The 57,671-nt window shown below is 69.7% G+C and carries 45 protein-coding genes and 2 pseudogenes (2 of these 47 cut by a window edge); 20 read left to right on the top strand and 27 right to left on the bottom strand.

Features of this window, described 5'->3' with window-relative positions:
• The 4 genes from CYFUS_RS19635 to CYFUS_RS19620 form a co-directional block, all read left to right on the top strand.
• Positions 1 to 352, top strand: the end of a protein-coding gene (locus tag CYFUS_RS19635; protein WP_095986613.1) for a glycosyltransferase family 2 protein. The gene continues 455 nt to the left of window position 1, outside the view; 352 of the gene's 807 nt are visible here — the last part of the coding sequence; the start codon falls outside the window, past its left edge; the stop codon is at positions 350 to 352.
• Entirely contained in the window at positions 336 to 1,667 is a 1,332-nt protein-coding gene (locus CYFUS_RS19630) for a hypothetical protein (protein ID WP_095986612.1), read from the top strand. Before CYFUS_RS19635 ends, CYFUS_RS19630 begins: the two co-directional genes overlap by 17 nt.
• Before the next feature lie 234 nt (positions 1,668 to 1,901).
• Entirely contained in the window at positions 1,902 to 5,849 is a 3,948-nt protein-coding gene (locus CYFUS_RS19625) for a protein kinase domain-containing protein (protein ID WP_157758534.1), read from the top strand.
• A gap of 273 nt (positions 5,850 to 6,122) precedes the next feature.
• A complete protein-coding gene (locus CYFUS_RS19620) occupies positions 6,123 to 7,418 on the top strand; it encodes a serine protease (RefSeq protein WP_157758533.1) in 1,296 nt (431 codons plus the stop codon).
• Between the two features lie 424 nt (positions 7,419 to 7,842).
• Here the strand turns inward: CYFUS_RS19620 and CYFUS_RS19615 are convergent, their stop codons facing one another.
• The 7 genes from CYFUS_RS19615 to CYFUS_RS19585 form a co-directional block, all read right to left on the bottom strand.
• Positions 7,843 to 8,406 carry a hypothetical protein gene (locus CYFUS_RS19615; RefSeq protein WP_157758532.1) on the bottom strand — a complete coding sequence of 188 codons (564 nt, stop codon included), beginning with the start codon at positions 8,404 to 8,406 and terminating at the stop codon, positions 7,843 to 7,845.
• On the bottom strand, positions 8,403 to 9,479 hold the full coding sequence (locus CYFUS_RS19610; RefSeq protein ID WP_095986608.1) for an AAA family ATPase: 1,077 nt from the start codon (positions 9,477 to 9,479) through the stop codon (positions 8,403 to 8,405). Before CYFUS_RS19610 ends, CYFUS_RS19615 begins: the two co-directional genes overlap by 4 nt.
• A 127-nt stretch (positions 9,480 to 9,606) precedes the next feature.
• The gene (locus CYFUS_RS19605; RefSeq protein WP_095986607.1) at positions 9,607 to 11,793 is read right to left on the bottom strand and encodes a D-alanine--D-alanine ligase family protein; all 2,187 of its coding nucleotides are present in this window, start codon (positions 11,791 to 11,793) and stop codon (positions 9,607 to 9,609) included.
• The gene (locus tag CYFUS_RS19600) at positions 11,778 to 12,410 is read right to left on the bottom strand and encodes an RDD family protein (RefSeq protein WP_198316637.1); all 633 of its coding nucleotides are present in this window, start codon (positions 12,408 to 12,410) and stop codon (positions 11,778 to 11,780) included. The genes CYFUS_RS19605 and CYFUS_RS19600 overlap by 16 nt, the downstream gene beginning before the upstream one ends.
• Entirely contained in the window at positions 12,407 to 12,949 is a 543-nt protein-coding gene (locus CYFUS_RS19595; protein WP_095986605.1) for a hypothetical protein, read from the bottom strand. The genes CYFUS_RS19600 and CYFUS_RS19595 overlap by 4 nt, the downstream gene beginning before the upstream one ends.
• 74 nt (positions 12,950 to 13,023) lie before the next feature.
• Entirely contained in the window at positions 13,024 to 13,995 is a 972-nt protein-coding gene (gene hemB, locus CYFUS_RS19590) for a porphobilinogen synthase (RefSeq protein ID WP_095986604.1), read from the bottom strand.
• A 69-nt stretch (positions 13,996 to 14,064) separates the two neighbouring features.
• Positions 14,065 to 14,280, bottom strand: coding sequence for a hypothetical protein (locus CYFUS_RS19585; RefSeq protein WP_232537663.1), 216 nt, complete (start codon positions 14,278 to 14,280; stop codon positions 14,065 to 14,067).
• Between the two features lie 249 nt (positions 14,281 to 14,529).
• Here CYFUS_RS19585 and CYFUS_RS19580 point away from each other — a divergent pair, with 249 nt between their 5' ends.
• The 5 genes from CYFUS_RS19580 to CYFUS_RS19560 all read left to right on the top strand — a co-directional run bounded on the left by CYFUS_RS19580 (position 14,530) and on the right by CYFUS_RS19560 (position 20,503).
• Entirely contained in the window at positions 14,530 to 15,438 is a 909-nt protein-coding gene (locus tag CYFUS_RS19580; protein ID WP_198316636.1) for an ABC transporter ATP-binding protein, read from the top strand.
• Positions 15,435 to 16,271 carry a hypothetical protein gene (locus tag CYFUS_RS19575; protein ID WP_095986603.1) on the top strand — a complete coding sequence of 279 codons (837 nt, stop codon included), beginning with the start codon at positions 15,435 to 15,437 and terminating at the stop codon, positions 16,269 to 16,271. The genes CYFUS_RS19580 and CYFUS_RS19575 overlap by 4 nt, the downstream gene beginning before the upstream one ends.
• Positions 16,271 to 17,431, top strand: coding sequence for a hypothetical protein (locus tag CYFUS_RS19570; protein WP_232537662.1), 1,161 nt, complete (start codon positions 16,271 to 16,273; stop codon positions 17,429 to 17,431). Before CYFUS_RS19575 ends, CYFUS_RS19570 begins: the two co-directional genes overlap by 1 nt.
• Before the next feature lie 513 nt (positions 17,432 to 17,944).
• Complete coding sequence (locus tag CYFUS_RS19565) at positions 17,945 to 18,382, top strand: hypothetical protein (protein ID WP_198316635.1); 438 nt, start codon at positions 17,945 to 17,947, stop codon at positions 18,380 to 18,382.
• 63 nt (positions 18,383 to 18,445) lie between these two features.
• Complete coding sequence (locus CYFUS_RS19560; RefSeq protein ID WP_232537661.1) at positions 18,446 to 20,503, top strand: ATP-binding protein; 2,058 nt, start codon at positions 18,446 to 18,448, stop codon at positions 20,501 to 20,503.
• A gap of 43 nt (positions 20,504 to 20,546) precedes the next feature.
• Here the strand turns inward: CYFUS_RS19560 and CYFUS_RS19555 are convergent, their stop codons facing one another.
• Together CYFUS_RS19555 and CYFUS_RS19550 are read right to left on the bottom strand one after the other, a co-directional pair.
• Positions 20,547 to 22,442 carry a hypothetical protein gene (locus CYFUS_RS19555; protein ID WP_095986601.1) on the bottom strand — a complete coding sequence of 632 codons (1,896 nt, stop codon included), beginning with the start codon at positions 22,440 to 22,442 and terminating at the stop codon, positions 20,547 to 20,549.
• On the bottom strand, positions 22,439 to 23,359 hold the full coding sequence (locus CYFUS_RS19550) for a hypothetical protein (protein ID WP_232537660.1): 921 nt from the start codon (positions 23,357 to 23,359) through the stop codon (positions 22,439 to 22,441). The genes CYFUS_RS19555 and CYFUS_RS19550 overlap by 4 nt, the downstream gene beginning before the upstream one ends.
• 201 nt (positions 23,360 to 23,560) lie before the next feature.
• On the opposite strand from CYFUS_RS19550, the gene CYFUS_RS19545 reads away from it, so the two are divergent.
• Complete coding sequence (locus tag CYFUS_RS19545) at positions 23,561 to 25,426, top strand: serine/threonine-protein kinase (RefSeq protein WP_095986599.1); 1,866 nt, start codon at positions 23,561 to 23,563, stop codon at positions 25,424 to 25,426.
• A 19-nt stretch (positions 25,427 to 25,445) separates the two neighbouring features.
• Here CYFUS_RS19545 and CYFUS_RS19540 read toward each other — a convergent pair whose 3' ends face one another.
• Entirely contained in the window at positions 25,446 to 26,348 is a 903-nt protein-coding gene (locus CYFUS_RS19540) for a DUF72 domain-containing protein (protein ID WP_232537659.1), read from the bottom strand.
• Between the two features lie 130 nt (positions 26,349 to 26,478).
• Here CYFUS_RS19540 and CYFUS_RS19535 point away from each other — a divergent pair, with 130 nt between their 5' ends.
• Both CYFUS_RS19535 and CYFUS_RS19530 read left to right on the top strand, forming a co-directional pair.
• A complete protein-coding gene (locus tag CYFUS_RS19535) occupies positions 26,479 to 27,300 on the top strand; it encodes an aldo/keto reductase (RefSeq protein ID WP_095986598.1) in 822 nt (273 codons plus the stop codon).
• Between the two features lie 64 nt (positions 27,301 to 27,364).
• Positions 27,365 to 28,621: a glycosyl hydrolase gene (locus CYFUS_RS19530; RefSeq protein ID WP_095986597.1), complete on the top strand. Its 1,257-nt coding sequence runs from the start codon at positions 27,365 to 27,367 to the stop codon at positions 28,619 to 28,621.
• Positions 28,622 to 28,648: 27 nt separating this feature from the next.
• On the opposite strand, the gene CYFUS_RS19525 is transcribed toward CYFUS_RS19530, so the two are convergent.
• Positions 28,649 to 29,794: a DUF1015 family protein gene (locus tag CYFUS_RS19525; RefSeq protein ID WP_095986596.1), complete on the bottom strand. Its 1,146-nt coding sequence runs from the start codon at positions 29,792 to 29,794 to the stop codon at positions 28,649 to 28,651.
• A gap of 195 nt (positions 29,795 to 29,989) precedes the next feature.
• On the opposite strand from CYFUS_RS19525, the gene CYFUS_RS19520 reads away from it, so the two are divergent.
• The gene (locus tag CYFUS_RS19520) at positions 29,990 to 30,310 is read left to right on the top strand and encodes a polyhydroxyalkanoic acid system family protein (protein WP_002632091.1); all 321 of its coding nucleotides are present in this window, start codon (positions 29,990 to 29,992) and stop codon (positions 30,308 to 30,310) included.
• Between the two features lie 10 nt (positions 30,311 to 30,320).
• Here the strand turns inward: CYFUS_RS19520 and CYFUS_RS19515 are convergent, their stop codons facing one another.
• The 6 genes from CYFUS_RS19515 to CYFUS_RS19490 all read right to left on the bottom strand — a co-directional run bounded on the left by CYFUS_RS19515 (position 30,321) and on the right by CYFUS_RS19490 (position 37,396).
• Entirely contained in the window at positions 30,321 to 31,940 is a 1,620-nt protein-coding gene (locus CYFUS_RS19515; RefSeq protein ID WP_095986595.1) for a CheR family methyltransferase, read from the bottom strand.
• Positions 31,934 to 32,941: a chemotaxis protein CheB gene (locus tag CYFUS_RS19510; protein ID WP_198316634.1), complete on the bottom strand. Its 1,008-nt coding sequence runs from the start codon at positions 32,939 to 32,941 to the stop codon at positions 31,934 to 31,936. Before CYFUS_RS19510 ends, CYFUS_RS19515 begins: the two co-directional genes overlap by 7 nt.
• Positions 32,942 to 32,960: 19 nt before the next feature.
• The gene (locus CYFUS_RS19505; protein WP_095986593.1) at positions 32,961 to 35,255 is read right to left on the bottom strand and encodes a hybrid sensor histidine kinase/response regulator; all 2,295 of its coding nucleotides are present in this window, start codon (positions 35,253 to 35,255) and stop codon (positions 32,961 to 32,963) included.
• Between the two features lie 62 nt (positions 35,256 to 35,317).
• A complete protein-coding gene (locus CYFUS_RS19500) occupies positions 35,318 to 36,538 on the bottom strand; it encodes a methyl-accepting chemotaxis protein (protein WP_095986592.1) in 1,221 nt (406 codons plus the stop codon).
• Positions 36,525 to 36,917 (bottom strand): Frizzy aggregation protein FrzB, encoded by a 393-nt coding sequence (locus CYFUS_RS19495; RefSeq protein ID WP_095986591.1) that lies wholly within the window; start codon positions 36,915 to 36,917, stop codon positions 36,525 to 36,527. Before CYFUS_RS19495 ends, CYFUS_RS19500 begins: the two co-directional genes overlap by 14 nt.
• On the bottom strand, positions 36,914 to 37,396 hold the full coding sequence (locus CYFUS_RS19490) for a chemotaxis protein CheW (protein ID WP_002632097.1): 483 nt from the start codon (positions 37,394 to 37,396) through the stop codon (positions 36,914 to 36,916). Before CYFUS_RS19490 ends, CYFUS_RS19495 begins: the two co-directional genes overlap by 4 nt.
• 141 nt (positions 37,397 to 37,537) lie before the next feature.
• Between CYFUS_RS19490 and CYFUS_RS19485 the strand changes: the two are divergent.
• Both CYFUS_RS19485 and CYFUS_RS19480 read left to right on the top strand, forming a co-directional pair.
• Positions 37,538 to 38,014: pseudogene (locus CYFUS_RS19485) on the top strand (response regulator); the annotation flags it as partial.
• A 492-nt stretch (positions 38,015 to 38,506) separates the two neighbouring features.
• A pseudogene (locus CYFUS_RS19480) lies at positions 38,507 to 39,040 on the top strand (response regulator); the annotation flags it as partial.
• Positions 39,041 to 39,071: 31 nt separating this feature from the next.
• Here CYFUS_RS19480 and CYFUS_RS19475 read toward each other — a convergent pair.
• Positions 39,072 to 40,520 (bottom strand): amidase, encoded by a 1,449-nt coding sequence (locus tag CYFUS_RS19475; RefSeq protein ID WP_095986590.1) that lies wholly within the window; start codon positions 40,518 to 40,520, stop codon positions 39,072 to 39,074.
• Positions 40,521 to 40,529: 9 nt separating this feature from the next.
• On the bottom strand, positions 40,530 to 41,834 hold the full coding sequence (locus tag CYFUS_RS19470) for a radical SAM protein (protein WP_095986589.1): 1,305 nt from the start codon (positions 41,832 to 41,834) through the stop codon (positions 40,530 to 40,532).
• Between the two features lie 135 nt (positions 41,835 to 41,969).
• Here CYFUS_RS19470 and ald point away from each other — a divergent pair, with 135 nt between their 5' ends.
• From ald to CYFUS_RS19450, 4 genes are all read left to right on the top strand, one after another.
• Positions 41,970 to 43,106, top strand: coding sequence for an alanine dehydrogenase (gene ald, locus CYFUS_RS19465; protein ID WP_095986588.1), 1,137 nt, complete (start codon positions 41,970 to 41,972; stop codon positions 43,104 to 43,106).
• Between the two features lie 208 nt (positions 43,107 to 43,314).
• Entirely contained in the window at positions 43,315 to 43,971 is a 657-nt protein-coding gene (locus CYFUS_RS19460) for a sigma-70 family RNA polymerase sigma factor (protein ID WP_002626150.1), read from the top strand.
• A gap of 69 nt (positions 43,972 to 44,040) precedes the next feature.
• A complete protein-coding gene (locus CYFUS_RS19455) occupies positions 44,041 to 44,871 on the top strand; it encodes an anti-sigma factor family protein (RefSeq protein WP_095986587.1) in 831 nt (276 codons plus the stop codon).
• A 173-nt stretch (positions 44,872 to 45,044) separates the two neighbouring features.
• Complete coding sequence (locus CYFUS_RS19450; protein WP_095986586.1) at positions 45,045 to 46,739, top strand: response regulator; 1,695 nt, start codon at positions 45,045 to 45,047, stop codon at positions 46,737 to 46,739.
• Between the two features lie 77 nt (positions 46,740 to 46,816).
• Here CYFUS_RS19450 and CYFUS_RS19445 read toward each other — a convergent pair whose 3' ends face one another.
• The 7 genes from CYFUS_RS19445 to CYFUS_RS19415 all read right to left on the bottom strand — a co-directional run bounded on the left by CYFUS_RS19445 (position 46,817) and on the right by CYFUS_RS19415 (position 54,935).
• Entirely contained in the window at positions 46,817 to 47,971 is a 1,155-nt protein-coding gene (locus CYFUS_RS19445; protein WP_095986585.1) for a hypothetical protein, read from the bottom strand.
• Entirely contained in the window at positions 47,968 to 48,738 is a 771-nt protein-coding gene (locus tag CYFUS_RS19440) for a type III pantothenate kinase (protein ID WP_095986584.1), read from the bottom strand. The genes CYFUS_RS19445 and CYFUS_RS19440 overlap by 4 nt, the downstream gene beginning before the upstream one ends.
• A 15-nt stretch (positions 48,739 to 48,753) precedes the next feature.
• Positions 48,754 to 49,755: a biotin--[acetyl-CoA-carboxylase] ligase gene (locus CYFUS_RS19435; RefSeq protein WP_095986583.1), complete on the bottom strand. Its 1,002-nt coding sequence runs from the start codon at positions 49,753 to 49,755 to the stop codon at positions 48,754 to 48,756.
• Positions 49,756 to 49,868: 113 nt separating this feature from the next.
• Positions 49,869 to 51,194 carry a homoserine dehydrogenase gene (locus tag CYFUS_RS19430; protein WP_095986582.1) on the bottom strand — a complete coding sequence of 442 codons (1,326 nt, stop codon included), beginning with the start codon at positions 51,192 to 51,194 and terminating at the stop codon, positions 49,869 to 49,871.
• A complete protein-coding gene (locus CYFUS_RS19425) occupies positions 51,191 to 51,832 on the bottom strand; it encodes a hypothetical protein (protein WP_232537658.1) in 642 nt (213 codons plus the stop codon). The genes CYFUS_RS19430 and CYFUS_RS19425 overlap by 4 nt, the downstream gene beginning before the upstream one ends.
• A 3-nt stretch (positions 51,833 to 51,835) precedes the next feature.
• On the bottom strand, positions 51,836 to 52,759 hold the full coding sequence (locus CYFUS_RS19420) for a HEAT repeat domain-containing protein (RefSeq protein ID WP_198316633.1): 924 nt from the start codon (positions 52,757 to 52,759) through the stop codon (positions 51,836 to 51,838).
• Positions 52,760 to 52,814: 55 nt separating this feature from the next.
• The gene (locus CYFUS_RS19415) at positions 52,815 to 54,935 is read right to left on the bottom strand and encodes an HTH domain-containing protein (protein ID WP_420042697.1); all 2,121 of its coding nucleotides are present in this window, start codon (positions 54,933 to 54,935) and stop codon (positions 52,815 to 52,817) included.
• A 128-nt stretch (positions 54,936 to 55,063) separates the two neighbouring features.
• Here CYFUS_RS19415 and CYFUS_RS19410 point away from each other — a divergent pair, with 128 nt between their 5' ends.
• Positions 55,064 to 57,250, top strand: coding sequence for a PQQ-binding-like beta-propeller repeat protein (locus CYFUS_RS19410; protein ID WP_095986579.1), 2,187 nt, complete (start codon positions 55,064 to 55,066; stop codon positions 57,248 to 57,250).
• A gap of 3 nt (positions 57,251 to 57,253) precedes the next feature.
• On the opposite strand, the gene CYFUS_RS19405 is transcribed toward CYFUS_RS19410, so the two are convergent.
• A protein-coding gene (locus tag CYFUS_RS19405; protein ID WP_095986578.1) for a hypothetical protein crosses the window boundary here: on the bottom strand, positions 57,254 to 57,671 show its end. The gene runs 488 nt beyond the window's last position; only the last 418 of its 906 coding nucleotides appear in the window; its start codon lies off the right edge, out of view — the gene reads right to left on this strand; it ends in the stop codon at positions 57,254 to 57,256.

The raw sequence follows: 57,671 nt of genomic DNA, 5'->3' as shown, positions 1-57,671 counted from the left end.
GAGCTACAACGACACCACCAACGCCTTCAAACTGTACCGGCGCGAGGTGATCCAGGGGCTCCAGCCGCTCCTCAGCCATCACTTCAACCTGACGGTGGAGTTGCCGCTCAAGTCCATCGTGCGCGGCTTCTCGTATGCCGTGGTGCCGAACGACTGGATCAACCGGAAGACGGGCGTCTCCAAGCTGAAGATCAAGGAGATGGGCTCTCGCTACCTCTTCATCGTTCTGTATTGCCTCATCGAGAAGTGGCTGTCGCGCGGGGACTACCGTCGCGAGAAGATGAGCCCCATGCCCAAGAAGACGGCTCCTGGACCGACCGACCGGAGCATTCCACATGTGGACGCGGCCTAGACTGGCCATCGCCGCCTCGGTCGGGGTGTTCCTCGTGCACCTCGCCCTCGTGTGGCATTACGCCGTCGACATCCCTTACTGGGATGAATGGGAAATGCTGCGGCCCGAGGCCTTCCCATCGGAGCACCTCTCGCTCGACTGGCTCTTCGCGCGTCACAACGAGCACCGGATCGTGACGACCAAGCTCGTCCACTGGCTCTTCTTCCGGTTGTCGGGCTGGAACCACATCGGACTGATCGTCTTCAACTTCCTCTTCTTCGGGCTGCTGCTGCTCGCGATGGCGCGGCTGATGCGCCGGGCGGTGCCGGACCTGCCCGTGGTGGCGGTGATGGCGTTCCTGCTGTTCCTGCAGACGCCGCTCAACTACGAGAATCACCTCTGGGGCTTCCAGCTCCAATTCCACTTCCTCCTGCTGATGCTCTGCCTCGGCATCATGATGCTGTTCGATGAGCAGCAGCGAAGCGGGTGGCTGGTCTCCGGGGCGGTGCTCCTGGTGATGGGGGCCTATTCCTTCTCCAGTGGCATCACGGCGGGTCTCGCGGCGATGGGGGTATTCGTGGGCTTCAAGGCCCTGCGCGCCTTGCGCGCACAGGACACCGCCACGAAGCCGCGGGAGCTGGCACAACTCGGGGCGGCCGGCCTGATCACCCTCGCGGGAATCGCGGCAGCGGCCCTCGGGCAGCGGCATCTGGATGGTCATCCGGAATTCACGCTCCCGCATCAGTCCAAGTTCTGGGTGTACCTCGTCAACCTGGTGGGACTCGGGTTTGGCTTCGAGCAGCAGAGCGAGTTGGTGGGAACGCTCTGCCTGCTCGCGGTGGTCGTGCCGGTGGGCTGGTTGCTGCTGCGCTCGCGCCTGCGATTGACCTCCGCGCAGTGGATGCTCGTGGCGATGATCGCCGCCGTGGGCGCGGCACTGGCGACCATCACGCTCGGACGCGCCGGGTTTGGTGTCGTCAGCGCCAAGAGCTCTCGCTATATGGAAATCGCCTTCCTCCTCGTTCCGCTCACTGCTGCTATCTGGTGGAGTGTCCTGGAACCGTGGACGAAAGCCCGGAGGACGGCCCTGGTGGTCCTCTGGACTGGCTGCCTCATCGGCGCCGCGAATGACGTCTCACTGAAGTACTACCGGGCCCAGCGCGACGAGCGGATGGAAGGCGTGGCGTGCGCACGCCAGTACTACTTGAACGGGGGAGAGGCGAACTGTGGCCGGCTCTATCCCGTGCCAATCCCCGAGCGATTGGATCGCGCGCGCCAACTGAAGCTGTCCTTCGTCGAGGACATCCTCGCGCGACAAGAACTCGCGCGCGAGTAGCAGTCGCCCGCGCCATCCGAGGCCCGAAGTGTCGCTACCGGCACAGGCGCGTCTCCCACAGGAGGCGACGAGCGGAAGGTTCCCAGATCGGCGCCTCCTGCCCCTCGGAGCACCCCAAGGGCGGAAGGCGGTGCTCCCTGAGCGCGAGGCAGGCTGGATGGGGAGCACGTACCCGTCACAACGCCGCACAAGCCACTCCACCCTTGTTGGAGCCAGCGGACGGAGAGAGTCCTCGTGACGAGTCGGAACACAGGTTGGCACGACCTCGAGGAGGGTGCGTCTGACTTCAGCGACACGTTGCTGCTGAAGCTCAGGGAATCGCCCGCCCTCCTCCGCCTGCCCTGGCCGGGAGAGCTGCTGGGTGGTCAGCGGGGGGATCGCTTCGAGCTTCGTGAGCGGTTGGGCCAGGGAGGCATGGGCCAGGTCTTCCTCGCCTGGGACAGGGAGCTGCGGCGCCACGTGGCCCTGAAGTTCATCCAACCCCTCACGAACATCTCCGGCCCGACGCTCGGCTCACTCCTCGAGGAGGAGGCACGGGCCATTGCCCGGCTCGACCACGACAACATCATCCGCCTCTTCGATATCTCGGAATGGCGGCCCACCCCTTCCGCCGTTGTCCCCTTCCTCATCATGGAGTGCCTGAAGGGGAAGTCCCTCTCCGCCCGCCTGCGACAGGGCGCGCTGGACTGGAACGAGGCCCTCGCCGTCTTCCATGACGTGCTCGCGGGGCTGGAGCATGCCCACGCGCATCAGGTCATCCACCGCGACCTCAAGCCAGGCAACGTCTTCGTGCTCGACGAGGGTCGCACCAAGCTGCTCGACTTCGGGTTGGCCCGGCTCGCCCTGAACCCGGGGAGCACCACCACCCGTGGACTCCTGCGGGTGGGCTCGCCACCCTACATGGCCCCCGAGCAATGGCTGGACACGCCGCATGACGCCCGGACCGACCTCTGGGCCGCCGGGCTCCTGTTCTACCTGATGCTCACGGGCAAGCATCCGTGCCCCAGCCACTCCGCGGAGGACTTGCGTGACTGGGCCCTCGGCTGCCGGCCGCTGCCCTCCGTACGCGACGGCCACCCGGAGCTGCCCGCGGAGATGGACGCCCTGTTGGGCAAGGCCACCGCCCGGGAGCCAGAGCAGCGCTTCCAGTCCAGCCACGAGTTCTCGGAGGAACTGACGGCCCTGGCGCGGCGGCGCGAGGCCGCCCGGAAGGGCCCACCCGCTCCGCGGCGCGCGCAGGTCACCTTCGTCTGCTGCGTGATGGAACGTCCCCCGGAGCCACTCGATGACGAGACGCTCGGGGAGCGGCAGGACGACTTCCAGCGGACCTGCTCGGAGCTCCTCCAGCGCCAGGGCGGTACGGTGCTGCAGTGCATGGGAGACGAAGTGCTCGCCTGCTTCGGCCACCCCCGCGCCGAGGAGGATGCACTGCTGCACGCGGTGCGGGCGGGGCTCGCGCTGGCCTCGATGCCGCGGGCGCGCTTCGCGGTACGGGTGGGCCTGCACACCGCCTCCGTCGTGCTGAGACCCCTGCCCCCGGCGGGCCAGAGCGGCAGCGCCTCCGCCCTCCAGGGGGACGCACACGTCCTGGCGATCCAGGTGGCACGCCAGGCCCAGGCCGGGACGGCGCTGCTGAGTCAGAGCACCCACCAGGGGCTGCGCGGCGCATTCATCACCGAGCCCCTCGCGCGTGGCGACGCGGGCGCCGTGCCCATCCCCCTCCACCGACTGGTCCGCGAGCGGGAGGAGCCCCTGCGCTTCGAACGAACGCGGCCCCCCGGACTCACGCCGCTGGTGGGCAGGGACGAGGAGCTGCACCAGCTCCGGGAGCACTGGGAGCAGGCGCGACGGGGACATGGGGCCCTCGTCCTGATCCAGGGCGAGGCCGGCATTGGCAAGTCCCGGCTGCTGAGCGAGCTGCGCGAGCAGGTGGGCTCCGAGGCGGGGACACGGGCCGTGGCGCAGTGCTGGCAGGAGTCCAGCAGCAGTCCGTTCTTCCCGATCAGCCAGTTGCTGCGTCAGCTCTTCGCCCTTCCTCCGGAGGCCCCACTGGAGCAGCGGCGGGCTCGCGTCATCCAGCGATTGGAGGAGCTGGGTATTCCCCACGAGGAGTATCTGCCCCTGCTCGAGTCCCTGCTCCGCCTCTCCGGCTCCGAAGCCTCGCTCGCTGAAGGCGCCAAACTCCGGCAGGCCCAGCTCCTGGAACAGCTGGTCACCCTGCTCCTGGCGCTGACCGGCTCCCGGTCCCCCACGACCCGCCCCGCCCTGCTCATCATCGAGGATCTGCACTGGGCGGACCCGTCCACCCTGGATCTGCTGGCGTGCCTGAGTGAGCGGGTGCGGTCGGCCCCGCTCTGGGTGCTGCTCAGTGCCCGCCCGGAACTGCGGCCGCCCTGGCCTCCCACGCCCGGTGTCCACCGGCTCGTGCTGCCACGCTTGTCATTGGAGCACACCATGCATCTGGTGGCCCGGATGACCCCCGGCCACCGCTTCTCCGAGGAGAAGCTCCGTCAGCTCCAGGAAAAGACAGACGGAATTCCTCTCTTCATCGAGGAGCTGGCCCACCTGCTCCTGAGCGAGGGCTCGCCCTCCCAACACCTCGTGGACGCGCCAGCCATTCCCATTCCCTTGCAATCCCTGCTGCAGGCGCGACTGGACTCCCTCCCGGGGGAGCTGCGGGACCTGGCCCGGCGCTGCGCGGTCATTGGCCGCGGCTTCCGACCCTCCCTGCTGGCAGCCTGCGTGGAGCAGCGAAACGAGGAGCTGCGCCAGGGACTCGAGGGGCTGGTGGCCGCCGGGCTGCTGCGGCGATGCGAGGACGCCCCGGAGGCGCGGTACGAATTCCGCCACGCCTTGCTGCGGGAGCAAGCCCGCGAATCACTGCCCCGCGCCGAGCGGCGCCTCGTCCACCAGCGCATTGCCCGGCACCTGGCCGCGCGACTCGCGGACCCCTCCGAGTTTCCCCCGGAATGGGTGGCCCACCACTTCACCCAGGCCGAGGAGTGGGCCCAGGCCTATCCCTGGTGGTGGGAGGCGGGGCGGACGGCCATGGCACGCCGGGGCTACACGGAGGCGGTGCACCACTACCAGCAGGCCCGCCATGCGCTGGCGCGGCTTCCCCCCGAGCCAGGCCATGCCGCGGAGGAGTTACGGCTGCTGCTGGAGCTCGGGGTGCCGATGCTGGTCACCCGATGTGCCACGGACGAGGTGAAGGGCCTCTTCCTGCGAGCCGAGGAGCTGTGCCTCCAATCCGGGGCGACCGAGCAGCTCTCCCCCGCGCTCATCGGGCAATTGATCTGGCACCTGGAGCATGCGGACTACGTGGAGGCGTTTGGCACGGCGAAGCGCCTGATGGACGTGGGTGAACGCTCACACCAACAGGAAGAGCAGGCCATGGGCTTCGTGGCGATGGGCATCTGCCTGATGTTCCAGGGAATGCCGCGGCGGGCACTGGCCCATTTCGAGCGTGCCCGCGAACTCCAGGGACCGGGCTTCCATCCCGAGCGCGAACGGGCGCTCTGCCAGAAGTCTTGCTTCTCGCCGCGCGTGATGGCCCTCATCTTCTCCGCCGTGGTCCGGCTCTTTCTCGAAGGGCCCCGGCCGGAGGCTCGGAACGACTGCGAGCAAGCCCTGGGTCACCTCGACACACTCCACTGCCCCATGACGGCGTCCGTCACACTGACCTATGCGAGTCTCTTCTTCCAGCAGTGCGGTGAGGTGGAGCGAACCCTCGAGCTGACGTCGAGATTGCTTCCCATGATGACGCACTACAACCTGTCGATCTGTGGGGTGGAGATCGCGGAAGCCCTGCACGGGTGGGCGTTGGACAAGCAGGGAGAGGCCAGTGGGCTGCGCTCGCGCATCGAGCAATGGGCGGCGTCTGGGATGCGCAAGGGGCTCTCCTATTGCTTCGGCCTGCTGGCCGATCTGCACCTGGGGCGCGGGGAAATCCAACCCGGACTGGAGGCCGTGCGGGAAGCCCTGGTCTGGGCGGAAGCGCTGGGGGAGCGGTTCTACGAAGCCGAGCTGCACCACCTGAAGGGGCAGTTGCTCTGGCATCGAGGGGCGGGCGGCGCGGCGCGGCTCAGCGTCAGGAAGGCCATGGAGCTCGCCCGAAGTCAGCAGGCCGCCTTCTTCGAGCGCCGAGTGGCCGAGACGCTGGAACACCTGCGGATGGATTGAGACGAGCCGTGGAGGTCGAAGCCGAGGCTGGTACTGTCAAGTCCTCTCGGATTGATGCCGTCAACGCAACACGGAGCAATTCGGGTGTGGTCCCGTGAGCAACAGCGATAGCCATTCCACTTGCGCCCTCCCGACGGCTGCCGAGGGGAAGTTGCCTTCCGCGAGTTCTGGCATGTTGGGTGCACAGGTACTCCCCGGATCCAACACGCGTCGTCCACGTGTATGTTTTCACCGCATGGATCCAAGTCACGCCCGTTCATCTGGGAGACAAGCATGAGAGAGCGTCTGTACTCCGCCGTGTTGGCCTCGGTGCTGTGCTGGGGCTGTAGTCCTCAAGACCTGGAATCAATTCCCCAACCAGAGCTTGGCCAGCATGAGCAGGACATCATTGGGGGGACGGCCGCCGCGGCGGGGCAGTTTCCCTGGCAGGCGCGCATGACCGTGAATGGGAGTCACTACTGTGGTGGCTCGCTCATCCACCCCAAATGGGTCCTGACGGCGGGCCACTGCGTCGATGGCATCTCCCCAGGCAGCACGAGGATCATCCTGGGAGATCGCCAGATCAACCTGCCCGAGTCGACCGAGCAGTCTCACACCGTGCGCCGCTTCATCCTCCACCCTGGCTTTCACTATGAGAGCGGTGCGCCAGTGAATGACGTGGCCCTGGTCGAGATGGACACTCCGGCAACCCTCAATGGAGCCGTCCAGACAATCGCGCTATTCAACAGCGACCGTATGGTGCTCAATACCCCCCACACAGTGAGTGGATGGGGTTGGACCTCCGCGAATGCCCATCAGGCGTCCAATCTGCTGATGAGCGCCACCCTCCCGGTCGTGGGCAATGCGAGCTGTAATGCTGCGCCACTCGCTCGTGATCTGCTGGGCGGCGAACTGTGCGCTGGCTTCCTCAATGGCGCTCAGGGAGGTTGTCACGGCGATAGCGGCGGCCCGCTCGTCACCCAGGGCAACCCGGTGCGGTTGGTGGGGGTCGTGAGCTGGGGCCGGGGCGGCACTTGCGACACGTACACGGTTTTCTCCCGCGTCTCCTCTTTCGTGTCGTGGATCGATAGCCAGATAAACTGCGTGCCCTGCCCGATGAGCGGGAGCGGGTATGACGGCGCGAACTGCTACGCGGGTACACCGCCCTCGGGCACGACCCCCTTCGTCCACAACGGCGGCCTCTATTACTCTCCCGTGCGCGTACCCACCTGCCCGATGAGCGGGAGCGGGTATGATGGCGCGAACTGTTATGTGGGCACGCCGCCCTCGGGCACGACCCCCTTCACCCACAACGGCAACCTCTATTATTCGGCGGTGGGCGGCAATCAGTGTCCGATGAGCGGGAGCTGGTATGACGGCGCGAATTGCTACGCGGGCACGCCGCCCTCGGGCACGACCCCCTTCGTCCACAACGGCAGCCTCTACTATTCTCCCGTGCGCGTGCCCACCTGCCCGATGAGCGGGAGCGGGTATGATGGCGCGAACTGTTATGTGGGCACGCCGCCCTCGGGCACGACCCCCTTCACCCACAACGGCAACCTCTACTATTCACCCGTGTGCCAGCCGTAGCCTCGTGACGCATGGGAGAGTGGGGCCTTGTTGAGGGGGGCGGGCAGGAGCAGAGAAGGCGGGGAGGGCCGCAGACAGGGTGTGCGCCAGACGGGTGCACCGGCTTCGAGCATGCGAGAGCGCGGCAAGCGACGGAAGTTCGCTTCTCGGACCAAAGGAGTCTCAGATGACACCATCAGGATGGCTGGCACGAGGACCAGAGCGGTGCCTGCGCTTCCCACGACCACCGCGACACGAGCACGGAGCGGAAAAGCTCTTGGGCGCTCGTGGGGGTGGGGAGCGAGGCGCGGGTCGCACCACAAGAGACACCTTCCCGCCGCGTGTCGTGCCAGATCGCGTCGCTCGAGTTCTTTGACACCCTCTCAGGACACCCTCTCAGCCCTCTCAGCGCCATCCGAAGTGAATGCGGCGCGCCCGCTGATGTTCACGGATGGGGGAGATTGCTCACCTGCACCCCCGGAAGCATGCTTACTTCTCGCACACTGGTCACGAGAACATTCGGTGTCAGCCAATGCAGTCGTTGCTTGAGAACGTTGAGCACCGTGGACAAGCGCGTCTTCCAGCGCTGCTCCTGCGTCCCGGGACCCATGGGGGGTGCGAAGTCTTCCTCGAGCCAGAGCACGACATACACATCATCGCTCGAGACCAACGCCTTGGCGTAGGGCTGCCAGTAGCCACCGTCCGCGTTGAGCCTCGCCGCCCCCAGGACGCCCGCCAGGGTGTCACGCACCTTCAGGGCCACTTCCTGCTGTAACGCACCGGAGGCCACCCGCGGCTTGTTCTCGATTCGATGCCCCCGAAAATCCTTCACCTCGATGAGGACGCAGCGGCCTTTGGAACGGCAGAGGATATCGACCGCCTTCGTGTCTGGAAGGCTCCCGATTCCCTTGCGGTAGGCCAGGGAGTCATCCCACTTCACCGCGTCCTGCCACCGCGCATCGAACTCGAAGCGCAACCGGCCCTCTTCAATAGGGAGGGGCGGACTCATTCCGTCGGCTCCTCCGGCGTCATGACCTCCGCGGATTGGGCGAAAGCATTGGCCTCGGCGTCGTAGTGACGCGCGAACTCCTGGAGGATGGGATTGCGCTCCAACCCAGCGAGTGTCGGAGCACTCTCCACTTGCACGGCATTGCCCTCTCGGAAGAGGCTGAAGAACTTCATGGCAACCGCGTCCTGTTGACGCGGGTGCTCGGCCACGAGAGACAACTTCTGCGTCAGCAAGTAGTCATGGCTGGCGAGGAAGATCTGGACACCGCGACGCGCGAAGGCTTGGAGGAACTCCACCACTTGCGAGATGAGCCGCGGATTGAGGTTCGCCTCCGGTTCGTCCCACAGCAGAAGTCCGTTCTCCACCAGAGAGCCGTTGGCGATCAGATGCGCCACGCTCGCGATCTTGCGAAGTCCCTCCGCGACCAGATGCGCTTCGAATGTTCCATTCGCCTGGATGACATAGAAGCGATTGCCCATGAGCCGCACGTCTCCACCCAACGCGGCCAGGATGGGTCCGAGCAACTCGGCGGCGCGCGTACCCCGGGGCCCCCGCAACTGCGAGGCCGCGAGTGCCTTGCACGTGTCGTAGTAGGTCTCATCGAACGAGAGTTCACGGGCTTCGTAGGCCGCGACGAAACCCTCGTACATCGCCAGAACTTCTCGCGAGGGCAGGAAGACAGCGGGAGTAGCTGGAGCCCAGCTTCGCTCCTGCACGGTCAGCTTGCCGAGCGAACTCAGCCCAAAGGAAAGCGTGCCCTCATTCGTCTCAATGGCAACCTTCGCGCGTCCACGCCCTAGCCGCCGGTTCCGCAACCGGCCGATTGCACCCTCCTCCGGCTTGAAGACGCCCGCGAGTTTTTCCGCCAACTGGTGATTGAAAACCTCGTCGGTCAGAGGCGGCTTGGCAGCCACGGCACCTTCCGCCACCCGGTGGCCCGCGTACAGCAGCTTCATCAAGTGCGATTTGCCCGTGGAGTTGGCACCAATGATGACATTGATACCCGGGCAGAATTCGAACTCCGCCTTCTCGAAGACGCTGAACTCCGTGAGGCGCAAGCGCTGGATGGACATACCGCCCCTTTTGTCCCGCGCGGCGGAGGGACCGTCAAGCAATCGTCCTAGGTTGGGCCGCGCTCAAGGCGGGGGCAGCCTCTCTCTATTTGGAGGCGGCGGGAAGCAAACCCGCCGCCTGAGGCGCTCAGGCCTTCATCTCCATGCGAGGCGAAGCCTCACTGGAGGAGCCCCCTCCCCCACTCCCGTTCCCAGTGGACTTGTCCTCGGACGGAGTGCCCTTCTCCTGGGCGGCCTTCTCCATCGCCAGCTTCATCAGGGCGCTCTCGTCCGCGGCACGCCGGGCCTCGCGCTCCTTGTAGCGGCGGATGGCCGGGGCCATGATCTCCCCGATGAGCCCCCGGTAGTCCATGCCCGCCCCCTGGGCGATGAGCACCAGGTCGCTCCACCCCGGCGTCAGGCCCGGCAGCGGGTTGCACTCGATGAAGTACAGCCGGCCCTTGTCGTCCATGCGGAAGTCGATGCGCGCCACGTCCCGGCACCCCAGCGCCATGAACGAGCCGCGCGCCGCCGCGCGCAGCTTCTCCAGCAGCGCGGGCTCCAGCTTCGCTGGCGCGTCGTAGCGGATGCGATCGTTCCAATCCAGCTTGTGCTGGAAGCTGTAGATGGGGTTCTTCTCCGCCTTGTCCAGGAAGACGATCTCCATCGGCGGCAGCACGCGCGGGCGCCGCTCGCCGAGCAGGCCCACGGTGAACTCGCGTCCGCCGATGTACTCCTCGATGAGCGCGGGCTGCTGGTACTTCGTCACGATCTCCTTCACCACCTCGCGCAGCTCCGCCTCGTTGCCGCACACGCTCTTGCTCACCACGCCCTTGGAGGAGCCCTCCGCCACCGGCTTCACGATGAGCGGGAAGGTGGTGAACTCCTTGTTGAGCCGCTCCTTGCCCGTGTGCATGAGCTGGAAGATGGGCGTGTGGATGCCGGCCTGACGGACGATCTTCTTCGCCAGCGCCTTGTCCAGCGCGATGGAGAGCGTGGCCGGATCGCTGCCCGTGTAGGGGATGTCCAACAGCTCCAGCATCGCGGGCACCTGGCTCTCGCGGTTGCGGCCCTTGAAGCCCTCGGCGATGTTGAACACGATGTCCAGCGGGGTGCTCGCGAGCACGCTGGGCAGTTCCGCCGTGGCCTCCAGGTCCACCACCTCGTGGCCCCACGAGGCGATGGCCTCGCGGATGGCCTGCAGCGTGGTGGGCGAGTCGTACTCGGCCTCGCTGTCCTCGGTGGCTCCGGGCTCGGCCGTGGGCTTCACGCGCTTGACGTTGTAGGTGAAGCCCACGCGCAGGGGGCCCGTCTTGCGCGCGGGCTTGCCCTGGCGCCGGCCGTCCTTGATCTTGTAGCGCCGCGCCGCGCTCTGGATGATGGCGTTGACGACGCCGTCCAGGTGCACGCCTTCCAGCGCGGCGGAGGCGTAGATGCCCGCGCCCTGCTCCAGGCTCGGCAGCGCGTTGAGCTCCAGGAAGTAGGGCACGCCCGCGTCGCTCAACCGGAAGTCGATGCGCCCCAGGTCCCGGCAGTCGAGCACGGCGATGATCTTCTTGGACGCCGCGCGCAGCTCCTCGACCATCTTCACCGGGAGCCGGGCCGGGGCACGCACCTTGACGGCGCTCTCGCGCTTCGTCTTCAGCTCGTAGTCGTAGATGTCGTACTTGCGCCCGGCGATGGCGGCCGGATCGATGTCGTAGGACACCGGGCTGAGCACGCCGTCATGATCGTTCTGCACCGCCGCGAGGTACGGCACGGTGATGTCGGTGCCCCGGATGAACTCCTCCACCAGCACGCCATTGGGGTAGCGCGAGAGGGCGTGGGCCACCTTCGTCCGGGCCTCCTCGACGGTCTCGGCCACCGAGTCCTGGGTGATGCCCTTGGAGGAGCCCTCGAAGTTGGGCTTGATGATGACGGGAAAGCGCAGCTCCTCGACCTTCAGCTCGTTGAGGTGCTCGACGAACTGCCAGCCCGGGGTGCGGATGCCGTGCTTGCTGAGCACCAGCTTGGTGAGCTGCTTGTCCAGGGTGACGGCCAGCGCGTAGGCGTCCGAGCCCGTATAGGCGAAGCCCAGCTCCTCGAAGAGCGCGGGATAGAAGGCCTCGCGGAAGCGGCCCCGGCGGCCCTCGGCGATGTTGAAGATGAGATCCGGGCTGTAGGCCTCCAGGCGGGCCACGGTGCGCGAGGCGGGTCCACTCACCTCGAAGCGCTCCAGCCGGTGGCCGAGCCGCTCGATGGCCGCGGCCAGCGTGTTCACCGTCTCCTGGGAGTCGAACTCCGCCTCTTCTTCCGAGTCGGACAGCTTGAGGTTGTACGTCAGCGCGATGCGCACGGCTTTCCCCTTGTGGACTTCTGAAATGAGCGGCCCCGGCGCACCCGGGCCGCGGACAGGAAACGGCCCGGGACGCGCGCGGGCGTCACGGGCGAACGAACGGCGGTGGTGGCCCCGGCGACGACCTTGCCGTCCACCACCTGGGTCTGGGCCCAGGTGTCTCCGAGCCTCCAGCCCAGGGGATCCCTCACCACGCGCAGGGCCTCCACGCCGCCGATGACGACGAGCCCGGCGAGGAAGGCCACGCGGCCCAGGGGCTCGGGCATCATCCCGAGCAGGACGATGAGGGCCAGGGGCGCGTTGCGCAAGGTGCTGTCGCGGTGGCGCGCGGCCGAGCGCGTGGGCAGGTGCATGACCTTCACGCCGAAGATGCGCTTGCCCACGCTCTGGCCCTGGAGCATGCCGTCGGCCAGCAGCAGGAAGAGCAGCGCCAGCACACTGCCCGCCCCGCCGCCCACGACGTAGAAGCCCCAGGCCACGAGCACGTCCACCAGGCGCGCGCCCAGCCGCAGCCACAGCGAGGCCTTGGGATAGGGCGAGCCGGCGGCCTCCTTCTCGTCCACCACGCGCAGGCCATGGCGGCGCGAGGAGGCGTACAACTCCGGGGCAGCACTCACTCGTCGGGCTCCAGGATGAGGCCCCGCTCGGGGCGCTCCGGCTCGTCCAGGCCCGCGAGCTGCGCGAGCCGCTCGTGCGCGCTCACCATGCCCGGGGGCCGCGAGTAGACATACTCCGAGGAGGACGCGGCGGCGTTGCCGGTGAAGTCCGGCGAGGCCAGAAGCCGCGCGGAGGGCGAGCCCGTCTCGGCCATCTCGCGCAGGCGGCCGCGCGCGGCCTCCACGTCATGCGCCGCCGGCGCCCCCTCGCGGGTGAAGAAGACGAACGCCATGGCGGGCCGCTTGGAGGACTCGCGCATGGCGAACTGCACGCCATCCAGGTTCCAACCCTGAGCGCTCCACTCGTTCACGGTGCGCTCCAGCGTGCCCTCGTCGACGGTGGACAGCTCGACGACCTTGTACTGCAGGGCACGCACGGGGGCGGGGGCAACGGCGGCACGCACGGCCCCGGGACGCTTGCCCGCGCGCGAGGTGCGCCGGGGTGCCGGGGGGAGTGCCGCCTTGCGGGACGGGGGCCGTTTCTTCTTGCGGGGGGCCATGGCCAGTTCCAGATCTTTGCCCTCAGGTGGGGGGGTGAACGCAAGCCCCCGTGAGAGCGTTTCCGAGTGGGACGTCAGCCGAGCAACTTCGACGCCTCGAGCGCGTGGTAGGTGATGATCTGCTCGGCGCCGGCGCGCTTGATGGAGGTGAGAATCTCCAGCATCAGCCGATCCCCGTCGATCCACCCGTTCTGGGCGGCGGCCTTCACCATGGAGTACTCGCCGGACACGTTGTAGGCCACCACGGGCACGTCCACGCGATCGCGGATCACCCGGATGATGTCCAGGTAGGACAGGGCGGGCTTGACCATGACCATGTCCGCGCCCTCCTCCAGGTCCAGGTCCACCTCGCGCAGGGCCTCGCGCGCGTTGCCGGGATCCATCTGGTAGCCACGGCGATCGCCGAACTGGGGCGTGCTCTGGGCGGCCTCGCGGAAGGGCCCGTAGAAGCCCGAGGCGTACTTGGCGGAGTAGGCCATGATGGGTACGTCGGTGAGGCGCACCTCGTCGAGCGCCGAGCGGATGGCGGCCACGCGCCCATCCATCATGTCCGAGGGGGCGATGATGTCCGCGCCCGCCTGGGCGCACGTGACGGCCATCTTCGCGAGCAGGGGCAGGGTGTCGTCGTTGACGACATGGCCGCCCTCGATGACGCCACAGTGGCCGTGGTCCGTGTACTCGCACAGGCACACGTCCACGATGACGATCAGGTCCGGCAGGGCGCTCTTGAGCTCACGCACGGCGCGCTGGACGATTCCCTCGCGCGCGTAGGCCTGCGAGCCGCGGGCGTCCTTGTGGTCGGGGATGCCGAAGAGGATCACCGACTTCACGCCCAGCGCGTAGGCCTGGCGGGCCTCGGCGAGCGCATGCTCGAGCGACAGATTGAAGATGCCCGGCATGGACGCGATGGGCCGGCGCACGTCCCGCCCCTCCACGACGAAGAGCGGGTAGATGAAGTTGGAGGGCGCGAGCGTCGTCTCGCGCACCATCTCACGAAGGGCCGCGGTGCGGCGCAGCCGCCGGGGGCGGTGAATCGGAAAGGCCATGGAGCGACGGTATAAACCGACGGCGGCCCGCGAAAAGAATTGTCCTGGGGGTGGCCCGGCTCGGGCTGGCTAGACAGCGGCCAGGCGCCAGCCGATCCCCGGTAGCCCGTGCTCCCGGGCCTGGCGCGCGGCGCGGCGCTCGGCGAGGTCCGCCTCGTGGAGCGCGCGGGCATAGCGCGTCCGGGCCGCCTCGGTGTTGGCCCGCAGCTCCCGCTCGGCCGAGGCCAGTTCGCGACGGGCCGCACGCAGTTCCTGCTCCATCCAATCGCTCATGAGCATGGTCATGGTTCCTCCTGGAAGACGGGACGCTGCACACCGCGCGCCATACCGCCTCGGCGCGCAACACCGCGAAAACACGAGGGTGGTAGGACGGAGAGTCAGGGTCACCCCGAAAGAAAGTGCGAAACGGAGTTTCCAGGACGTGCAATTCATGCGCGCCCGGTCTCCTACGCACCGGACAGGGGCCCGGCAGCCCGCCCGCCCCACGGGCACCTCCACGGAAATGCCTCGTGGACTCCAGCGTAGAATCCCCTCGTGACGGCCATCGAAGTCGTGGGATTGCAGAAGACCTACCGGCGTGCGTTCCGCCCGGGTCATGAGGCGCTCCGGGGGGTGGATCTGCGCGTCCCCGCGGGCAGTGCGTTCGGGTTGATCGGACCGAATGGCGCGGGGAAGACGACCTTCATCAAGAGCATCCTGGGCATCGTGCAGCCCACGGCGGGCACGGTGCGGGTGTTGGGGGGCTCGCCGGAGGATCCCCGCATCCGCGCGCGCATCGGGTACCTGCCCGAGCGCCTGCACCTGCCCGGCTCCTGGAAGCCGCGGGCGTTCCTCGCCACCGTGGCGCGGCTCAAGGGGATGGAGCCGGAGCGGGCCGCAATCCCCCGGCTGCTCGAGCGCGTGGGGCTCGGGGACGCGCTGGAGCGGCGCATCGGCGGCTACTCCAAGGGCATGCGCCAGCGGCTGGGGCTCGCGGCGGCGCTGTTGGGCGAGCCCGAGCTGCTCATCCTGGACGAGCCCACCGACGGCATCGATCCCCTGGGCCGGGTGGAGGTGCGGCGGCTGCTCCAGGAGGAGGTGCGGCGCGGCACCACGCTCTTCCTCAACTCACACCTGCTCGCGGAGACCGAGCGGGTGTGTGATCGGGTGGCGATCCTCGCCCGGGGCCAGGTGCTGCGCGAGGGACGGCTCGGGGAGCTGGCGTCGAGCCAGAGCCGATGGCTGGCGCGCTTCGAGCCGGGCGCGGACGCCGAGGCGCTCGCGCGCGCGGGCTTCACGGCGGCGGGGCCCGAGGGGAGGTATGTCGTGGAGGCGGTGGACGCGACGGGGCTGAACGCGGCGTTGGACAAGGCGCGCGCCGCGGGGGCGCTGCTGGTGGAGCTCAAGCGCGACGCGCAGGATCTGGAGACGGTGTTGGCCTCGGCCATGGAGGTGGCGGCATGAGGGGCGTGGTGGGCATCGCGGGCTACGTGTTGCGCGAGGCGGCCTCGCGCAAGTTCATCCTCGCCTTCCTGCTGGGTGTCACCGGAGTGCTGGTGACCGTGGCGCTCAGCCTGCGCATCGAGGTGGTGGATGGGGCGCTGGCGGCCTCGCGGCTGTTCGGCAAGGTGATGTCCCGGGACATCGTCGCGGTGGACGTGGCCCTGCGGCCCGTGTTCATGGCGGCCGCGAGCCTCGTCTTCTACGGAGGCATCCTGTTTGGCATCGTGGCGTGCTCGGACTTCGCGCCGAGCCTGCTGTCGCCGGGCCGTGTCGAGCACCTGCTCGCCCTGCCCCTGCGCCGCTGGCATCTGCTGGCGGGCACCTTCCTCGGGGTGATGACGCTCGCGCTGGCCGGCTCGGTGTACGGCTCGCTGGGGCTGGTGCTCATCTTCGGGGTGAAGACGGGCTACTGGACGACGGGGCCACTCATCGCCGCCCTGCTCGCGTGCGTGAGCTTCGCGGCGGTGTACGCGGTGATGCTGACGACGGCGACGCTGGTGCGCAGCCCGGCGCTGTGCGCGGCCATGGGCGGGCTCACGCTGGTGCTCGGGGTGGTGGCGGGCTACCGCACGAACATCTCGCCCTTCATCGAGGAGGGGCCCATGCGCGCCGCCTTCCGGGGCGTGACGTTGGTGCTGCCGCGCCTGTCGGCGCTGGCCAGCGCGAGCATGGACCTGGCGGCCTCGGTGCCCCTGACGGTGGACTCGCTGGCGATGTTGCTCGCGGGGGTGTTCGTGTTCGGCCTGGGCGTATTGTCCCTGGGCTTCTGGTGGTTCGAGGGGAAGGATTACTGATGAAGCGCCAACGTGGAATGTGGCTCGCCCTGGCGGGAGCGCTGTTCATCCTGGCCGCGTGGTTGATGTTGTCCGGACAGGGAGAGGACGAGGCCTCCGCCGCGCCGAAGGTGGAGTTCCCGCGCAGGCTGCGGCCCCAGGAGCGCGAGCGCGTGGAGCGCCGACGCACGTACGTGATGCCCCAGGACGCCGGGGTGGCGCTGGCGCCGGGTACGGAGAGCGAGCCAAAGAAGCCGAGGGATCCGCTGCTGGCGGCGCTGCCCCGGGGGGCGGGAAAGACGGCGGTGGTCATCGAGGCCAATGCCCTGCGTTACTCGCCCATCGGGGAGCTGCTGCTGGAGTGTCTGATGAACCGCGGCGGCAAGGAGCTGGAGCGCTTCAAACAGACAACGGGCGTGGATCCCCTGAAGGATCTGGATCGTCTGGTCATCACGGATGATGGGCTGATCGTCTCGGGGAACTTCGGCGACCCCCGCCTCAAGGAGTTGCTCGCCCGCGATGGCTCGGCGAGCTACGGAGACAGCGCGAGCCTCTTCGAGCTCGGGCGCTCCCGCCCACTCCCCGATGGCGGCGTGGCCCAACGCCAGGGCTTGTCGGTGGGTACCTGGAATGATCAGATGTTGATGTTTGGCTTCAGACCGGATGGCTTGAATGGCATCAAGGACATCATCGACCGGGTGGAAGGACGGGGCCCGGACGAGCCGCCGGTCATCTCCGAGAACAGCACCTATGGCGAGATGTACGGGGTGCTCTCCGTGGAGCAGCTGCGCAAGCTCTTCCCCCCGGAGCAGAAGGAGCTGGCGGACAGGCTCGCGTCCGTGGCGCAGAACGTGGAACTGCACGTGGACGCGAGTTCGGACTTCGCGATGACGGCGCAGGTGAAGGGCGCGGACGCGGCGCTGGTGACCGACCTGGGCAAGTCGCTCGGTGGAGCACTGTCGCTCGCGCGGATGAGGGCCCAGGCGGAGGGCAACACCGAGCTCGCGCAGTTGCTGGACTTCGCCAAGGTGCGTCCCGGCGGGGACTCGTTCGGCCTGGAGATGGCCGTTCCCCTGGACGTCATCCAGAAGCAGCTCGCGTTCTGCCGCGAGGCACAGGAGCCACCGCCCGACGCGGCGTCACCCGAAGCGGCCTCGGGCCCGTCCGAGGTCGCCCACTGAAGGGGCGCGTGGGGCAGTCGCCCCCAACGTGGCCGAAGTGCTCCAGATCGCACACCGTGTGTGCTTTTGCTGGAATCCGCGCGGGTGACGTCTGGCCTGGGTGATCGTAGACACCCGGCCGGCCGTGCTCCGCCGCTCCCGCCACCGCCGGGTGACACCCCTCCACCGTACGCCCGGTGTGGCAATCCCAGACTCCCGAGCGTGGCTCCGTCTCCGAGGAGCGTGCTTCCATGCGCCGCGCCCGCGACCAGCGCTCCCGGCGGGTCAGCTCCGACAAGGAGGGGTCATCCCCCACCCTTCCTGTTGGGATGTCTTTGGCGTCCATGCCCATCCAACAAATCAAGTCGGGAAGGACTCCCGAGAACCCCCCGTCTTTCCCGAAAAAAACGTTCTTCCGCGAGCCTTTTCATTGCAGTGATTCAAGACCTAGAATTACCAACCGGAACACATGCTCACTGGGAGACTCCCGTGCCCTTCGTCGCCTTGGAGTGGGATCACAAAATCGGAAAGCCGATGATTAGCTGGATCGTCGTGGAGTGCAGCGGCGTGGTGGAGAAGTGTGGCGGCCCGTCCGCCCTGCCTCCGCGCCGCGACGTCGCCTACTTCGTGGAGGAGAAGACCGCCGAGCGGGACGCCAAGGCCTTCGCCGAGTACAAGAACGCTCAGCAGGAGGGACGCCTGAGCCAGATGACCCCTCCGGCCGAGCTGCAGTGGCATGCGGCGTACCCGTGGGATCACCAGCTTCACAGTCCGTTGTTGCGCTGGGGAGTCCTCGAGTGGAACGGCAAGCACGGCAAGCCCGGCCCCCGGCTGGACGTGGCCTACTTCCTGGACCCCGTGCTGGCCGAGAGCGACGCGAAGTGGTTCAGCTGGGAGAGGGACCGGTGGCTCGCCGAGCGCCCGAGCAAAGTCGAGCCCCCTGCCGTGTCCCTCGCCCGTAAGGTAGGCTGAGGGTCGCCCCAGGCTCGACCTGAACAGGACCTGGAGGGCGTGGAGTTCTGGATGACGCATTCCATGCACGCAACCCTCCTGGGCCTCCCAGACTCGGTGAGTGACGAGTTGGAGCAGGCGTTTCAAGCGGAGGGGTTCGCCCTCGAGTGCCGCCGACTGTCATCTGGCAACCCCTCTCTCCCCCAGGTGTTCCCGCCGGGACTGGTGTTGCTCTGGGAGGACGAAGGGTCGCTGGAGCAGGCGGTCGGCACCTGCCGACAGCTCGCCTCCGTCTGCGCGCTGTCCCGCTCCTGGCTCTTCGTGCTGACGCGCCGCGACGTGAGTGAGCAGTCGGAGTTGATCCTCGCCGGTGCCAGCGAATGCATCTCTCCGACGGGAGAGCAGTGGGCCCCCAACCTGCTCACGCACGTGCGGCACCTGCGCATCCCCACGCGGGTGGGGACTCCGGCGGACGAGCCGCCCCACTCGCGCGTCCCCTCCGAACGGGCCCTGCAGACGCTGCTGTCGGCCACCACGGCCGACCTCGGCCACGACTTCTTCCGCACCCTGGTGAAGCAGCTCGCCGAGGCCTTCCGCGTCACCTGCGCCATGGTGGGCGAGATGCTGCCGGAACAGGACTCCATCCGCACGCTCGCCTTCTGGAGCCGCGGGGCCTTCCAGAACCCGGTGACCTATCCGCTCAGCGGCACGCCCTGTCACAACGCCGTCCTGAACTCCATCTGCCACTACGCGGACGACGTGACCCGGCACTTCCCCGAGGATCTGATGCTCTCGGACCTCGGCTTGCGCGGCTACCTGGGCGCGGCCCTGCGCAGCTCCCGGGGCGAGGTCATCGGGGTGCTCGCCATCCTGCATGATCAACTGCTCGACGCGGGCGAGCTGGACTTCTCCCTGCTGGGCGCGTTCGCGACCCGCGCGGGCGCGGAGCTGGAGCGCATCCGGGCCCAGGCCGAGCTGGAGCGCACGCGCGACTTCCTGCGCAACACGCTCGAGGCCGTGCCGGATCCCATCTTCGTCAAGGATCGCAACCACCGCGTGCTGGTGGTCAACAGCGCCCTGTGCCGGCTGGTGGGCCGCCCGGCGTCGGAGTTGTTGGGCCAGCGCAGCATCGACGTCATGCCCGAGTACCAGGAGCAGAGCGCCTGGGAGCAGGACGAGCAGAGCTTCGCCTCGGGCCAGCCCGGCGAGAGCGAGCAGAGCTTCATCGACGGCAGCGGGATGAGCCGCACCGTCCTCACCCGGCGGGCGGTCTTCCCCGGCGCCGACGGTCAGCCTTCCCTGGTGTCCGTCCTCCGGGATCTCACCGAGCGCAAGCGCCTGGAGACGCAGCTGCGCCTGGCGGACCGGATGACGTCCATGGGGACGCTGGCGGCCAGCGTGGCGCATGAAATCAACAACCCGCTGTCCTCCGTCTGCGCCAACATCTCCTATCTGGGCGAGCAGCTCTCCGGGGACGAGTTCTCCCCCGAGCTGCTGCCCGAGCTGCGCGAGGTGCTGGTGGAAACCCAGGAGGGCGCCGCCCGCGTGCGCTCCATCGTCCAGGATCTGAAGTCCTTCGCGCGCGGGGACGAGGAGCACCAGGGGCCCATCGACGTGCGCCGGGTCATCGAGAGCTCGGTGCGCCTGGTGCGCAACGAGCTGCAGCGCTACAACGCCCGGTTGGAGCAGGTGCTCGAGCCGGTGCCCCTGGTGCAGGGCAATGCGTCACGCCTGGGGCAGGTGCTGGTGAACCTGCTGGTGAACGCGATGCAGGCATTCCCCGAGGCGCGCTCGGAGAACAACCGCATCCGCGTCATCACCCGGATGGAAGGGCCGCGGCGCGTGGTGGTGGAGGTGGAGGACAACGGCAAGGGGATGAGCCAGGAGGTGCTCCAGCACATCTTCGATCCCTTCTTCACCACCAAGCCGGTGGGCGTGGGCACGGGGCTGGGCCTGGCCATCTGCCACACCATCGTCCAGTCCATGGGCGGGGAGATCGACGTGCGCAGCATGCCCGGACGCGGCACCTCCTTCATGCTGGTGCTGATGGGCATCGAGGAGGAGGACAAGGGCGAGCGCAAGAGCGGCGAGCCCCCCCTGACCGAGGAGTCCGCGCCCCCGCGCACCTACGCCACCGGCTAGTGGGAGGACCCGGGCCCTCCCGCCGGCCCCGTCCCGTGGCGGCTCAGGGGTTGAACTCCACCACGAAGGCGTTCCACCTCGCCGCGCCCAGCGAGGACTCGCGGCGGACCCGGAGCTGGGCGAGGGTCGGGGAGAACTCGAACCTCGCCAGCGACTCACCCAGGATGTCATCGCCCGAATAGGACGCCTCGCCCCCGGCCTGGCCATTCATGGCCTGCCCGCTGGCGAACACCACCGCGCGCGTCCTCTCCACCGCCTGGATGTTGGGAGTGGCCTGGGTCTGGCCCCCGGACATGCTCACCGGAACCGACTGCACCTTGGCGACCGAGCCGAAGTTGATGCGCTCCCAGGAGATGGCCTCGATGCCCGCCGTGTCGCAGTTCGGCGAGTCCTCCAGGGCACGCGAGAACGCCAACTCCGTGGAGCTGGTCACCTCGCCCCTCAAGACCCGGTCGCAGAGGTTCACCGCGCCCGCGTTGTTCACCCGGTAGGTGAACAGCAGCGCGGTGGTGGCGGGGTCCGCGAAAGCGAGACTCGTGCTCCCCGCCCAGGTCTGCCCTCCGGCCATCGCTCCCCCTCCCCGGAGGACCTGGATGCCCTCGAGTTCCACGACCTGGAGCGAGCCCTTCCAGGAGGGACTGCAATTGGTGGAGAACTGGAGATCCACCCGATTGCCCGAGCTGGCCAGCGTCGCGGTGTAGACATCATCCTCTCCGAGGATCGCTCCGCTCTGCTCGCCCGACACCAGCAGGAAGCTCTTCTGAGGTGAGACGGCCGCGATCGGCACGGAGATGAGGGGCGCCCCCTGACAGCTCGGCTGCAGGTGCTGGACCCTCAGCCCGGTGCCCAGCTCCACGGTCTGCCAGACGATGTCGAAGTTGCTGGATGCGATGGCATTCCGGCCACAGGTGAAGGCGTCCCTGGCCGAGAGCATACAGCGCAAGCTCCCGGAGTCTGGACTGCGCCCGGAGTTGCTGAGCGAGATCAACAACAGGGTCTTCGACATGTCCACCTGCGCGGGCGAGATGGGACAGGTCACCGAGTAGCCGTTCGCGGGTATGGTACAGACGCCCGAGCGGACCACCGGGAGGATCGTCTCGTCCTGAAACACCGTGCTCAATCCCGACACGGAGACGAACAGGCGGATGGTGCCGCTGCTCTTCCCCTTGAAGTAGAAGGAGGAACGGGTCCTGCCCGCGGCGAACATCGCGCTGGACAGAGGCGTGGTGCAGCTCTCGTCGGAGAAGAACGTGAGCCCCGTGCCCACGACCGTCATGCCTCTCGAGTTGGAGAAGGTGGTGGGGGTGCCGTTGGCATCGCGTGCCTCGAGCTCCACCAGGCTCGAGCAGCCATTCGTGGCCAGCGTCTGGGCACCCGTGACGAAAACGACACCCACCGCCGGCCCGGGGACGAGCAGCACCTCGTCCTGCGTCGCGGAGGTCAGCCCGCTGGCGGACACACCGACGCGGATGGTCTGCGCCACGCCGCCGCGGAAGTAGAAGGTCGCGCGGCTGCTGCCGGCACCCACCTCCACGGAGCTCGTGGCGCTGGTGCAGGCCGCGTCGAGGAAGAAGCTCACGGCCTGGGAAGGCTCGACACTCAACGAGACCGTCGCGGCGTTCTGCACCGGGGCGGCCAGCCCCTCCGCCGTCTGCGTCTCGATCACCACGGCCGCCGAGCACTGTCCCGTGCCCACGCTCTGCTCGGGACTGACGAAGGCCAGCCGCGTGGGCGAACCGGACGGAGTGCCCGGATCGGGCCCCCCGTCACCCGGCTCCCCGCCGGCCCCCTGGCAGAACCCCGCGCGGCACGTGAAGCCCGCGGCACACTCGTCGTCCAGGGTGCAGGCATAGCGCCGGGTGTCCGCACCGGTGGACGCGGAGGAACACCCCAGCACCAGGGCCAGCAACGCCAGCAGCCCCCATGAGCAGCGATTCAAGGCAGGGTCCCTCCGACCACCACCCCCGACGGAGCGGCGGAGACCGTCACGGGCGCGCCGAGCACCCAGAGTGTTCCTCCCGCGATGGCCGCGGCGCCCGCGACCCCGAAGAGGATGTTGGCCCACTGGCCCTGGGAGCGCGCCCGGGCATCGAGCGCGAAGGCCTCTTTCTGGGTGAGGCCAACGGTATACCCCGCCTCGTTCACCGGAGCGCCCTCCACCCGGGCCCGGGCCTGGTTCGACTGCAACCCGAGGAACCCTCCCGTCGCGCCCGCCCCCGCCGCCAGTCCCAGGCACACGTAGGCCACGGTGCGCAGGGGCGAGCCCGGTACCCCCTTCACCTGGGGCTGCTTCTCGGACAGGGTCGGCACGGGCGCGGGCGTGGACGCGAGCGCGCCAGGCGCCAGGGTCACCAGCGGCGACGTCTCGCTGCCCAGCGAGGTGAGCACCGCCCGGCGCTCGTCGAGCAGCTCCGCCCACCACTCCACGCGCCTCCCCTTCCTCTCCACGGAGGCCATGCCCTCGACGAGCGGCTGCTCCGTCAGGATCCACCCGGCTCCGGCCTCGCGCTGGTAGAAGAGCACGCTCCGGCCCAGGTTCAGCACGTCCGGCTTCGCCTGGACCGTCAGCAGGTTGTCCGTTCCACTCGCGGGCACGACCTCCAGCCGCAGCGCGGCTCCCTTGTCATTCAGCCAGCCATTGGCCTCGAAGAAGGGCGTGACCACCCGGGGGGCATAGTCCCCCTTGAGCCGGTATTCCGGCGCGAGCACCAGCAGCGTCTGGAAGGCGGCTCGAGCCTTGGCCGGTTGTTGGAGCATGCCGGCCACCACGCCCTGGAGCTCGAGGATCTCCAACAGCGTGTCGCGATCGTTGCCCGGCTGCGCGCGGGCCTGCTCCAGCGCGCGGGCCGCCTCCATGTAGCGCAGCTCCTCGAGGAGCTGGCGAGCACGTGGCAGAGAGGGGTTGGATGTCTCACCCCATGCCAACGAGGTCAGCAACAAGGTAGTAGTAAGTATGACGAATCGATGGAGAGCAACCAAGGTCCATGGATATTAAACGGGATGGCGGGAAAACGGTGAATTGACAGAGACCCGTCAGGATGCGGAAAGTGAACCCCCGTGCGTGACCTCCAGCCTCCCACTCCGGAGAAAGACACCGAGCCCACCATCATCTGGCAGCCGGGGCTGACCGTGGGCCGCTACCACCTGATGACGCGGCTCGCCGTGGGAGGCATGGCGGAGATCTGGCTCGCGCGACAGGCGGGTCCCCAGGGCTTCGAGAAGCTCATCGCCATCAAGCGCATTCTCGACGCGCTGAGCGCGGATTCGGACTTCGTGTCGATGTTCCTCGACGAGGCCCGGCTCGCCGCGCAGCTCAACCATCCGCACATCGTCCAGATCATCGACCTGGGAGAGGAAGAAGGGGCCTACTACATCGCGATGGAGTACCTGCCAGGAGAGAACCTGGCCACCGTCGCCCGGGCCGCCGCGAAACAGAACAAGGAGCTGCCCCTGTCGCTCGCGGTGCGCATCATCGCGCACGCCGCCGAGGGCCTGGCCTACGCCCACGCGAAGCTGGGACCGGATGGGGCCCTGCTCGGCATCGTCCACCGCGACGTGTCACCGCAGAACATCCTGGTCACCTATGAAGGCGTGGTGAAGGTGCTGGACTTCGGGATCGCCAAGGCCGCCACCCGTGAGAGCCAGACCATGGCGGGCCAGGTGCGCGGCAAGGCGGCGTACATGTCGCCCGAGCAGGCGCGAGGCCAGACACTCGACGCGCGCAGCGACATCTTCTCCCTGGGCATCGTCCTCTTCGAGCTGGCGACGGGCACCCGGCTGTTCCCCTCCATGGAGCCGCTCGGCGTGATGAACATGCTGTCCGGTGACACGCCGCTGCCCGTTGCCCACGAGCGCAACCCGCGCGTTCCCGAGGATCTCAGCCGCATCATCTCCCGGGCGCTCGCGCGTCATCCCGGCCAGCGCTTCATCAGTGCCCGCCACTTCCAGGCCGCCCTGGAGGAGTGGCTGCGCGGCCAGCCCGAGGTGCCGGACTGCGTCGAGCTGTCCAACTACATGACGGATCTCTTCGCGGAGCGCATCCAGGAGCGCGCCCGACTGCTGGAGGCGACGCGCGCCGGGGAGCTCACCCCCGGGAGCGCGCGCCGGGTGGTGGGGCGCATCCAGTCCGCGCCGTCGATGCCAGGGCGCGCGCTCGGGAGCAGGGATCTCACCGTCGAGCAGCCCGCGCCCCACCCGCCGCGCCGCTGGCTCTGGATCACTGGCGCCGCCGTGCTGTCGTTGTTCGTCGTCTCCGGGGTGTTCCTCGGCCTGCGCGGCTCGCCGGCCAAGGCCCCCACCGCCAAGGTGTCTCCGGCCGCCAAACCCCCGCCCGCGTCCGCGGTGCCGTCCGTGCCCACCGCCGCGGCGCCGTCCGTGCTCACCATCGAGACGGATCCCCCCGGTGCCCGGATCTCGGTGGACGGCCAGGAGGCCGGGGTGTCTCCCCTGTCGCTCGAGACGCTCGCCCTGGGCGAGCACCGGGTGAAGGCCTCGCTCGAGGGACGGCAGCCCGAGGAACGCACGGTGAAGCTGTCCTACGCGGGCGAGCGGACCCTGGTGATGCTCGAGTTGTCCTCCCCACGGCAGGCCGCTCCCCCCGCCGGCTCCGTGGTCGTCCCAGAGCCCCCCTCGCCCCAGGACTCCGCGGCCGCGGCTCCCACCCAGGCGTCCGCGACGGAGCCTTTTGCCTCTTCGGTGGCGCGCACGACGAAGCGCGCCATGGGCCGGTTGACCCTGGACACCAAGCCCTGGACCTATGTCTATCTGCGCGGGCGGATGCTCGGGGACACGCCCCTCATCGAGGTCCCCCTCCCCGCGGGACGGCACCAGCTCAAGCTCGTCAACGAGAGCAAGAACATCTCCACCGTCATCGAAGTGGAGATCCGCGCCGGACAGACCACGGGCAAGAAGCTGCAACTGTGAGCACCCTCCCCGCCGGCCCTCACGCGGGAGCCGGAGCCTCGGGGGTCTCGGGCGGCAGCACGTAGGGGCCGAGCGTGTCCGGGTACTCGCGCACCAGCGTCTCGGGCGCGTGGACCTGGCGGCCGGTGAGCATCGTCTGGAGCATGAGCGCGTTGACGATGCCCTTGCCCCGCACGTGGTTGTTCGTCACCACGTACACGTCACTCACGCGTGGGTGCGCGGCGATCTCCTTCGTGCGCTCGGCCCAGGGCTCCAGCTCCCGGGCCGGGTACAGGTAGTCGTAGCGCTCCATCGCGCTCGCCGTCTTGCGAAACCAGTTGTGGAAGTTGCGCCCGTGCACCCGCACGTAGCCCACCGGCGACGTCGCCCGCGCGCTCGGACCGAGCGAGTGGCGGAACAGGGGCTGATCGATGTTCACGAAGCCCACGCCCCGCTCGGCCAGCTCCACGAACACGTCCGGCTCGTTCCACGACGCGTGCCGCACCTCCAGCACGAGCGGCCACTCGGGGAACGTGGACACCACCTCGTCCAGCCAGTCGCGGTTGTCCGCGGTGTTGCGGAACGACCAGGGGAACTGCACCAGCACCGCGCCCAGTCGCCCCGCCTCGTGCAGCGTGTCCAGTCCCTCGCGGGTGTTGCGCACCTCGTCCGCCGTCCACGCCGAGCCCCGCTCGTGGGTGAAGCGCCGCCACAGCTTCGCGGTGAAGCGGAAGTCCGGGTTGAACGCCGTGCGCTCCAACCAGAGGGCCGCGTTGCGACGGCTGATGGGCCGGTAGAAGCTGGTGTTCAGCTCCAGGGCGTCGAAGTACCCGGCCAGGAAGGCCAGCGGATCGAAGCCCCTCGGCCTGGGCTTGGGGTACACGATGCCCGCCCAGTCGTCATAGCTCCACCCCGCCGGACCGATGCGAATCATCCTGTTCATCTGGGCAGCCTCCGCCGCTGGCGCGACCCCCGGCCCACTCCGCCGGGCCCTCGCGTGGCCGCCCCCAGGGCGAGCCGGCGCGAACACCTTCGTGGTTCATCCCCGCCCGCGCCCGCCGTAGCTTCCCCGCATGCGAACCCGTCCCATCCCCAAGAGTGGTGAGCAACTGCCCGTCGTCGGGCTCGGCACCTGGCAGACGTTCGACGTGGGCTCCTCGCCCGCGGAGCGAGCCTCCCAGAAGCAGGTGCTCCAGCGCTTCCTCGCGGCGGGCGCCCGGGTCATCGACTCCTCGCCCATGTACGGCCGCGCCGAGACGGTGACGGGAGATCTGTTGCGCGAGCTCGGCCAGGAGCGAACCCCCTTCCTGGCCACCAAGGTGTGGACCTCCGGCCGCGAGGAGGGCCTCACGCAGATGCGCGACTCCCTGCGCAAGATGGGCCATGGGCAGCTGGACTTGATGCAGGTGCACAACCTGGTGGACTGGCGCACCCACCTGCCCGTGCTGCGCGAGTGGAAGAAGGAGGGGCGCATCCGCTACCTCGGCGTGACGCACTACCAGCTCGGCGCCTTCGACGAGCTGGAGAAGCTCATCCGCCACGAGGCGCTGGACTTCGTGCAACTGCCCTACTCCATCGCCGTGCGCGACGCGGAGAAGCGGCTGCTTCCCGCCGCCGCCGAGCACGGCACCGCGGTGCTGGTGATGCGGCCCTTCGAGAGCGGCGCGCTCTTCCGCCAGGTCAAGGGCAAACCCCTGCCTGCCTGGGCAGCCGAGTTCGACTGTACGAGCTGGGCGGAATTCTTTCTCAAATACATCCTCGGCCATCCGGCGGTGACCTGCCCCATCCCCGCCACGAGCAACCCCCGTCATCTGGAAGACAATCTGCGCGCGGGCAGCGGACGACTCCCCGATGAGAAGACGCGGACGCGCATGGTGGAGTACCTCGGGCGGTGAATCCCCACCTTCCGCTTAATCCGTTTTTGCGGACTAAAAATAGAGGTCATGGTAGGGTCAGGCCATGACTCGATTCAATCCCATTCGCTCCCTCACGCCCCTGCTGTGGTTGCTGTGTCTGGCCGCTGTCTCCGCCCAGGCGCAAACCAAGAGCGCCAAGCGAGGCCTGGCCTATGGCTATCACTCCGCCGAGGACATGAAGGCCCTCTCCAAGGGGATCAGCTGGTGGTACAACTGGGCCCCCACGCCCGAGGCGGGCGCCGCCAGCGTGGCCTCCTCGGTGGGCGTCTCGTTCATCCCCATGGTGTGGGGTGGCACGCCGAACGCGGAGCAACTCGTCGCCTCCATTCCCGTGGGCACCCAGTACCTGCTGGGCTTCAACGAGCCCAACTTCATGGACCAGGCCAGGAAGACGCCCAGCGAGGCCGCGGCGCTCTGGCCCGTCCTGGAGGAGGTGGCTCGCCGCAGGAACCTCAAGCTGGCGTCCCCCGCGGTCAACTACTGCGGAAATTGTGTCTCCGAAGGCGGCGTGACCTTCACGGATCCGGTGGTCTATCTGGATGCCTTCTTCGCCAGGTGCACCAATTGCCAGGTGGATTACGTCGCCGTGCACTGGTACGCGTGCGACCTGAGCGCGCTCAAGTGGTACATCGGCCTGTTCAAGAAGTACAACAAGCCCATCTGGCTCACCGAGTTCGCCTGCGGAGATCGGCCGCACGATCAGATCACCCTGGAAGTGCAAAAGAAATACATGACCGACGCCGTCGCCTATCTCGAGAGCGAGCCCGCCGTCTTCCGCTACTCGTGGTTCTCCGGCCGCAGCACTTATATTCCCAACGTCAACCTGCTCGGCGCGTCGGGCCAGCTCACGGAGCTGGGCAACCTGTACGTCTCCCTGCCCGCGGGCGGCGGCACCACCCCTCCCCCCACGGGCAACAAGCTGACGCCGGTGGCGGCCACGGCCTCCTCCATCGAGAACGGCGGCACCCCCGCGGCCAATGCCATCGATGGCAACCTGAGCACCCGCTGGAGCAGCGCCTTCGCGGATCCGCAGTACCTCCAGCTCGACCTGGGCGCCGCGAAGAAGATCACCGGCGTGCGGCTCACCTGGGAGGCGGCCTACGGCAAGGACTACCAGGTCCAGGTGTCCAACGACGCCGCGACCTGGACGACCGTGGCCACGGTGGTGGGCGGGGATGGCGGCGTGGATGACCACACCGGCCTGTCCGCCACCGCCCGCTACGTGCGCATCTACGGCACGAAGCGCTCCACCGGGTACGGCTACTCCCTCTTCGAGGTGGAGCTGTTCGGCACGCCGTAGCCCACACCGTGGCCCGACAGGGCCCGCTCACGCCTCGGGATCGAGGAAGAGCAGGCCCGCGGGCGGCGCGGGCTCCACCCGCAGCGTCTTCGATGGGAGCGTCTGCGCGGCCTCCATCACCGCGCGCACCTCCCACAGCGGCGGAGGGTTGAGGGCGAAGCCCGCCTGGAACTTCCCCTCCTCCACGCCCCGCACCAGCGACTCGAGGCCCCGCACCGCGAACACGTTCGGGTGCCCGGGCGCCTCGGGCTCCTTGATGCCCAGCACCGTGCGCAGCACCAGCGCGTTGAGCAGCGCCAGATCCAGGCTGCGCAGCGTGGGATTGCGCGGGGCCGCCTTCAGGTGCGCCAGATCCAACCCCTGCCGGAAGCGGAGGATCTTCCCCCGCCCCCCGGGCAACACCAGCAGCACCGCGTGCTGTCCGCGCACCAGCGTGGCCAGCCGCTCACGCGCGTTGGCCACGCCCCGCGCGCTCGTCAGCGGCTCGTCGAGCTCGTAGACGCGTGCGTACGCCGTCACGAGCGCGAGGAAGGTCTCCTCGTGGAAGGTGTCCAGGCCGTGGAGGCCTCGGTGCACGGGCTCGAAGTGCAACCCCGGATCCGACAGGGGCACGATGGCCGCGAGGCTCGGCCGGCGCTCGTCGAGCTCCGCCAGGGGACGCAGCGGCGCCTCGTCGAGCACCGCCTGGATGCGCCGGGCCACCGGGGACGGCTCGATGCGGCGCAGGGACAGCGGGGCCCCCTGGAACGTCCCCTGCCACACCACGCTGCCGCGCTCGGCGGCCTCCGCCAGCAGGCCCCGGAGCACCCCGTGATCATCGGCCGCCAGGGTGATGGCGGGCTCCACCTGGGCGGAGCGGGGCCGGTAGGGATCGCTCTCCAGGGGATCGGCCGCGTCGGGTGCGAGCGCGCATAGCAGGAAGCGCACCGGAGGCGCGCCCAGCGGGCCGTCCTGGGCGGGCACCTCGGCCAGATACAGGGCGGGCCGGCTGTCGCGCAGCACGGAGCCCGCGGCCCGCCAGCGGCCCAGCTCCGCCGTGGGATCCACCCGATCCAACAGCGGACGCACCGAGGCGGACCGGGGCGGCGCGTTGAAGGAGCCGCCCCCGTCATCGGCCAACAGATGGGACTCGAGCGAAGGAAACAGAGCGGAGAAGGGAAGGACGCGCGCCATGCCACCAAGGTGGAGATGCCCCCCTCCTTCCGTCCAGGAAGGGAGCCCGGCCCGGACGGCGGCCAGGAAGCCAGGCGCCACGAGGCCCGATCGTACTGTTGACTTCCAGGCCCCTGCCGGAGACACCCGGGTTCACATCCCGTCCCGCCCTCACTAGACCCGAGGCAGGACATCACCCACCCGAAGGAGCGCCAGATGGGCACGATGAAGTTCGAGATTCCCCACACCCTCAACAAGGACGATGCGAGGAAGCGCGTCGAGCAGCTCCTCCAGTACTGGAAGAGCAAGTACGGCGTGCAGTCGAACTGGTCGGGCGACGGCGCGAAGGTGACCGGCAAGGTGATGGGCATCAGCCTGGACGCCAACTTCACCATCACCGACGGCGTCATCCAGGGCGAGGGCACGGACCCGGGCATGCTGCTGCGCAGCAAGGCCAAGTCCTACATCCAGGACAAGTTCGCCAGCGTGCTGGATGCGTCCAAGAGCACCGACGACGTGAACAAGGGCCTCGCGTGACGAGGCGCCCCTAGCGCGGGGGCCCCTCCTCCAGCGCGGCGAGCGCGTAGCGGGCCGCGCGGGAGATGGCCTCGGCCGAGTCCGGCAGCTCCGGGTAGTGGCCGGCCAGCGGCCGCTGGGGGAAGCGCAGTTGCGAGATGGCGTTGCGGTAGCTGCGCCGCGCCGCCTCGTGATCGCTCAAGCGCTCGTGCACCTGCGCCATGAGGTAGTGGCCGATGGCGAGCGAGGGCTCCAGGAAGAGCGCCTTGCCGAGCTCGGCACGAGCCTCGGGCAGCTCCCCGGCCTGGAGCGCCGCGAGCCCGCCGAACACCCGCGCCTCCACGCACAACGGCTCGCGGTGGAGCGCCTGGTTGAAGGCCTCGCGCGCGTCGGCGATCCGCCCCGTGAGCGAGTAGAGGTTGCCGATGGTGAGCAGCGCATCCAGGTGGTTGGGCTCATCCACCAGGAGCTGCTCCACGGTGGCCACCGCGGACACGAAGTCCCCGCGCTCGATCATCCGCACGGCCGCGTTGAGCCGCTCGCCGGGTGAGAGCATCAGGCTCCAGGCGGGCATCTCGCTGGTGGGGCGCGTGCGCGCGGCCTCCATGAACTCGGCGGTGAGCGCGGGCGTGCGGCGCGTGGGCGTCTTCATGTCCGAGGCGTCCAACGTCTGCTGCAGGGCCTCGGTGGACGGAAGCACCGAGGACGTGCGGATGGTCGGCCGGGGCTTGGGAGGGGTGGACACCTGGGGCCGGGGCGGCGTCGCGGGAGGCAGCGCCCCCAGGGGCATGGGCTTGGGGCCCACGCCGGGAGCGCGCGGCTCCAGGGGCTTGACGGGCCGGCGGTAGATGAACGAGCCCTCCATCTCCACCATCTCGAAGCGGTCGTAGACCTTGAAGAGGCTCTCCGAGTAGCCCAGCAGCAGGAGCGCCCCGGGCCGCAGCGCCGCGAGGAAGCGGTCCATCAGCGCGCGGATGGTGGGCAGGTCGAAGTAGATGATGACGTTGCGGCAGAGGATGAGATCCAGCGACTCGGGCTTGACCTTCTCGAAGATGGGGACGGCGAGGTTCTGCCCGTCGAAGCGCACGTAGTCCTTGAGCGAAGAGACGATCTCATGGCCTCCGGGCACCTGCCGGAAGAAGCGCGTGCGGCGATCGGTGGGGATGCTGGCCACGCGCCTCGAGGCGAAGCGGCCCTGCTTGGCGGCCTCCACGGCGGCGAGGTTGAGATCCGTGGCCCACAGATCCACCTCGATGGGCAATGCACCCAGCTCGGCGAGCACCATGGCCACGCTGTAGGGCTCCTCACCGGTGGCGCAGCCCGCGGACCAGATGGACACCCGGCGCGTCTCGCGCCGCGCGCGCGCCAGGGCCTCGGGGAGGATGCGGTTCTCCAGCGCGCTGAACTGCTTGGGATCGCGGAAGAACTCCGTGTGGCCCACGGTGACGAGCGGCAGGAGCTTGCGCAGCTCGTCCTCCTGGGTGCGCAGGCGATTGACGTACTCCTCGGAGTCCTCGAGCCCCGACAGGGGCATGCGCGTGGACAGCGCCAGGCGCAGGCTGTGGTAGCCGTCCGGGGTGATCTTCAGCCCCGCGCGCTCGAGCAACAGGGAAGCCAGTTGCTGCAGGGCCCGGGAGGTCACTGTCAGCATGTGCGCACCCACTGGGTGAGGGTTGGTCCGATGCGATCGAGTGGAAGGACTTCCTCGGCGGCGCCCAGTCGCACGGCTTCCTTGGGCATCCCGTACACGGCGCACGTCGCCTTGTCCTGGGCGATGGTGCGGCCGCCGCGCTCGCGGATCTCCTTGAGCCCCCGGGCACCGTCGCGGCCCATGCCGGTGAGGATGACGCCCAGCACGCGCGTGCCGAAGCTCTCCGCCGCCGACGTGAGCAGCACGTCACACGAGGGCCGGAAGCCGCGCACCGGCGGCCCCGGGTCCAGCGACAGCAGGCCCCCCGAGCGCACCAGCAGGTGCGAGCCCGAGGGGGCGATATAGACGGAGCCGGGCACCATGGCGTCTCCTTCGGAGGCCTCCACCACGCGCAACGACGAGCTGGCGCCCAGCCACTGCGCGAGCCCCTCGGTGAAGCCCTCGCTGATGTGCTGGCAGATGCACACGGGGGCGGGAAAGTCCTGCGGCAGGGTCTTGAGCAGCACGGAGAGCGCCTTGGGCCCGCCGAGCGACGAGGCGATGGCCACCAGGGGGTACGGCGCCTCGGAGGGCGCGGGGCGCACGGGCTTGGACTGGCCCTGCACGGGGCGTGACACGCGCACCTCGGCGAGCAGCATCAACTTGCGGCTCACCGTGTGCCAGAACTCGGCGCCGGGCTCGGCCGGCCGGGACACCACCTCCACGGCCCCCGAGGCGAGCGCCTGGAAGGCCTCGGCGTCCGAGAGCACCCCCGGGTGCAGCGCGAGCACGGGCACGGGCCGCTCCACCATGACGCGGGCGATGGCCTGGAGCGACTCCGGCGCGGCCAGATCCACCACGACCACGTCCGGGTGCAGCCGCTGCACGCCCTCGAGCGCCTCGGCAAAACCACAGACGTTGCCCGACGGGGCGAGCACGCTCCCATCGAACAATCCTCGCGAGGCGCCCCGGAACACCTCGCCCACGAGCAACACCCGGTATGCGGACGCACCGACGTCCAAGTGATTCCCTTGCCTTCTCTCAGGTGAGCCGATCGATGGTCTGGGCGAGGCTTTCCACGCCCAGCTCGCCCTTGACGAGGTATGCATCCGCGCCCGCCTCGGCCCCGCGCCGTCTGTCCTCGGGGGATGCGAGCGAGGACAGGACGATGACCGGCGTGCGCGCCAGCCCCGCGGTGGACTTGAGCCTACGGGTGAACGAGAAGCCATCCAGGCGGGGCATCTGCACGTCGGTGAGGATGAGATCGTACGTCTGGGACTGGGCGCGCAGGTAGCCCTCCTCGCCGTCCTGGGCCTCGTCCACGGTGTGGCCGAGCGCCTTGACGAGCGCGGACTCGGTGGCACGCGCGATGGGCGAGTCGTCCACCAGCAGCACCTTGAGCCGCTTGGCGGTGGTGCCCTGGGTGACGGGGCGCGCCATGCGGCGCACCTCGGTCATGATGTCCGGCACGTGCAGCAGCACGGCGATGCGGCCGTCCTCCAGCGCGGCGGTGCCGGCGATGAAGGCGGCGCCCTTGAGGAACTCGCCGCCGCAGGGCTTCACCGCCACCTCGCGCTCGTCCACGAAGCCATCCACCACCAGGGCGGCATGATCATCGCCGTGACGCACCACCACGGCGGGCGGCTTGTCGAAGCGGTTGCCGCCGTTGACGCCGAGCAGCGGCCCCAGGCCCACCAGCGCGATGGGCTTGCCGCGGTGCTTGACCGCCAGGGTGCCGAACACCTCCATGCGATCATCCGGCTTCACGCGCATCACCGCCACCACGTCGGCGGCGGGAATCCCGTAGACGTCGTCGCCCAGGCGCACCAGCAGCACCTTCATGAGCGCGAGCGACTGCGGCAGACGCAGGGTGAAGGTGGAGCCACGGCCCAGGCGGCTGGAGATGCCCACCGAGCCGCCCAGCGACTCCACCTTCTTCTTCACCACGTCCATGCCCACGCCGCGGCCAGAGATGTCGGTGACTTCCTCGCGGGTGGAGAAGCCGGGGCGGAAGATGAGCTCGATGGCCTCGCGCTCGGAGAGCGAGGCGGCCTGGTTCTCCGTGAGCAGGTGCTTGCGCACGGCCACCGCGCGCAGCTTCTGCGGATCCATGCCGCGGCCGTCGTCGTCCACCTCGATGCTGAGCATGTCGCCATCGGCGCGTACGCGGATGCGCAGGCGTCCCGCGGCGGGCTTGCCGAGCATGCGGCGCTCGTCGGGCGTCTCCAGGCCGTGGTCCACGCCGTTGCGCAACAGGTGCACGAGCGCGTCGCGCACGTCGGCCAGCATCGAGCGGTCCACGCCCAGGTCGGCGTTCTCGATGACGAGATCCACCTCCTTGGCCTGGGAGCGGGACAGGTCGCGCACGGCGCGCGGGAAGGCGTCGAAGACGGTGGACAGGGGCACCAGCCGGGCCTCGGCCACGTGGTCCGCCATCATGGCCAGGTTGCCGTGCAGCGTCTCGATGCCATCGCCGTTGCTGCGCACGAAGCGGAACGCGTCATCGCGCAGCATGTGCAGATCACCCTCGATGCGCTCCACGTCGTTGCGCAGCGTGTTGGGCACCTCGAGCTGCTCGGTGAGCCGCAGGAAGCGGTCGCCCAGGCGCGAGAAGCGCTGGAGCAACGATTCGATCTGCGAGGCGCGCAGGCGGCCACGCGCGCTCTCCACCAGCAGATCTCCCGCGAGCAGGCCGAGCGAGTCGAGCACCTCGACGTTCACGCGGATGCTGCGATCGGCCAGCTTGTTGTGGTGCGGCTCCTCGTGCTCGGCCTTGGCGGCCCGGGGCGCGGCAGCGGCGGCGGGCGCGGCGGCGACGGGCGCGGGAGGAGGCGCGTAGGCGGGCTCCACGGCCTCGGCCATGACCTCCAGCACGGTCTCGGCGTGAGCGGGGCGCACGGCCGGGACGCTCGTGGACGAGGGCGCCTTGACGCCGCCGATGGGGGGAATGGGATGGCCGGACGCCGCGGAGAGCGCCTCGCACATCTCCTGGGAGGCCAGGGTGCCCACCTGGGCACCCTCGTGGTCCTCCAGCAGGTCCGCGATGGTGTCACATGCGCGCAGCAGCAGGTCCGTCGCCACCTCGGTGGCGGCCTTTCCTTCGCGCTCGGCGCGCAGCACGTCCTCGGCCGCGTGCGCGAGCTGACCGATGGCGGCCAGGCCGAGCATGCGCGCCTCGCCCTTCATCGTGTGCAGCTCGCGCGCGACCTCGTCCGCCGCCTGATCCGCGGTGGGCTTCTCCAGGTCGAGCACGCCCAGCTGGATCTTCTGCAGCCGATCCGCGCTGACTTCCTGGAACTTCTGCAGGAGGGATCTCTTGAGGGACTCGGTATCCATGCGTGTGGGGCACCCGGGCGGCGTTCAACCGGCCCGGGTGGACTCCTCCCGCTCCTGTGTCGTCAGTCAGCCTTGAAGCGCTTGATGAGTTCCGCCAGCCGTCCGGCGAGCTGGTTGAGCTCGGCGGCGGCACCCGTGGCCTGCTTGGAGGCCGAGGTGGTCTGGCGCGTCACGTCCTCGATCTCCGCCATGGAGGCCACCACCTGCTCGGTGGCGGTGCGCTGCTGCTGGGTGGCGAGGTTGATGACGCGTGCCGCGTCGCTCGTCTCCTGCACGCCCGCGAGGATGCCCTCGACGGCCTGCGCCGCCACGGCGCCGAGCTTCTCACCCGACTCGGTGGCTTCCTTGGAGGCCTCGGCCGCGGTGCCCGCGGCGGCCGTGGCCTCGCGGATCTCCGTGATCAGGTTCTTGATCTCCTTGGTGGACTCCATGACGTTCTCGGCGAGGCGGCGCATTTCCGCGGCCACGATGGAGAAGCCCTTGCCCGCCTCACCGGCGCGGCTGCCCTCGAGCGCGGCGTTGAGCGCGAGCAGGTCCGAGCGGTCGGCGATCTCGTCGATCACCTCGACCACGGTGCCGATGCGCTCCACGCGCTTGGACAGCTTGGTGATGGAGTCGGCCACGGCGACGCCGTCGCTGCGGATCTGCTGCATGGCCTGGATGAACTCGCCGATGGCGCCCCGGCCCGCGCGCGCCGCGCCCAGGGTCTCCTCGGCCACGCGCGCCACGCTGCCGGCGTTCTCGGCGATCTGCGCCGAGGCGTGCTTGAGCTCCTCCATCGTCGCCGTGGTCTCGTGGATGGCGGCGGCCTGCTCGGTGGAGGACGTCTCGTGCTGGGTGGAGGCGGAGAGCACCTGGTTGGAGGACGAGGACAGGCGCAGCGCCGCCTCGTTGATCTCCCGCACGAAGGTGCGCAAGGTCTCGATCACCTTGCCGAAGCCCTCGAGCAGGGGCGCGAGCTGGGCGTCCTCGGTGGTGGTGTTCCACCGGGCGAGGTCGCCATCACGGCCCAGCGAGATGAGCGCGTCGACGGCCTGATCGATCTCCTGCGCCGCCACCTGCTTGCGGTGCTCGGAGACGGCGAAGCGCTCGAGGAGCTGGTTGAAGAGGTTGGCCAGATCCGCGGCGTCCTCATCCAGCGCGTTCTTGTGCACGCGCGCCTCGAGGTTGCCCGCGAGGACGGCGATCACCGTGTCGGTGATGGGCTTGAGGGAGCCCGCCTTCTTCGAGCGGGCGGCCCCGTCCGTGGCGGAGAAATCGTTCTTCGAATCAGCGAGCGACATTGCCTTCAGTGCCTTCCTTGAACATCAAGGTTTCGAGAAGATCGATGAGCATCACGGGACGCGCGTCATCGAGGAAAACCCCCACCGCGTAGGGCGCCGCGCCAACCACCGGGGGCAGCCGGCGCAGGTGATGGATGGGGACGGGACGCACCCCGCGGATGGCGTCCACCTTGAGGTGGCCCTCTCCCTCGGGTGCGTCGAACACGAGCGCGCGATGGCCGCGCTTCAGGGGGCCGAGTTCCGGCAGGCAGAGATCCTCCGCGAGCGATCGTTCGATGCGCAGCACCTGCGAGGCATCCGTGCCGTAGACGATGTCGCCCACCTCGAAGAAGAGGATGTCCACCTCCTCCTCGGAGGGAGCGAAGACCTCGGAGATCATCGCAGCACCGCGCGCTGCCTTGCGCTCTGCAGCAGCTTGGTGAAGTGGAGCAGGGCGACGGTCTCGTTGGGCACCAGGCCCTCGGCCACGCCGATGAGGTGCTCGGCCGCCGCGTCGCCACCGAGGGGAGGCGGCAGGATGTCGGCCACGGGGATGCGCCGCAGTCCGAGCACCGCGTCGGCCACCACACCGACCCGATAGTTGCCGCTGGTGCCGATGAACAGCCGGGTCCTCGGTCCGACCCGGGCCTCGCCCTTGCCGAGGAAGCGCAGCAGATCCATCACGGGCATGACCTCGCCGCGATGGCCCGTGACCCCCAGGAGGAAGGAGGGAGTCCGGGGCAAGGGGGTGAGCAGTCCGGTACGGATGACCTCGAGCACGTTCTCACTGGGAACGGCGAGGCGGAGATCAGCCACCCGGAAACAGAAAAATTCCTGTTCGGGCCGGGCTTGAGCCGCGATGGCCCGGTCGGGAGCCATCCGAAGCGCACGTTGGAGGGGAGTGTTGGTCAAGGCGACAAAGTATCCGGAGGCAAGCGAAGTGGGTCAAGCCTGGACCGAATCACATGGTCCGGACCGGCTCAACGGTGTAGGGTGACTGCCGTATTCCAGGGGAGGAAGATGTCTCGCGTACTGGTCATCGATGATAGCCCAATGCTGGTGGAACTCACGGTCAGGGCGCTGTCGGCCGCGGGCTACCACGCCACCGGGGCGACCGACCTGGCGAGCCTGGAGGTGAAGCTCTCCGAGGGACCGTTCGCGCTCATCCTCATGGACGTGAACATGCCGGAGATGTTCGGCGACGACGTCGTCGAGTACCTCCGCACCCAGAAGAAGGTGACGTCCAAGCTGGTGCTCTACTCGGACATCTCCGAGGAGGAGCTGGCGGCGAAGACCCGCCAGTCGGGCGCGGACGCCTACATCCTCAAGGGAGGGGGGCTCGAGGCGGTCATCGGCGGGATCATGCGCATCCTGGGTCCGCCGCCACCGCCCACCGCCGCCCCTCGTCCTGGCGCGGCACCCGGCGTGGCCGCCCCCCGGCCGGCTGCTTCCCCCACGGCCGCGCGTCCAGCCCCGGGCGCTCCCGTGGCCCGGCCGCCCGGTGCCGTCGCGGCGCGGCCCGTCGCTCCGCCCGGAGCGGCTCCCGGGGGAGTCGCGGCGCCGCCACGTGCCGTGGCCGCGCCTCCGGGACAGGTCGCGGCGCCCCGTGCACCCGTGGCAGGGCAGCCGGGCGCTCCCCGTCCGGCGGCTCCGGTGCCTGGGACGGGTGCGCCCGCGGCACCTCGCGCGCCCCTGCCAGGACAGGCGGCGGCGCCTCGCCCCGGAGTCCCGGTGGCGGGCGGCCCGAGCCTGACGCCCACCGCGCCGCGCGCCCCCGTCGCGGGACAGGTGACGCCGCCTCGTCCCGCCACCGCCGTAGGCGGAGCCGCCACCCCGGCCCATCCGACCATGGCGCCGCGTGCTCCCGGAGCGGCCCCCGCGGCCCCCGGGCAGACGAGGCCCACGACTCCGGTCCCCGGTGCCGCTCCAGGCACCGCCGTCCCCACGGCGCGGCCCGCCGGAGCGCCCGCCCCGACTCCCGTGCGTGCGCCCACGATGGCTCCCGCGCCCGCGATGTCTCCGGCGCCCGTGGCACATCAAGCTCCGCCCGTGGCCGCCGCTCCCGAGGCCGCTCCCGCTCCCACCGCGCCCGCGGTGTCGGGAGGCTTCCCCTCGGCGGCGAAGATGACGGCGGCGGGTGGGCGCAAGCCGCGCATCCTCATCGTCGACGACAGCGAGATGACGGCCCGCATCATCGAGGCGGACCTGGTGACCAAGGGCTTCGAGGTGCACATCGCCGACTCCGCGGACAAGGCGACGAAGATCATCCTCAAGAAGCAGACGCGTCCGGACCTGGTGCTGCTGGACGTGCGGATGCCCAACGTGAACGGCGAGCAGTTCTGCCGGTTCATCAAGAGCAACAGCCTCTTCAAGGGCATCAAGGTGCTGCTGTGCTCCGGGGAGAACGTGGAGGAGCTGCAGCGCATCTGCCGCGAGGCCGGCGCCGACGGCTACGTGCCCAAGGACGCCGTGCTGGGCAACCTGGTGGCCAAGGAGCTCAACCCGGTGGTCCCGGGCGAGTAGCCCGGGTCTCCCCTCCTCCCGGAGCCCGCCGCTACACGCCCGGTGGGCGCCGGAAGGGACCGGCCACCTCGGTCAGGGCCTCGGCCACGGACAGCAGGGCCTCGTCCTTCCACCGCCGGCCCACCACCTGGACGCCCAGGGGCAGGGTCCGCCCGGACTCGGGAGGCAGCGGCATCGCCACCACCGGGTGTCCCGTCAGGTTGAAGAAGTTCGAGAAGCCGCACGTGCCCTCCATGTACGGCACGCGCCGCGCGTCCACCTCCACCCATTCCCCGCTCGGGCGGTGGGTGAAGGCCGCGCCCATCGTCACCGGGCACAGCCAGGCGTCCCACCCCGCGAGGAAGTCCTCCACCTTCGCCATCATCTGATCGCGCACCGAGAGCGCCTGGACGTAGTCCGCCATCCGGCCCCACAGCCCACGGATGATGCCGCGGTTGATGGCCGAGTCGCCCCGCATGGAGCGGAAGTGCAGGGCCGTCATGACGCGAGCAGGCAGGGGGATCTCCGCGCCCACCTCGGCGCCCAGCAACTGGCCCCAGGCCGTCCACACCGCGTCGAAGTCGATCTCCGGCGTGCGTCGCTCTACCACGCACCCCGCCCCTTCCAGGGTCCGCGCCAGTCCCGCCAGCGCCGCGCGTGTCTGCGCCGAGACGGGCATGCCACCAAAGTCGTCCGTCCACACGAAGCGGTACGAGCGCAGCTCCCGCCTCGGCACCTCCTGGAAGGGCACCGGCGGCATCTCCGTGTCCAGGCCATCCGGCCCGGACAGGATCCGCAGCGCGAGCCGCAGGTCCGCCACCGTACGCGCCAGCGGCCCGGCCACGCCCTGGTGGCGCACGCCGCGCGGAGTGCCCGGCAGGCCCGGGATGTGTCCGGACAGGGGGACGCGACCATCGGTGGGCTTCAGGCCGAACACGCCACAGTAGTGCGAGGGGATGCGGATGGAGCCACCGATGTCACTGCCCACCTCCAGGGGGCTCATCCCCGCCGCCACCGCCACCGCGCCGCCCCCGGAGCTGCCTCCCGGCGTGCGCTCCACGTCCCAGGGGTTGTTCGTCCGGCCGAAGACAGCGTTGTGCGTCTGCGTGTCCAGCGCGAGCCGGGGCAGGTTCGTCTTGCCCACCACGACGGCGCCCGCCGCCTTGAGCCGGGCCACCACCGTCGCGTCCCGCTGGGGCACGTAGTCCACCAGGCGCTCGAAGCCACTCGTCGTGCGCAGCCCCGTCGTCTCGAAGGCATCCTTGATGGTGAGGGGCACGCCGTGCAGGGGACCCCACACCTCGCCGCGCGCGAGCGCCTCGTCCGCCTCGCGCGCCCGCGCCCGCGCCCGCGCCTCGTCCAGGGTCACCAGGGCATTGAGCCGCACGTTGTTGCGCGCCACCTGCTGGAGGTGGGCCTCCAGCAATTCCACGGCGGACACTTCACGAAGGCGCACGCGCTCCGCCATCTCATGGGCGGGCAGAAAGGCGAGTTCTTGCATCCGCCGACTCTATCCCCGATCCCTTCTCCCCTGTCGCTCGTCGAGACCGCGCGCGAAGTTGCCGATGACGAGCCCGGGCCGGGCCGCCTTGAGCCGACGCAACAGCTCGCGGATGCCCACCGGCTCTCCACCCGCGCCCTTGTCGCGCGCCACCTCCAGGTACTGGATGGGATCGATGCACAGCGAGCGCGTCTGCACCTGATCCACCTTGTACTTCTTCACCAGCTTCGCCAGGGCCTGCACCTCGCCTTCCCGGTCGGTGACGCCCGGGAAGAGCAGCAGGTTGAGCGCGAGGTAGGCCCCGCGCTCGCGCGCCAGGGCGATGGACGCCTCCACGTCCTCCCAGCCGTACTTCACCGGCTTGTAGTAGGCCTCGTAGAGATCCTTCACCGCCGAGTTGAGCGACACGCGGATGGCGTCCAGGCCCGCGTCGAAGAGCGCCTCGAGGCCGTGGGTGAGGCTCGCGTTGGTGTTGATGTTGATGGAGCCGCGCGAGGTGTGGGCGCGCATGTAGCGGATGGACTCGGCGATGAACTTCCAGCGCGTGAGCGGCTCGCCCTCGCACCCCTGGCCGAAGCTGACCATGGTACGGCCCGGCGCGTGCTCCAGGTGGTGCAGGCCAATGGCGCCCATCTCCTCGGCGCTCGGCCCGTCATCCATGCGCTCGTGCGAGGCGGGCGGCCCGTCCGCGGGCTGATCCGAGATGCAGCCCACGCAGCGCGCGTTGCACATCACCGAGGCGGGGATGGCGCCCTCGTCGCGCACGTAGAAGATGTTCTGCGAGGTGAAGCACCGGTAGAGCATCGCGCACGTGGTGAGCTGCTTGAGCACGCGGTTGCCGGGAAAGCGCGCCAGGTGCGCGTCCACCAGCTTCTTGAGCTCCGGAGTGGAGTAGCGCTCCGGATCCCAGTGCGAGCGCTTGTCGGTGTGGATGGCCCATGCCACCGGGCCGTCCTCGCCCCAGGCGGCGGCCGTGTACGCCCACTGCGGCAGCACCGGCCCGGAGGCCTTCACCTCACCGGGCAGGAACGTGCGCGTGTAGCCCGGGGGCAGGAGCGCACCCACGGCGCTGGGCACGAAGGTCTTCCCCTCCAGCTTCATCTCACGCACCAGCTCCAGCTCGCCCGTCTCCGGGTGCAGCCCCACCGGCAGCCGGCCAGGCAGATGCACGAGCCGTCCCGCGGCGGGCAGCGCGATGGGCTTGTCCTGCGGCGGGACGAGTTCCTCTCCGCTGCGCAAGGTGGCCAACAGATAGGGGTGCTCCATCACCCGGCCCTTGGGATCCGCGAACAACAACTTCGGTGCCTGCGTCATGATCCCGTTAACTACCATTGAAGGGCGCGGCTTTCGACGCATGCCTGGGCGCGTCTTGACTCCCCCCAGGCCCCTGCCTAGGGTCCGCCCGCTTTTCGCCGCGCCTGGATCGCGGCGCATCTGGAGGCATTCCACGTGATTGTCGGCGTTCCCAAGGAAATCAAGACCCGGGAGTACCGGGTGGGCATGGTTCCGGCGGGGGTCCGTGCGCTCACCAGCGCGGGTCACACCGTGCTCGTCGAGACCAATGCGGGAGGCGGCTCGGGCATCCCCGACTCGGAGTACCAGCGGGTGGGCGCGCAGATCGTCCAGACCGCGGACGAGGTCTGGAAGCGCGCCGAGATGATCGTCAAGGTCAAGGAGCCCATCGCGCCCGAGTACGAGCGCATCCAGGACGGGCAGATCATCTACACCTACTTCCACCTGGCGGGCGTGGACCCGGAGCTCACCCGCACGCTGGTGAAGAAGCGCGCCTCGGCGGTGGCCTACGAGACCATCCAGCTGGACGATGGCAGCCTGCCGCTGCTCAAGCCCATGAGCGAGGTGGCCGGGAAGATGGCCATCCAGGTGGGCGCCGCGTGCCTGGAGAAGGCGCACGGGGGCAAGGGGATTCTCCTGGGCGGCGTGCCCGGCGTGCGCCGGGGCCGCGTGGTGGTGCTGGGCGGCGGCGTGGTGGGCACCTGCGCGGCCAAGGTCGCGGTGGGCATGGGCGCGGAGGTGACGCTCATCGACATCAACCTCGAGCGCCTCACCTACCTGGATGACGTGTTCCTCGGCCGCGTGGCCACGCTCGCCTCGGACTCGGAGAGCATCTCCCGGAGCGTGCGCGAGGCGGACCTCGTCATCGGCGGCGTGCTCATCCCCGGCGGCAAGGCGCCCAAGCTCGTCTCCGAGGCCCTCATCGCCGAGATGACCCCGGGCTCCGTGGTGGTGGACGTGGCGGTGGACCAGGGCGGCTGCATCGAGACGTGCGTGCCCACCACCCACGACAACCCCACCTTCGTGAAGCACGGCGTCGTCCACTACTGCGTGGCCAACATGCCGGGCGCCGTCCCCCAGACGTCCACCTTCGCCCTCACCAACACCACCCGGCCCTACGCCCGCAAGATCGCCGACCTCGGCCTCGTCGAGGCCATCAAGTCCGACAAGGCGCTCGCCCGCGGCCTCAACACCTACAACGGCCACGTCACCTACGAGACCGTCGCCAAGGACCTGGGCTACAGCTACCTCTCCATCTTCGACGCCATCGGCGCCAAGGGAGCGGCGAAGTAGTCGCCCGTCCTACCTGAACCGACGTCCCCCCCCTTTTCACCGGGGGGAACGGGAATAAGTTTTTCCCCCGCGCGTCTCCTGCCCTTTCGGGCAGCCGTGCAAACGGCGCGAGGTGATTGGCTTGTTGTCCAATCTGTTCCCGTACATACATTGACGGGTGGACGACGACTCATTTGCCTGTAATTTCGGGCCTTTGGAAGGCGGGAGCATGCTGGACTTCAGGCAGAACAATCGGACCAAGCAGGAGTTCGAGGAACTGGCCCTGGCCCACCTCGATCCGCTGTACTCCGCGGCCTTGCGGCTGACGAAGAACGAGCGGGATGCGGAAGACCTGGTGCAGGACACCTGCATGCGGGCCTACCGCTTTTTCGACAAGTTCGAGCGGGGCACCAACATCAAGGCCTGGCTGTTCAAGATCCTCACCAACACCTTCATCAACCGCTATCGCCGCAAGGTGAAGGAGCGCAGTGTGGTGGAAGGTGTGGAACGCGAGGCGGTGCATGAGCGCTTCGTGAGCCGGGACGCCACGGACTTCGCGGCCAACCCCGAGCAGTACTTCTTCGATCGGCTGCTGTCGGACGACGTGTTGAGGGCCATCGACGCGCTGCCCATCGACTTCCGCCTGGTGGTGATCCTCGCGGACCTGCAGGAGTTCTCCTACAAGGAGATCGCCGAGATCCTCGAGTGTCCCGTGGGCACGGTGATGAGCCGGCTGTTCCGGGGCCGCAAGCTGCTGCAGAAGACCCTGAAGGAGTACGCCGAGGGCACCGGCGTGCTGCGTCAGGAGGCGGGTGGCGAGCCGGTGAATCTCGAGAACGCCACGGCGAGCCTGGACGAATATCGTCGCAGGAAGAAGGTGGGGTAGTCCGAGGTTGATGGGCCCGGAGAAATATTTTTCCACGGGCCCGCCGCCTTCACCCCTCCCTGAGCGCTCATGACCTGCCAGGAATTCGAGTCGATTCTCTACCCGTACCTCGATGGGGAGTTCCAACCCGAGGAGCGAGTGACCGCGGAAGCGCACCTGAGGGGGTGCTCCACGTGCGCGAGCCGGGTGCATGAAGAGGGGCTGCTGCGGCAGTCGCTGCGCCGGGCCGCGCGCCACTCCGTGGAGACGTCCCGGGCGCCGGCGGCCCTGCGCTCCCGGCTCCAGGCCAATCTCCACCAGGAGCAGCGCCGGGCGGCCCAGGCGGCGTGGTTGCGCATGGGGGCCGCGGCCCTGGTGTTGGTGACCGTGAGCGGTGTCACGTGGAGGGCACTGCGGCCCGAGCACCGCCAGCGCTACATGGAAGATGCCGTCCGGCGCCACACCAAGAAGCTCCCGGTGGAGATCGTCGGGGTGTCGCACGAGAACGTGGAGGCGTGGTTCGACGGCAAGTTGGATCACCGCGTGTCCGTGCCCCGGCTGCACGATGTGCGGCTGTCCGGCGCGCGCATCTCCAACGTGACGGATCGCCCCGCCGCGTACATCAGCTACGAGCGCAACGCCGAAGGCCAGGGCGGGCCCGCGCGGCGCATCGGGGTGTTCGTCTTCGATGACGCCCGGCGCGAGGTCGAGGCCCCCACCCTTCCCGCGGTGCAGGTCGGCTCCAGCCTCGGCTACAACGTGGCCATGTGGCGCGACGGGGAGATCGTCTACGAGCTGGTGTCGGATCTCAACGAAGCGGACATCCGCCGCATGCTCGCCGAGCAGTCGGCCCAGAAGGCCGCGTCCGCGTCGCCGACGACGCCGTCGGTGCCCGTGCTCCCCGTGTCGCTACATCCCTGATCCCACTCGGGCTGCTCGCTTCTCCCAGCAGCCTGACGGCCGGGCCCCCTCTTGGACCGAAGATTGACGGTCTGGGTGTGCGCCGATAGCCTCCGAGCGATTTTCTTCCAGACTCGTCGTTCCCGCGTCCCACCGCGGGAGGCGCGCGCTCCTCCTGGTCCGGCACCTCTTCCATGTCCAAGAACATCCTGATTGTCGAAAGTGACACCACCCTCTCCGCGACGCTGCGAGAGGCCCTGGAGGCCCGGGGCTTCGCGGCGCAGGAGACCACCGACGGCAAGGGGAGTGTGGAGCGCATCCGCCAGGAGCGACCGGATCTGGTGGTGCTCGCGGTGGACCTGTCCGCGGGGCAGAACGGCTACCTCATCTGCGGCAAGCTCAAGAAGGACGACGAGCTCAAGCCCATCCCCATCATCATCATCGGCAACCCGGACGGCTTCGCGCAGCACCGCAAGCTCAAGGCGCACGCGGATGACTACGTCTCCAAGCCGGTGAACCCCGACGAGCTGGTGGAGCGCGTGGGTGGGCTCATCGGCTTCCCGGAGCTGCCCGCGGGTGAGGTCGTCGACGACGGCTTCGCGCTCGGGGGCCTGGATGGCTCGGGCGACGAGCCGATGCACGGCGAGGAGCTGGCCATCGAGGGCGAGCCGCTGGAGAGCCAGGGAGATGATCTCTCGCTCGACAATCCCTTCGGCGATCCGGGCGAGCCGCTCGGCGGCGTCGAGGAGCCGGTGGAAGCACCCGACGAGCTGCACTCGGCGGAAGAGGACTACGGCGGCCTGGATGACCTGAGCGGCGGAGGGGACGACAACGCGTTGGACTCGCTGGGCATCAGCGACGACAAGACGATGGTGGGCTTCCGGATGCCCGCCGCGCCCCCGCCCGCCCCCACTCCGGTGCCCCGCCCGTCCATGGTGATGCCCGCGGTGACGAGCCGTACCGCGGCCCCCGCCCCCACCCCGGCCCCTGTTCCCACCCCGGCTCCCACCCCCGCCCGCACCGTGGCTCCGGCCCGGACGGCCCCGAGCGCCCCCGCGGCCTCCGCCGCGGACATGGCGGAGCTGCGCAACCTGCGCGCCCGCGTGGCCGAGCTGGAAGGCACCCTGGAGGATGCCCAGAGCCAGGCGAGTTCCGCCGAGTCCCGCGTGGCCGAGCTGGAAGCCGAGCTGGAGTCGCGCACCACCGAGCTGGAGACGCTCAAGTCCAGCGCCGGCAAGAATGATCAGGCCACCCTCACGCTGCGCGAGGCCTCCAACCGCAAGGACCGGGAGATCCTCCGGCTCAAGACGGAGCTGAACCAGAAGGAGCAGGAGATCGTCGAGCAGCAGGATCGTCTGCTCGCGCTGGAGCAGCAGACCAGCGGCTCCACCGAGGAGATCGCCCGGAAGGACTCGCAGCTCAAGGTGCTGCAGGCCAAGGCGGAGCAGCTCTTGATGGATCGCCGGCGCCTGGAGCAGCAGGCCACGGCGCTCAAGGAAGAGGCCCGGAGCGCCACGGCCCGCGCCACGGCGCTGCAGGCCGAGGTGGAGCAGTACCAGCTCCAGTCGGGCGAGGTGGAGGATCTCCGGGCGCGGGCGGATCAGCTCGAGGCGGAGCTGACGGTGGCGCGCAGCGAGGTGGATACCGCCCGGGCGGAGCTGGACGAGGCTCGCGCCCAGGCCAGCCTGGACAGCGACGAGCTGCGCCGGCGCATCACCGAGCTGGAGGACGCGGTGTCGCGCAACGAGGGCCGGGTGGCTCGCCTCTACACGCGCATCAAGGCCGACGAGAAGGTGCGCGAGAAGGCGAAGAAGGCGCTGGCCATCGCCTCGCAGCTCATGGAAGAGCAGCCGGTGGCGATCCACGACGACGAGGAAGCGGTGGCCTGAGCCATCGCGCCCGTCCGGCCCGGGCGGGCGCGCGCTGGAGCGGGGGCCTCGCGCCCCCTGCCCCGCGTGGGACGGCCCTACTTTTCTTCCTTCTTCTCGTTCTTCTTCTCCAGCATCTTCTTGGCGACGCCCTGGAGGCCGGACGGCACGTTCTTGTCGCGCGACAGATCCTTGACGTCGTTCTCGCGCAGGGTGTTGAGGAACTTCATCCCCACGGCGAGCGGCAGCTTGGGGTTCTTCAACAGCGCCATCTTGATCTTGTAGTTCTTCGTCCACTCCCGGCTGCTGTAGATGTAGCGGAGGATCTCCTCGTTGACGGCCTTGTTGCCGGCGCAGTTGAGGACCTCGCCCGGGGTGATGCGCGGGCTGCGGATGACGGCGGTGCAGACGAGCTTGTTGGTGTCGCGGATGAGGTGGCTGCGCGCCTCCTTGTTGCCCAGCGTCGCGAGCTTGATCTTCTGCGCGATGCTCATCTTCATGATGCGCTGGGTGAGGCTCTGCCGCTTGGTCTCCTCCATGGGTGGAGGATTGGGATCCTCGTCGTCCGCCTTCTCCTGGGCACCGTCCGCCTGGAACTCCGCGATGACTTCCTCGGCGGTGGGGCCGGGCTCCGGCGGAGCGGCGGCGGCCTGGGGCCCGAACAGACGCACGCGCGCCGCCTGCACCTGGGGGACGTCCGTGAGCGTGAGCCCGCTGCGCACGGCGAAGTCACACACGTTGTCGATCAACGCGGGGCTCGCATTGGGGTTGGCGCACAGCTGGCGCAGGATGTCCTCGTGGCGCAGCACGCGCAGCTGGTTCTGCCCGATGATCTCCGCCACCTTCGCGCCGCAGTCGCGCGCCACCTGGGCCACGGCCTCGTCGGGCGTGGTGGTGTTGAGCACGAGCATCTCCGCGAGGGCGTCCTTGGAGCGCAACAGCGGCAGGAGCCAGCCGAGCACCTGGGGCGCGACGTTCTCGTCCCGCAGACCCGCGGAGAAGCGGTCCGGCAGGGCGGCGGCCGTCTTGGTGGCCGTCTCGCGCACGCTCGCGTCCGCGTCGAACGTGAGCATGAAGAGCGCGCCGAGCATGTCCACGGGCGCCAGCGGCACCATGGCCTTGGCGGCCATCATCCGCAGGGGCACGGGCGCGGCGGGGTCCACGTGCTTGCGCATGTTGGGCGGGAGGACCTCGGCGGAGATGGGACAGCCGGCGGGGGTGGCGGCGGGAGACTGCTGTGGGGCGGTGCTCATGGGGCGTGATTCCTTCCGTAGATGATGCGCAGTCCCTCGAGGGTGAGGAACTCGTCGACTTCCTGGATGTGCGTGGAGGCGCCCGCGACGAGGGGCGCGAGACCACCCGTGGCCACCACGTGCGTCTCGAATCCGAGCTCCGCCTTCATCCGGGCGCACAGGCCATCCACCATGGCCACGTACCCGAAGAAGAGCCCGGACTGGATGGAGTGCACCGTGTTGCGGCCCACCACGTGGGGAGGCCGGGCGAACTCCACGCGCGGCAGCTTGGAGGCGTTCTGGAAGAGCGCCTCCATGCCGATGTGGATGCCGGGGCAGATGGAGCCCCCGAGGTACTCGCCCCGGGGTGTCACCGCGTCGAAGGTGGTGGCGGTGCCGAAGTCCACGACGATGAGGCCCCGGTGGTGCTTGTCATAGGCGGCCACCGCGTTGACGATGCGATCGGCGCCCACCTCGCGCGGGTTGTCATAGAGGATGGGCATGCCCGTCTTCACCCCGGGCCCCACGAAGAGCGGACGCGTCTTGAAGTAGCGCTCGCTCATGCGACCGAGGTGGGACTGCAGCGGCGGCACCACGCTGGAGACGGCCACCGCGTTCACCGCGCCCGGCTCGATGCCGCTGGCGAGGAAGAGCTGGCGCAGCAGGATGCCCAGCTCGTCGGAGGTGCGGCGCGCACTCGTCTCCACGCGCCAATGGCTCAGCAGACGCTGGCCGTCGTATACCCCCAACACGGTGTTGGTGTTGCCCACGTCGATGGCGAGAAGCATGGCTCGCCACTCAGTCTAGCGGGGCCGCACCTGCTCCACATCCCCGGCGAGCACCCTTTCCAGGCGACCCTCCGGCGTGCGCACCAGCAGCGCTCCCGCCGCGTCGATGTCTTCAGCCACACCGCGCAATTCCGCCCGGTCGGTCCGCACACGCACCTCCTGATGCAACGTGGAGGACAGTTCCACCCAGCGCTGGCGTACCGGCTCGAAGCCCACCTCGTGGTGGAGATCCAACCACTCCTCCAGCCGCCCCCAGAGCGAGCTGGTGAACAGCGCCCGGTTGACGCGCCGCCCGAGCACCCGCGAGAGCGAGGTGGCGGTCTCCGCCAGCTCGGGAGGGAAGTCCTCGGGGCCGGAGTTGAGGTTGACCCCCACGCCCAACACCACGAAGTGCACCTGGTCCGGATCCGCGGACAGCTCGGTGAGGATGCCCGCCACCTTGCGCCCGTCGAGCTGCACGTCGTTGGGCCACTTGATGCGCGCGTCGGCGTCCTGCTCGCGCAGCGTCTCGGCGAGCGCCACCGCGGCCACCAGGGTGAGCTCCGAGGCGCGCTGCGGCGGCAGCTCGGGCCGGAGGATGGCGGAGAAGTACAGGTTCACCCCCGGGGGCGAGGTCCACACGCGGCCCCGGCGGCCCTTGCCCGCCGTCTGCTGCTCGGTGATGACCACCTCGCCGTGCTCGGCGCCGTCCGCGGCGAGCTGGAAGGCCGTCACGTTGGTGGACGGCAGGCTCTCATGGAAGTGGATCTGCTGGCCCAGGTGGTGCGTGGACAACAGCGGCGCGAGCTCCAGCGGCGTGAGCTTGTCCGGCACGTCCACCAGCCGATAGCCCCGCGCGGGCACGGCGTCGATGCGGTAGCCCTTGCCGCGCAGCGACTCCACGTGCTTCCACACGGCGGTGCGCGACAGGCCCAGCTTGTCCGAGAGCGCCTCGCCCGAACAGAACCCATCCCGTCCCTCCACGAGGAAACCAAGGATGATCTCTTCGTACGTCTGCTCGGCGCTCTCGACACCCATGGGGCCTGCCTTCCTGAAAAAGGCCCACAGGGTAGGGAGGCGCGATCCGACTTTCAACCCGCCCCCCTCCCCTCCTGTCGATCAGGCCGCTCGCCCGCCCTCCCGGCGGCCAGCTAGCGGCCGGAGAGCAGCAGCCCGGGGCCTTCCTCGATGCGGATGACCTGGGTGGGCGCCCGGGTGCTGCGCAGCGAGTCGATCCACTGCACGGCGGCGATGACGTCCGCCTCGCGCGTGTCGTGGGTGAAGACGACGATGGTGGCGTGCGTGTCCTCGGGGCGCGGCGGACGCTGGAGCACCGAGTTGATGCTCACCCCCTTCTCGCCGAGCACGCTGGCGATGCGGCCCAGGACGCCGGGCTCGTCGCTGACGGAGAAGCGCAGGTAGGTGGGCCCGCGGCGCTCCCCCGGGGGCAACAGGGGTACGTCCTGCACGTTGGGCGCGCACGGCAGGGGCAGACGGCCCGACACGCCCGCCAGCAGGCCCCGGCAGGTGTCGATGATGTCGGACACCACCGCACTGCCCGTGGGCAGGGCACCGGCGCCCAGGCCCGAGAAGAGCGAGGCGCCCAGGGCCGCGGACTGGAGCAGCACCGCGTTGAAGCCACCCTTCACGTCGGCCAGGGGGCTGGCGGCGGGGATGAAGGCCGGGTGCACGCGCACGTCCAGCCCGTCCGGCGCCCGGCTCGCCCGCGCGAGCAGCTTGAGCACGAAGCCCGCCTCGCGCCCGTGGGCGATGTCCGCGGGGGTGAGCGTGGAGATGCCCTCGACGAGGACGGACTCGGGGGACACGCGCGCGGAGAAGGCCAGCGAGGCGAGCAGGCACAGCTTCTGCGCCGCGTCCATGCCGCTCACGTCCAGCGTGGGGTCCGCCTCGGCGTAGCCCAGCTCCTGCGCGCGCCGCAGCGCGTCCGCGTACGTGGCGCCCTCGTCCGCCATGGCCGAGAGGATGAAGTTGGTGGTGCCATTCACGATGCCCGTGAGCGACTCCACCCGGTCCGAGGCGAGCGCCTCGCGCAGCGTGCGGATGATGGGGATGCCGCCACAGACGGCCGCCTCGAAGTGCACGTCCACGCCCCGGGCGATGGCGCTCGAGAAGATCGCCTCGCCATGCGCGGACAGGAGCGCCTTGTTGGCCGTCACCACATGGCGGCCCGAGGCGATGGCCTGCTCCACGTACTCGCGCGCGGGGCTCAACCCCCCCATGAGCTCCACCACCACCGACACCTCGGGGTTGGCGAGGATCGTCTTCATGTCATGGGTGAGGAGCGCCGAGGGCACGTCCTCGGGACGCGAGCGGCCCGGCTCGCGCACCAGCACGTGATGCACGCGCACCCGAGCGCCCAGCCGCCGCTCGATGTCCTTCGCGTGCTGCGTGAGGATGCGGTACGTCCCCAGTCCCACGTTGCCCAGCCCCAACAGGGCGATTCCAATCTCCTTCATGGCGCTTCCTCCGCCTGGCCTCGCGCGGTCGGCGCCCCAGGGTTGAGTTGATAGGACTCCAGCTCCAGCGACGTCTGCGGCATGCGCTCGCCGTTGCTCTTCTGGACGAACAGCTCCATGCGCACCAGGCCCACGCCCCGCGCGAAGGTGAGCGCGTTGATGAGCGTGGTGTTCGCGTCCACGCGGTTGCTCGCCTCCACCCGGACACACGCCGGGAAGGCCCCCGCGCGCGTCTCGCACGGCACGTCCGCCTGGAGGATGCGGTAGCGCTCGGTGGACGCCACGGACACCACGTTCGTCCACTGGCTGCCCTCGGTGAGCGGCCCGCGCAAGAGGTAGCGCTTGCGATCACGCACCCCGAAGGCGTCCACGGTGAGCTGTCCGCCCTGGCTGTCGTGGAAGTAGCCGTCCTCCTCCTTGAGCACCTCCACCGTCACCGGCTTGTCCTCGCGGCCATTCACCCGGTACGTCCAGCGGTTGCCCACGGCCAGCGGGTAGTACGCGGACAGCGACTCGGTGGCGCGCGAGGAGGAGCCGGACGCGGAGTCGGCCACCGGCTGCCGGCCCGCGCACGCGCCAGCCCCCAGTACCCACGCGGCCCCAAGGGCCATTCGTACGACGACAGACGAGAGCTTCATGTCTCAGTGTTCCGCGCGGTCCGTGCCGCGCGCCTCCGGGGTGGCGAGCTTGTGAGCCGCGTAGAGTGTATCGAGCGCCTGCTGGGCCGCGGCCTGGACATCGGGCTGATCATGCCCCTGCGCCACGGTGAAGAGATACGCCTCGGCCTCGGCTCCGCCGATCTCTCCGATGGCGAAGACGACCTCCTGCATGAAGCCCACGTCCCGCTCCTTCACCAGCTCGATGAGCGCGGGCACGGCGCTGCTCTCCTTCATCTCCACCAGCGCGCCCATCGCCTGGCGCGCCACCTGGAGATCCTCGTCCTGCAACTGGCGGAGGAGCATCGGGGCCGCCGCGGGGTTGCGCCGCTCGGCGAGCACGCGCAAGGCGAAATCACGCACCCGCTCGTCCGGGGACTGGAGATCCATCACCAACGCCCCGTCCGGGCGCCCCACCGCCGCCAGTTGGAGTCTGGCCGCGTCGACCACCTGGACGAGTCCGCGCCGCAGGGCCTCGCGCAGCGCCTTGCGCCGGGCCTCGGCGCCCTTGGACTCCACGCGCACCTCGCCCAGCCCCACCACCTGGTAGCGCTGGGTGCCCTCGCCCGAGCGCCGCTCCATCACCAGCGTGACGCCCACCTCGGCGAAGGAGTACGTGCCACCGTCCTTGAGCGCCTCGCGGGTGAAGGGCAGCTCGAGCGTGAAGGACCAGGGGCCCGGCTCACTCCGCTCGGGAGCCTCCTCCGAGAGCAGCTCGAAGCGGCGGCTGTCGCGCAGCACGTCCGTGAAGAGCGCCTGGATGTCCGACGCGGACCATCCGAGCAGACCGTTGTCGATCACCGTCGCGCCCTTGAGCGAGACGTGCTCCACCGGGAAGCGCGGCTCGCGCGAGCGGCAGGCGCCGAGCAGCAACAGCGCCACGAGGAAGGGGAGCAGGCCGGACTTCATACCGGCCTACCCTAACCCAGTCCCGCGCGCCCCTCACGCCCGGAGCACGTGGACGTCAGGCCGTTCCGCCTTCCGGCGAGCCACCGTTCGATGAGGACGGCCCGGGCTCCCCTTGGGGCTTGGGCTCCTCGGGGGTGGCCGGAGCGGCCTCCGGAGCGGCTGGAGCCGCCTCGGGGGCGGGTGACACCTCGACGGCCACGGCGGGCGCGGCGGGCGGCACGTCCAGGGGGAGCGACCCCTGGGCCTCGACCGGAGGAGCGGAAACGCCCTCCACGGGCCCCGCCTCCACTGCCGTGACGACGACCAGGGCGCTCTCCTGCTGGGTGGTGAGCTGCCCCGTCGTGGTCTCCACCGTCGTGGTGGACACCGGGGCCTCGGTGGTCACGGCGACGGCGGCGGCTCCCTCGACGGCAGCCGCGGCGCCCGGCTCACCCGGAGCGCCCTCCGGCCCACGACCGCCCCGGCCGCGACGGCCCCGGCGACGGCGGCGGCGGCGCTTGCGCTCACCCGACGCCGCGGCCTCTTCCGGGCTCCCCGCCTCTCCCGCCCCACCCGCCACGAAGGCGCTCGCGGCCTCGAGATCCTCGTCCTCGCCCTCCTCGTCGCCCTCCTCCTCCTCGGACAGGCCGGCGGGCGCGGTGGGTGCCGCCTCGGGCGCGGCCGCGGCGGGCGCGGACTCGGTGCCCGGCTCCTCCTGTGCGGCCTTGCGCGCCTGGCGGCGCTCTTCCCGGCGCGCATCCCGCTCGCGCTGACGCTCCTCGCGCCGCTCCTCCCGGCGCTTCTGGCTGTCGTCCGTGGCCTCGACGGACACGGCCCCGCGCGACTCCCCTTCCCCGCCCGCCTCCTCGCCCTCGTCGGCGCGGGCCAGCTTCTCGCGCTGGCGCTCCTCGCGGCGCTTCTGGGCCTCCTCGGCCTCCAGCTTCGCCACCTCGAAGAAGCGCTCGTCCACGTCGTACAGCTCCACCGTGGTGACGCTCACCGCGGCCTTCGCCTCGAGGAACTTCTCGCCCAGCGCGTCGCCGCACCACAGCATCACCAGCGAGCCACTGGCCTGGGCCTCGGTGCGCGCATCGCCCCGGGCCTCACCGGCGCACGCGAGCAGACCCACCTGTGCCGAGTAGTGGCCGAGGTCCTTGCGCAGCTCCTGCACCGCCTTGCGATCCAACGCGGGCGCGCCCTTGAGCATGCGGATGGCGAAGCGCAGGTCCACGCTGCCCTCGCGCTTGCGGGCGGTGAGCAACGGGCCTTCCTTGGAGCGCTTGGCCACCTTGAGCTCGCGGAAGCCCAGCGCGTGCATCATCTTCACGACGGACTTCTCGAAGGTGCCCACGTCCAGCTCGCCCAGGCGCTTGCGCAGCGAGCGCGCCACGGCCTTGCGCGCGTCCTTCACCGCGGAGCGCGCCGCCGTCAGCAGCGCGGCATCCGCCAGGGCCTCGGGGGCGGCGGCGGTGGCACTCGGGCGGTTGAGCACCGGACGCCCGTCCTCGAGCGGAATGCCCAGCGCGGCGGCGAACGCGGCCTGCAGCTCCAGGGGCGGCGCCTCGCTCGGCGAGCCCGCGCGCTCCAGCGTCACCGCGCCCGTCTCCGTGGAGAACGAGAACTGGGGACGGCGGCCCGCGTCGATGCGCCGCTGGTTGTCCTCCAGGAGCGCGGTGAGCAGCGCCTCCACCGTGGCGTCCTCGGCCGCCAGCTCCTTCGCGCGCGCCTGCTCGAGCAGTTGCTCCGGACGCAGCGATTGGTCCGCCTCGCTGAGGATCTCGAACACCACCTCCGGCATCGGCGGGAAGCGGCGCCGGCGACCACCCCGGCCCTCCTCCTCGTCCTGGCGGCGCTGCTTGCGCTCGCTGCCCCGGCCCGCCACGCGCACGTTGTCCACGCGGGGATCCGGGTGCCGCTCGGTGGGCCGCAGAGGAGGCAGCCCCTCCTCGGGATGCGCCTCCAGCACGCCCGTGTGCGCCAGCGCCTCCAGGTCCTCCGGCAGCGACCAGTCCGTCAGGGCGAAGGTGTCCTTGGCGGTGACGATCACCTTGCGATCGCGCGTCCGGCGGGCCATCGCCGCGAGCCGCGACAGCATCGTCAGCTCGGGCGTCTTGCCCACGTGGGACAGCAGATTCTGGGCGATCGATCTCTCGGTGATCTCGAGGAAGTGGAGGGGACGGCCTTCGCTCTCGAGCACGCGGAGAGCGGCCTCATAAAAAGTCATCGACGATTCCCCAATAAATTCAAACGGTTACAAAAATGTAGGTCCGTTGGGCGGCGGATGCTAGCCATCGCTATTCTGGCTTGTCAACGAATGGGGAAGGGATGATCCGCTTTCGCATCGGACATCGATGGAAGCGCGAACCCGCGGAGGCGCCGCATGATTCCGTGTCGCTGGAATTGGACGGGGTGAATCTGCTGCCCGGCGCGGTGGAGGAGCCGCTGGTGGACGTGGTGCCCGCGCTGCTCGCAGCCCTGGCCGCGCTGCACGCGGGAGGGCAGAGGCTCGCGCAGGTGTCGCTCACGGAAGCGCACCTGGAGCTGGTGCTGAGACGTTCAGGAGCGGACATCGAGGTGCAGGTGGCGAGCCTGTCGCGTCCGGCGCGGCTGCTGCGGCCGGCGTTGCGGCTGGACGCGGAGGAGCTGGTGGAGGCGGCGCGGGCATGTGGCCACGGCTTCCTGGAGGACCTGAAGCAGGTGGCGCCGGAGCGGCTGCGGGACGAGCAGGGCCAGGCGCTGAAGCAGGCCCTGAAGGAGCTGGAGGAGTCCGCGCCCCATCCCCGCGAGCTGCGCCCCGAGCCCTTCACGTTCCGCGCCACGGCCCCCACCCTGCCCGGCTTCGGCTTCGTGCTGGACGACGGGGATGACGTGCTGCGGCGGGCGGCGCGCGAGAAGGGCCCGGCGCTGGCGTCCCTGCTGTGTCCGGGCGAGGTGTGGCTGGCGCTGCCGCAGCGGCCGGTGGCGTGGCGCGCGCCGGGGCCGCCCTTCCTCACGGCGTTGGAGCTCACGCGGCAGGCGGCGGACCTGGCTCGCGCCATGGAGGTGGGCGAGCCGCGCTTCTCCTTCGAGCCCGCGGGCGTGCGGCCCGAGCTGACGTTGGATTTGAAGGCGGGAGAGGCGCGCCTGGGCGGCCCTCCCATCGCCCTGCGCGCCGAGGAGCTGCTCGCGGCCATGTTCCACCTGGGCCAGGCGCTGGCCCTGGCCATGTCCGAGCGCGAGCGCTCGCTCGCGAACAACCCGTACCTGCAGGAGCTGACCGAGCGCAGCCGCGAGGGGCTGTCCCACCTGCGCGGCGCCGTCCGGCCCCCCGAGGAGGCGGGGGCCGCGCCGGCCCGGGTGGCGACAGCCTCCGGAGGCTCCCGCCCGCTGAAGGTGCCGGGACGGCTGCGCCGGCTGCGCTTCGAGAGCCTGTGGGAGCAGCGCAAGCTGGTGGACGCGGACATGGGGCGGCTGATGATGGGGCGCCAGGGGCTGGTGTACTCGTCGCCGGACATGGCCTGCGCCTTCGATCGCAAGACGGGCAAGCAGGTGTGGCGGCGGGCGGCGAGCCATGGCGTGGCGGCCTCGGAGGACGGCTACAGCCTGGCGGCGAGCGCGGTGCGCCTGTGCGGCTTTCCCGGCAAGGGCTCGGGAGCGGACTGGTTGCGCGTGCACGACGGGTTGCACGTGGGCCCGTTGCTCCTGCGGCAGTACGGCATGCTCTACACCCTGGCGGATGAGCGGGTGGTGCTCGCGCTCAACGAGGTGACGGGCCGCGAGGCGTGGCGGCTGACCCCCGCGCGCACGCGCCGGGGCTACCTGTCCATCCATGCCCACCGCGCCCTGCTGGCGACGGACTCGGGCTACCTCTACGGGCTGGGGCTCGGGGATGGCCAGGTGCGCTTCCGCATGAGCGCGTCCCTGCCCTTCCTGGGCGCGCCGGTGCCCTGGGCGCGGCGCTTCGTGGCGCTGCTCGGCCAGGGCTCCAACTCGGCGCTGCTGCTCGCGGACGCGCACACCGGCGAGGCGGTGTGGACGTACGAGATGTCACTCGCCCTGCCCTCCACGCCGCTGCCCAGCGGCAAGCGCGTGTACATCGCCGGAGAGCTGGAGGGAGAGGGCGTGCTCTTGTGCGTGGACGCGGCGGGACAGTCGCGCTGGCAGCGCGCGCTGCACCTGGGACCGGGGCCCTTCGCGCTCGCGCGCCTGCCGGGCGCGGTGCTGGTGACCTCCGCCCTGGGCGCGGCGGCGCGGGTGAGCGACTCGGGCGAGGTGGACTGGCGCGTGGGCGCCTCGGGCGAGCAGCTCACCCGTCCCCTGCGGCCCATCGTCTCGCGCGGCGTCGCCCTGGTGCCGGGCGAGCGCGTGCGCGCGGTGGATCCCCTCCGCGGCGACGTGCTCGCGGAGGTGCGCGCCGGCGCGGGACTCATGGCGCTCCAGGCCGACGCCCAGCTCAACCTCTACTTCCTGGACGAGCTCGGCACGCTGTCGGCGTACCGGTTGGGCTCGCACTTCACGGTGGTGGGCGGCTAGCGCCTACTTGCGCGCCGCCTTGGCCGGATCGATCTCCTCCTCGGGGCGCTCGGTGACCTCGGCGCCCTCCCACTTCTCGCCCGCGCCGAGCCGCCACTCCGAGGGCACCTCCAGCTTCCACACGTAGGAGGCCGTGGCGTCCCCGCCCGACGCCGCGCGCGAGCTCACCTGGAAGGAGATCTCCATCTTCTTCACCTCGTTGGGCACCAGGTCCATGTCGTAGTGGCCCAGCACCATCTGCGGCGGGAACTCGGCGATGAAGCGCTCGGGGAAGTCCACCTTCATCGAGGGGTCCTCCGCGCTCATCTCGCCCTGCAACCTGCCGCGCTCGTCCGTGAGCTTCCACTGCGTCTTGAACGAGGCGCTCGTCACCATCTTCTTCACCTTGCCGTCCGAGCGCTCCTCGCGCTGGGCGCCCCAG

Origin of the sequence: Cystobacter fuscus, from assembly GCF_002305875.1 — a bacterium.
GTDB lineage: Bacteria > Myxococcota > Myxococcia > Myxococcales > Myxococcaceae > Cystobacter > Cystobacter fuscus_A.
This window is presented reverse-complemented; position numbering and strand designations above follow the sequence as displayed.

Coding starts and splice junctions, on each gene's coding strand:
- CYFUS_RS19630 (WP_095986612.1), top strand. CDS start 336: ATGTGGACGCGGCCTAGACTGGCCATCGCCGCCTCGGTCGGGGTGTTC.
- CYFUS_RS19620 (WP_157758533.1), top strand. CDS start 6,123: ATGAGAGAGCGTCTGTACTCCGCCGTGTTGGCCTCGGTGCTGTGCTGG.
- CYFUS_RS19615 (WP_157758532.1), bottom strand. CDS start 8,406: ATGAGTCCGCCCCTCCCTATTGAAGAGGGCCGGTTGCGCTTCGAGTTC.
- CYFUS_RS19610 (WP_095986608.1), bottom strand. CDS start 9,479: ATGTCCATCCAGCGCTTGCGCCTCACGGAGTTCAGCGTCTTCGAGAAG.
- CYFUS_RS19595 (WP_095986605.1), bottom strand. CDS start 12,949: ATGGCCCCCCGCAAGAAGAAACGGCCCCCGTCCCGCAAGGCGGCACTC.
- hemB (WP_095986604.1), bottom strand. CDS start 13,995: ATGGCCTTTCCGATTCACCGCCCCCGGCGGCTGCGCCGCACCGCGGCC.
- CYFUS_RS19585 (WP_232537663.1), bottom strand. CDS start 14,280: ATGACCATGCTCATGAGCGATTGGATGGAGCAGGAACTGCGTGCGGCC.
- CYFUS_RS19575 (WP_095986603.1), top strand. CDS start 15,435: ATGAGGGGCGTGGTGGGCATCGCGGGCTACGTGTTGCGCGAGGCGGCC.
- CYFUS_RS19570 (WP_232537662.1), top strand. CDS start 16,271: ATGAAGCGCCAACGTGGAATGTGGCTCGCCCTGGCGGGAGCGCTGTTC.
- CYFUS_RS19565 (WP_198316635.1), top strand. CDS start 17,945: ATGATTAGCTGGATCGTCGTGGAGTGCAGCGGCGTGGTGGAGAAGTGT.
- CYFUS_RS19560 (WP_232537661.1), top strand. CDS start 18,446: ATGCACGCAACCCTCCTGGGCCTCCCAGACTCGGTGAGTGACGAGTTG.
- CYFUS_RS19550 (WP_232537660.1), bottom strand. CDS start 23,359: ATGGAGGCGGCCCGCGCGCTGGAGCAGGCCCGCGCGCAGCCGGGCAAC.
- CYFUS_RS19540 (WP_232537659.1), bottom strand. CDS start 26,348: ATGAACAGGATGATTCGCATCGGTCCGGCGGGGTGGAGCTATGACGAC.
- CYFUS_RS19535 (WP_095986598.1), top strand. CDS start 26,479: ATGCGAACCCGTCCCATCCCCAAGAGTGGTGAGCAACTGCCCGTCGTC.
- CYFUS_RS19530 (WP_095986597.1), top strand. CDS start 27,365: ATGACTCGATTCAATCCCATTCGCTCCCTCACGCCCCTGCTGTGGTTG.
- CYFUS_RS19525 (WP_095986596.1), bottom strand. CDS start 29,794: ATGGCGCGCGTCCTTCCCTTCTCCGCTCTGTTTCCTTCGCTCGAGTCC.
- CYFUS_RS19520 (WP_002632091.1), top strand. CDS start 29,990: ATGGGCACGATGAAGTTCGAGATTCCCCACACCCTCAACAAGGACGAT.
- CYFUS_RS19515 (WP_095986595.1), bottom strand. CDS start 31,940: ATGCTGACAGTGACCTCCCGGGCCCTGCAGCAACTGGCTTCCCTGTTG.
- CYFUS_RS19505 (WP_095986593.1), bottom strand. CDS start 35,255: ATGGATACCGAGTCCCTCAAGAGATCCCTCCTGCAGAAGTTCCAGGAA.
- CYFUS_RS19500 (WP_095986592.1), bottom strand. CDS start 36,538: ATGTCGCTCGCTGATTCGAAGAACGATTTCTCCGCCACGGACGGGGCC.
- CYFUS_RS19495 (WP_095986591.1), bottom strand. CDS start 36,917: ATGATCTCCGAGGTCTTCGCTCCCTCCGAGGAGGAGGTGGACATCCTC.
- CYFUS_RS19490 (WP_002632097.1), bottom strand. CDS start 37,396: ATGGCTCCCGACCGGGCCATCGCGGCTCAAGCCCGGCCCGAACAGGAA.
- CYFUS_RS19475 (WP_095986590.1), bottom strand. CDS start 40,520: ATGCAAGAACTCGCCTTTCTGCCCGCCCATGAGATGGCGGAGCGCGTG.
- CYFUS_RS19470 (WP_095986589.1), bottom strand. CDS start 41,834: ATGACGCAGGCACCGAAGTTGTTGTTCGCGGATCCCAAGGGCCGGGTG.
- CYFUS_RS19460 (WP_002626150.1), top strand. CDS start 43,315: ATGCTGGACTTCAGGCAGAACAATCGGACCAAGCAGGAGTTCGAGGAA.
- CYFUS_RS19455 (WP_095986587.1), top strand. CDS start 44,041: ATGACCTGCCAGGAATTCGAGTCGATTCTCTACCCGTACCTCGATGGG.
- CYFUS_RS19450 (WP_095986586.1), top strand. CDS start 45,045: ATGTCCAAGAACATCCTGATTGTCGAAAGTGACACCACCCTCTCCGCG.
- CYFUS_RS19445 (WP_095986585.1), bottom strand. CDS start 47,971: ATGAGCACCGCCCCACAGCAGTCTCCCGCCGCCACCCCCGCCGGCTGT.
- CYFUS_RS19440 (WP_095986584.1), bottom strand. CDS start 48,738: ATGCTTCTCGCCATCGACGTGGGCAACACCAACACCGTGTTGGGGGTA.
- CYFUS_RS19435 (WP_095986583.1), bottom strand. CDS start 49,755: ATGGGTGTCGAGAGCGCCGAGCAGACGTACGAAGAGATCATCCTTGGT.
- CYFUS_RS19430 (WP_095986582.1), bottom strand. CDS start 51,194: ATGAAGGAGATTGGAATCGCCCTGTTGGGGCTGGGCAACGTGGGACTG.
- CYFUS_RS19425 (WP_232537658.1), bottom strand. CDS start 51,832: ATGAAGCTCTCGTCTGTCGTCGTACGAATGGCCCTTGGGGCCGCGTGG.
- CYFUS_RS19420 (WP_198316633.1), bottom strand. CDS start 52,759: ATGAAGTCCGGCCTGCTCCCCTTCCTCGTGGCGCTGTTGCTGCTCGGC.
- CYFUS_RS19410 (WP_095986579.1), top strand. CDS start 55,064: ATGATCCGCTTTCGCATCGGACATCGATGGAAGCGCGAACCCGCGGAG.